This is a genomic window from Oceanicola sp. 22II-s10i (assembly GCF_002210105.1).
GTDB lineage: Bacteria > Pseudomonadota > Alphaproteobacteria > Rhodobacterales > Rhodobacteraceae > Pseudooceanicola.
In genome coordinates this window covers 1-55,661 of sequence record NZ_AQQU01000004.1, presented here as the reverse complement: position 1 = coordinate 55,661, position 55,661 = coordinate 1, and the positions used below count along the sequence as shown (strand labels likewise).

Here is a 55,661-nt window from a genome sequence, read left to right as displayed (position 1 = left end):
CCGCTTGCCCGCCTTCCGCTTCTCGGTCAGCACCTTCCAGACCGGCGCGGCATATTCGAGGATCTGCGGCGCGATCGCGTTCAGCGCGGCGATCAGCCCGTCGCGGTCGATCGGCTCCAGCCCCAGCCCGTTGCGCAGCGCGTTGTGATGCACCAGCGCGCGGTCCACCCGCAACGCCAGCGTCGCGGCGTCTGCCAGGTCGGCGACGCGGATCGCCCGGCGGCCGACCTTGTCCTCGTAGGCCGGACCGATGCCGCGCCCCGTGGTGCCGATCTTGGCGACCGAATTCTGCGACTCGCGCGCGCGGTCCAGTTCACCGTGGAACGGCAGGATCAGCGGCGTGTTCTCGGCAATCATCAGCGTCTCGGGGGAAATCTCGACCCCCTGTTCGCGGATCTTGGCGATCTCGTTCACCAGGTGCCAGGGATCCAGCACCACACCGTTGCCGATGACCGACAGCTTGCCGCCCCGGACCACGCCCGAGGGCAGCGCGTTAAGCTTGAACACCTCGCCGTCGATGACCAGCGTATGGCCCGCATTATGCCCGCCCTGAAAGCGGCAGATGACATCCGCCCGCTCGCTCAGCCAGTCGACGATCTTGCCCTTGCCCTCGTCGCCCCACTGTGCGCCGACGACCACCACATTGGCCATGGTAAGCTCCTACCTTCAGGAAAACCCGCCCCCTCATACATAAGCCCCCCTGCGGGCGAAACCGGAATCTCGCCCTCCCCACCGGATTGATCCGCCCCTGCCACCGCCTTGAGGCTGGACACCGCGGCGCCGGTCGGGTCACAGTCGGCGGGCAGGATAATTTCGAGTGGTCACATGGGTTTCTTTCTTCGCTGGCTCGCCGCCTTTCTCTTGCTGGCCGCGACGTTCAACCCCGGCAGGTACAATTACATCGGCTGGACGCGCGAAACATGGCCGGAACAGATGCCCCTGATCCTGTTCCTCGGCCTGCTGCTGCTGACCGGCTACATCATCTTCCTGCGCGCCACGCTGCGGTCCATCGGGATCTTCGGGATGGCCCTTATCCTCGCATTGGCCGGGTCGCTGGGCTGGGTGCTCGTGGACAACGGCCTGCTGTCGCTGGAAAACCCCACGCTGAACACGTGGCTCGCGCTGTTGGCGCTCTCGCTGGTGCTGGGGATCGGACTGTCGTGGTCGCTGGTGCGCCGGCGCCTGTCCGGGCAGGCGGATGTGGACGACATTGACGATGAATGATCCCACACCCTGGCCGCCCGGCGTCGCCCGCCCGGCGCAGCGGGCGCTCTCTGCGGCGGGGATCACCGGGCTGTCCGATCTGTCCGGCCGGAGCCGGGCCTCGCTCGCAGCCATGCACGGCATGGGCCCCCGCGCGCTGAAGGCGCTGGAAGATGCGCTGACCGAGGCCGGCCTGCCGCCCCTCGCCGACTGACGCCCCGCGCCCCGGATCCGGGGTTGCAGGCGGGGACACTCTGCCATAGATAGCGCCGATACCGCCGCGCCGGGGCATCGGTCATTTGCACCGCTGTAATACCGACGCGAAACCGACGTGACACCGACAGGCCGCTTGAATGGAAAACGTTGTCCTCATCATCCACCTGATCCTCGCCCTCGGGCTGATCGGCGTGGTCCTTATCCAGCGGTCCGAAGGCGGCGGTCTGGGCATGGGCGGCGGCGGTGCGACCTCGGGCCGCGCAGCAGCGACCGCGCTTGGCAAGGTCACCTGGGTCCTTGCGGGAGCGTTCATCTGCACCTCGATCCTGCTGACGGTCATCGCGGCGGAGAAAAGCGCCGGGTCCTCGGTGCTCGACCGGCTGACGCCCGGCGCATCCGCGCCTGCGGACGACACCACGCCGTCGATCCCCGGTGATGGCGGCAGCCTGACCCCCCCGCCGTCCGGCGGCGAAGGCGGCCTGACGCCGAGCGCGGACTGATACACCACTATTTGAGGGCGGGTTTTCCGCCCCAACATCATGTTGCGGTCGTCTTGCGCGGCCGGGGCGAATCTGTTAGCTCTTAAATCCCGTGACATGCGGTCTATCCGACCCGCATTCCTTACCGGATTTCCCCGACCGTTCCGGGGCCGGACAGCAGAAATCGCGCTGACTACACGGGAGCTTTCGGGCCATGGCCAGGTTCATTTTCATCACGGGCGGTGTCGTTTCATCGCTCGGCAAGGGTCTCGCCTCGGCCGCGCTCGGGGCGCTGCTGCAGGCGCGGGGCTTCACGGTCCGGCTGCGCAAGCTTGACCCCTACCTGAACGTCGATCCCGGCACGATGAGCCCCTTCGAACACGGCGAGGTTTTCGTCACCGACGACGGCGCGGAGACCGACCTCGACCTCGGCCACTACGAACGCTTCACCGGCGTCTCGGCCCGCAAGACCGACAGCATCAGCTCGGGCCGCATCTATCAGAACGTGCTAGATAAGGAGCGTCGTGGCGACTACCTGGGCAAGACGATCCAGGTGATCCCGCACGTCACCAACGAGATCAAGGACTTCATCTCGATCGGCGAGGACGAGGTCGACTTCATGCTCTGCGAAATCGGCGGCACCGTCGGCGATATCGAGGGCCTGCCCTTCTTCGAGGCGATCCGCCAGTTCAGCCAGGACAAGCCGCGCGGCCAGTGCATCTTCATGCACCTGACCCTGCTGCCGTGGCTCGCCGCCTCCGGCGAGCTGAAGACCAAGCCGACCCAGCACTCGGTCAAGGAGCTCCGCTCCATCGGCCTGCAGCCGGACATCCTCGTCTGCCGCTCCGAACAGCCGATCCCGGAAAAGGAACGCGCCAAGATCGCGCTGTTCTGCAACGTCCGCCCCGACGCCGTGATCCCCGCCTACGACCTCAAGTCGATCTACGAGGCCCCGCTGGCCTATCACGAGCAGGGCCTCGACCAGGCCGTCCTCGACGCCTTCCAGATCAGCCCCGCGCCGCGCCCGGACCTCAGCCGCTGGCAGGACGTCTCGGACCGCATCCACAATACGGACGGCGAGGTGAACGTGGCGGTCGTGGGCAAGTACACGCAGCTGGAAGACGCCTACAAGTCGATCAAGGAGGCGCTGGTCCACGGCGGCATGGCCAACCGGATCCGCGTCAACGTCGAATGGGTCGACGCCGAGGTCTTCGACAGCACCGATGCCGCGCCTTACCTTGAAGGCTACCACGCGATCCTCGTCCCCGGCGGCTTCGGCGAACGCGGGACCGAGGGCAAGATCAAGGCGGCCCAGTTCGCCCGCGAGCGCAAAATCCCCTACCTCGGAATCTGCCTCGGCATGCAGATGGCGGTGATCGAGGCGGCGCGGAACCTCGCCGGGCTCACCACGGCCGGGTCCGAGGAATTCGACCACGAAAAGGGCGAAAAGCGGTTCGAGCCGGTGGTCTACCACCTGAAGGAATGGGTGCAGGGCAATCACGCGGTCCAGCGCAAGGTGGACGACGACAAGGGCGGCACGATGCGCCTTGGCGCCTATACCGCCAGCCTGACCGAAGGGTCGAAGGTCGCGCAGGTCTATCACGCCACGACGATCGAGGAACGCCACCGCCACCGCTACGAGGTGGACGTTAAGTATCGCAAGAAGCTCGAGGACTGCGGCCTGCGCTTCTCGGGGATGTCACCGGACGGCCGCCTGCCCGAGATCGTCGAGGTCAAGGATCACCCGTGGTTCATCGGCGTCCAGTTCCACCCGGAACTGAAGTCCAAGCCCTTCGATCCGCATCCGCTGTTCGCGGACTTCGTCCGCGCCGCACGGGACGTGTCCCGACTGGTCTGACGCCCGTCAGGGGTGGTTGGCCTGGTTGTCCCCGCGATCCTGCGGGAGCCGGTCGCCGAGCGCCTCGCGCAGGGCCTCGTTTTCGTCTTCCAGCACCTCGACCCTGTCGCCGAGCTCGTTCACGGCCCGGCGCAATCCCCTGATCTCGGCAGCCAGTTCGCCGCGATCGGCGCGCATGGCCCGCATCTCGGTGGCAAGGATCGAGATCTGCCGCTCAAGCGCACTCGCCCGCATCAGCGCGTCGCGCGCGCATTGCGCGGGATCGAAACAGGCCTGGGCCGAAACCGGCGCCGCAAGCAGGGTCAGGGCGGCGGCGAATGAAAGGGTGCGCATGACGGTCTCCTTCGTGGCAATGTCGGGCTCATCATAGCGCGATCCGCACGGGACACCCGTCACTTCGTCATCATTTCACAGGGAGCCGGACATGACACCGACCGAGAACAAGGCCCTGATGCGCCGGATATTCGCCGGACTGGCCGAAGGGGACGGCACGCTGTTCGTGCAGCACCTGGCCGAGGATGCGACCATGACCGTCACCGGCCGTTATTCGTGGTCGCGCACCTTTCACGGCAAGGCGTCCATCCTGCGCGACCTCTATGGCCACGTGCGCTCGGTGACCTCCGGCACGAACAGGACGGTGCCCTCGCGCTTTCTGGCGGACGAGGACTGGGTCGTGGTCGAAGCCGAGGGCCGGATGACCGCCGCCGACGGCATGCCTTACGAGAACAACTACTGCCTGATGTATCGCCTTCGCGACGGCATGATCGTCGAGGCGCGGGAATATCAGGACAGCGCGCTGTGCGAGCGGGTGCTGGGGCCGTTTCCGCACAAAGACTGACCATCGGGCGGAACACTTTCGTGATTGGCCTGCCCCGCGACAATGCCTATGTAGACCGCATGTTTGCAGATTTCCTCGCCCGCCTGACCGCGCCGAACCCGTCCGCCGTGACGGAGATCGACGCCCGTCTGGCCCTGACCGCGCTGCTCGTCCGTGTGGCACGCAGCGACGGCACCTATGACGGCTCCGAGAAGGCCCGGATCCTCAAGCTGATCGAACAACGCTACGGCCTGACCGGAGAGGACGCGCTGGCCCTGCGCGCGCAGGCCGAGACGCTGGAGGCCGAAGCGCCGGATACCGTGCGCTTCACCCGCGCGATCAAGGATGCGGTCCCGCTCGAGGAGCGGATCGGCGTGATCGAGGCGCTGTGGTCCGTGGTCATGGACGACGGGTCGCGGCATCAGGACGAAGACGCGCTGATGCGGCTGGTCGCCAACCTGCTGGGCATCGGCGATGCGGAGAGCAACGCCGCGCGCCTGCGGGTCAGCCGCGGATGAGCGCACCCTTCGCGTCCCTGCCGATGTATGACCGGGCCGAGCATCGCGCCTCCACCGACCGGTTCTGGTCCCTGATCCGCGACACCCTGCGCGATGCGGGCATCGCCGCGCCGGACGCGCTGCGCCGGGACGAGGCGCCGCTGCTCGATCACTGGCTGTCGCCCGATCTGGTGCTGTCGCAGACCTGCGGCCTGCCCTACCGCGCACGCCTGCATGGCAAGGTTCAATTGCTGGCCTGCCCGGACATGGACCTGCCGGGTTGCCCGCCGGGCTACTACAACTCGGTCTTCGTGGTGCGGCAGGACGAAACCCGCACCGATCCGCAGGACTGGGCGGCCCTGCGGCTGGTGTTCAACGACACGTTGTCGCAATCCGGCTGGGCCGCGCCGCTGAACCACGCCGCACGCATCGGCGCGCGGTTCGGTCAGATGGAGGCGACCGGCGGGCACGTCATCTCGGCCCGCATGGTGGCCGAGGGCACGGCGGATATCGCCTGTGTCGACGCCAACACCTGGCGGCTGATCCAGCGCTACGATGCCCATGCCGTCATGCTGCGCGAAATCGGACGGACCGCGCCAACCCCCGGCATGCCGCTGATCACCGCGCTCGGCCAGGATGGTGATGCGATCCTCGCCGCGGTCGAGGCGGCGCTTGCCGACCTGCCCGAAACCGACCGGGCCGCGCTCTGCATCAACGGGCTCGCCCGGATACCCGCCGCCGATTTCCTCGCCGTACCGACGCCCAGAACCGGCGACGCCGCCTGACAGCGCGGCATCGCGTGGCGTCACGCGGCCGCGCGGGTGCCGCCACCGTTGCAATCCGTCGCGATCCGCGCCCTACTGGCGCGAAGCCTGACCAACGGACCCGCCTGCACGTGACCTCACCCGCCCCCGTCATCGAAATCCGCGATCTCCACAAATCCTACGGCGCGCTCGAGGTGCTGAAAGGCGTCGACCTGCTGGCCCGGCAGGGCGAGGTCGTGTCGCTGATCGGATCGTCCGGTTCGGGCAAGTCCACCCTCCTGCGCTGCGCCAACCTGCTCGAGGACAGCCAGGCGGGCGAGATCCTGTTCAAGGGCGAAGCGGTGAAATGGCGCGGCGAGCACATGGCACGGCATCCCGGCGATCCCAAGCAGGTGCTGCGCATCCGGACGAACCTGTCGATGGTGTTCCAGCAGTTCAACCTGTGGTCTCACATGACGATCCTGCAGAACGTGATGGAAGCGCCCCTCACCGTTCTGGGCCGCGACCGGGCCGAGGTCGAGGAGCGCGCGCGCGCCTACCTGGCCAAGGTCGGCATCGCGGACAAGGCCGACGCATGGCCCGCGCAACTATCCGGCGGCCAGCAGCAGCGCGCGGCGATCGCCCGCGCGCTCTGCATGGAGCCCGAGGCGCTGCTGTTCGACGAACCGACATCCGCGCTCGACCCGGAGCTGGAACAGGAAGTGGTCAAGGTCATTAAGGACCTCGCCGCCGAAGGGCGCACGATGCTGCTGGTGACCCACGACATGCGGCTGGCGGCGGACGTGTCCGATCAGGTGGTGTTCCTGCATCAGGGCAGGATCATCGAGGAAGGCCCGCCGCAGCAGCTGTTCGGCAATCCCCAGACGGAACGGCTGCGCGGCTTCCTGTCGGCGACGCAGTCCGCCTGACCGTCGCCCGGAACTGCCTCATGACGCGCCGTCAGGCGCTGTCCCGCCGAAGATTTGGGCACAATCCCCTTGTCTCAGCGCGATTCCATGCCAAGGCTGTCCCATCATGAGCGGCCGGTCAGGCCGCCGACCAACCGGGAGACTACCGATGAAATCCATCATCCTTTCCACCGTATTTGCCGTGGCCGCCGGTGCCGCGCTGGCCGCGAGCCATTCGCAGACCGTCCGTCTGGGGACCGAGGGCGCCTATCCTCCGTTCAACTTCATCGACGACAACGGCCAGGTCTCGGGCTTCGAGCGCGAAGTGGGCGACGAGCTCTGCGCGCGGGCCGAACTGACCTGCGAATGGGTCACCAACGACTGGGATTCGATCATCCCGAACCTCGTCAGCGGCAACTACGATGTCATCATCGCGGGCATGTCGATCACCGACGAACGCGACCAGGTCATCGACTTCACCCAGAACTACTTCCCGCCCGCCTCGTCGGCCTATGTCGCGATGGCCCCGGACGTCGACCTTGAAGGCGGCGTCGTCGCCGCACAGACCGCCACGATCCAGGCCGGCCACGTGGCCGAAACCGGCGCGACGCTGGTCGAATTCGCGACGCCCGAGGAAACCATCGCCGCAGTCCGCAACGGCGAGGCCGACGCGGTTTTCGCCGACAAGGACTACCTCAAGCCGTTCGTCGAGGAATCCAACGGCGAGCTGATGTTCGTCGGCGAGGACGTTCAGCTTGGCGGCGGCGTCGGCCTCGGCCTGCGCGAGAGCGACACCGAGCTGAAGGAAAAGCTGGATGCCGCGATCACCTCGATGAAGGAAGACGGCTCGCTCAACGAACTGCTCAAGAAGTGGTTCGGCGAGGACACCGCGACCTACTGACATGACACGGACCGGGGCCCGCGCGGCCCCGGTTCCCGTTTCCGATGTTCGAATTCTGCTCCGATCCCAAATCGCTCGAAGGTCTGCGCTGGTTCGCCTGTTACTTCACGACGGGCAAACACCTGCTGTTCTACCAGAGCTTCCTCGTCGTCATCGCCCTGATGCTGGTCACGGTGCCCTGTGCGCTGGCCATGGGGTTTGCGGGCGCGCTGGCGGCCCGGTCGCATGTCGCGCCGCTGCGCTGGATCGGCAAGGGTTACAGCGCGCTGGCACGCGGCGTGCCCGACATCGCCTTCTTCCTCTTCGTGCCGCTCGCCCTCGATCAGGGGCTGGAGTGGCTGCGACACAAGACGAAATGCCCCGACTGGGACCTGCCGGTCCGGCAGGGCAACGACTTCGTCGTCTGCGCGCAGGCCAAGCTGCCGCTGTCCTCGGCTCCGCAATGGCAGCATGAGCTTTACGGCGTGTCCCTCGCCGTCATCGCCTTTGCCTTCGTCTTCGGCGCCTTCGCGGCTTTCGTGTTGTCCGGCGCGATGAACGCTGTGCCTAAAGCGCAGCTGGAAACCGGCGAGGCCTACGGCATGACACGCCGCCAGATCACATGGCGAATCCTGATCCCGCAGATGTGGGTCTATGCCCTGCCCGGCCTGTCGAACCTGTGGATGATCCTCATCAAGGCCACGCCGCTGCTGTTCATCCTCGGGGTCGAGGACATCGTCTATTGGGCGCGCGAGATGGGGGGCACCAAGACGCAGGCCTATGACTATCCGCATGGCGACTGGCGGCTGTGGTATTTCCTCGGGCTGCTGGTCTTCTACCTGAGCCTGACCAAGGTCTCCGAAGTTTTCCTCGCCCGCCTGTCCCGCCGCCTGTCCCACGGGCAGGCCACCATGGCAGGCGAAGAGATGAGGCGCGCGGCATGAGTTGCGTCGAGACCATCCAGAACTATGCCTTCCGCTCGATCGGCATCGGTGAGCGGCTGCTGCCCAAGGCGGACTTCACCCTCTGCGACCATTTCGTGCTGATCGGGTCGGGCCTGATCTGGAACGTCTACTTCGCAGTTCTGGCCCTGTGCTCGGGCTTTTTCTTCGCAACCGCCGTCGCGCTGGCCCGCAATTCCCGCCTTGCGATCCTGCGCAAGCCCGCGCAGTGGTTCATCTTCGTCTTCCGCGGCTCGCCGCTCTTCATCCAGTTCTTCATCGCCTACGAGGCGCTGACCCTGCTGCCCCGGAACGGGCTGGAGATCGACCTGTGGTTCGCCCAGTTCACGGCCGAAACCCGCTGGCTGACACGGGCATGGGCGGGCGCGCTGATCGTGCTGTTCCTGAACACCTCGGCCTATTCGGCGGAAATCTTCTATGGCGCCCTGCGGTCCGTCCCCAAGGGCGATCTGGAGGCGGCGGATGCCTACGGCTTCACCGGCTGGATGAAGTTCCGAAAGATCATATGGCCCACCATGCTGCGCCTCGCGTGGCCCGCCTATACGAACGAAGCGATATTCCTGACCCATGCCACGACGCTGGTCTTCTTCTCGTCCTTCCCGGCATGGCAGCAGAAGGGCGACGCGCTCTATTACGCGAGCTACCTTGCCGACAAGACGTTCAACCCCTTCATCCCCTACCCGATCCTCGCCTTCTACTTCGTGCTGCTGTCGCTGGGGATCATCGGTCTGTTCGGCCTCGCCTACCGGCGGCTGAACCGGCACCTGCCCGGCACCGCAGGGGGCCGGCTGAGACCGCGCCCGTTCATGGTGCGCTGACAACCAGCGCGCGATTTTCCTGCTCCATTAAGACTTCGTTAAGACGTATTAACCTATCCTCACGCCGACTGATGCGGGCCGGTTCAGCCGGGGCAAGTGCCCTTGCCAACCGACCTGCGAACGACAGCGGGAGGCCGGGACTTGGCCGACGATTCCGAGCTGCCCTGGATCGTGGGCATAGCCGCCTCGGCGGGCGGTCTTGAGGCCATCAGCGCCTTCGTGCGCGACCTGCCGCCACGCACCGGCGCCTGTTACGTCATCGCGCAGCACCTGTCGCCCTCGCACAAGAGCCTGATGTCCACGCTGGTCGCGCGGGAGACCGAACTGCCCGTCCGGGAACTGCAGGATGGAGACGCGCCCGAGCCCGACACTATCTACATCACGCCGCCCAGCCGGGATGTCATCCTGTCCGACGGCGCCCTGCGACTGGTCGACCCTGCGGGCGGGCCCGGCACGCCGAAACCCTCGGTCGACCGGTTGTTCTACAGCCTTGCCGACGAGGGCGGGGAAAAATGCATCGCCATCGTGCTGTCCGGCACGGGATCGGATGGCAGTTACGGCGTGCAGGCGGTGCGCGAGGCCGGCGGGATCACCATCGCGCAGGATCAGGCCACCGCGAAATACGACGGCATGCCCGCCTCGGCGGTGGAAACCGGCTGCATCGACCTCGTACTGACGCCAGAACAGATCTCGGAACACATCACCGAGATCATGGCCAGTCCGCGCGACCTGACCCTGTTCAAGCGGGCGGAGGAGAAAGACGCGGAATCCCGCGAACTGATGCAGATCCTGCTGGCCCGCACACAGGTCGATTTCCGCGAATACAAGGACACCACCATCCAGCGCCGCATCAAGCGGCGGATGACCGCGCTGCGGATCACCGCGTTCGACCAGTATATCGCCCATTGCCGCACCAACAGCAAAGAGGTGGATGCCCTGTTCCGGGACCTGCTGATCTCGGTCACCCGGTTCTTTCGCGACCCCGGCCAGTTCGAACGGCTCGGCATGGAGATCCGCCAGATCATCGAGGCCCGCGACGAAGGCGAGCCGCTGCGCATCTGGGTCGCCGGCTGCGCCACGGGCGAAGAGGTCTATACCATCGCCATGCTGATCGTCGAAGCCTGCGGCGGCCCCGGCCAGATCGACGCCCGGATGATCCAGATCTTTGCCACGGACATCGACGAAAACGCCCTGCGGATCGGGCGGCGCGGGGTCTATCCACTGGCGGCGGCGAACGACATTCCGGCGGAACTGATCGACCGCTATTTCGAAAGGGACGACCACAAGGTCGCGGTCAAGGCGGTGCTGAAGCAGCTGATCCTGTTCTCGCAGCACAACATCTTTCAGGATCCGCCCTTCATCAACATCGACCTCGTGTCGATGCGCAACCTGCTGATCTATTTCAATCCGAGCCTGCAGGAAAAGGTGCTGAACCGTCTGCACTATGCCCTGCGACCGCGCGGGGTGCTGTTCCTCGGCAGTTCCGAAACCATCGGCCAACTGCACGCCGATTTCGAAATCCTGTCGGACAGCAACCGCCTGTTCCGCAAGCGCACCATCGCCCGCCGCGACATGGCTTCGCGCGTGCGGGATTTCCAGACGCCCGCACCCCGCTGGCTGGGTTCCGCGCGCGGCACCCGTCCGAAACGTGAAGCGCCGCCGGACATCCATATGGAGATGTTCGAAGGCCTCGCACGCTCGCTGGGGCCCAACTCGGTTCTGGTGACCGGGGCGAACAACATCATCCGCGTCTTCGGCAACCTGTCCGACTTCATCGAACTTGGCGAGGAAACGCGGCTGGACCTGTCCCTGTCGCTGCTGAAATCGCCGCTGCGCGAAGAGGCGCCGAGCCTGTGCACCGTCGCCACGAAACGCGGCGAGAGACGCCGGGGCGCGCGGCACGAGATGCCCGGCCCGGACCGCACCCATGTTCAGCTCGAAGCCTATCCGCTGCGGCTGCCGAGCGACAAGGAAACCTACACCCTGCTGGCCATCCAGCAGCTCAGTTTCGACCCGCGCGAACTGGAGGGCGAAGCCAAGGACTACGAGGTTCACCAGTTGCGCCAGCTCGAGGCCGATGTGGCCTCGACCCGCGAGGCGTTGCAGCAGACCATCGAGGAGTTGCAGACGGCGAACGAGGAACAGCAGTCGCTGAACGAGGAACTGCAGAGCTCCAACGAGGATCTGCAGGCCACCAACGAGGAACTCGAGACCTCGAACGAGGAACTGCAGAGCTCCAACGAAGAGCTGCTGACAGTGAACGAGGAATTGCAGATCAACACGACGGAACTGGAAGGCGTGCGGCGCGATCTGGAATCGATCCTGCATTCCGCCCCGATCGCGATCCTGGTTGTCGACAGCGCGTTGCAGATCCTGCACAGCTCGGCCCAGGCCCGGCGCCGGTTCGACATCGCCGACGGTCTGGACAACATGCACATCTCGCAATGCAGTGTGCCGCCGGGCTATCCCTCCCTGCTGCGCATCGCGTCGAATTCCATGCAGACCCGCGAACCGCAGGAGGAGACCTTCGTCTCGGGCAGCAAGCTGGTCCAGATCAGGGCCGAACCCTATTTCAGCGAAACGCGGGACATCCGCGGCGTCACGCTGATCGCGACCGAGACCGAATCCGACGAACTCATGATCAAGATGGACATGGTCGAGGAGATGGCCGAGATCGCGCACTGGCGGCTCGACATCCAGTCGAACCAGCTTTCATGGTCGGACAGCATGTATGACGTGCACGGGCGGTCCCGCCAGAAGGGTGCGCCGGATTTCGACACCTGGCTGGGCTGTTTCTCGCCGCAGAACTCGCGCGAGTTCCAGACGGCGATCGAACGCACGATGGCCACCGGCGCCCCGTTCAACCTACGTCTTTACCTGCAGCGCGAAGACGGCACCCATGCCACGGTAGAGGCGCGGGGCGCGCGTCTGAGCGAACAGGAAGGGCGCCCGCGCTGCATCGTCGGGGTCTGCCGCGACATCAACAGCCTGACACGGACCGAGATGCTTCTGGACCAGTTCGACCGGGCGCAGAAGGCGCTCGGCGTCGGGTTCTATTCGCATGACGCCGTGAACTGCGAGACGTTTTTCAGCCGCAACCTCTGCGATCTGCTGTCACCTGATGAGGGACGGACGCTGCAGACCCTGCTCGGCCAGTTCGATCCGCTCGACAGGGACAGGATCGGACAGGCGATCGGGGCGGCCACCTCCGAAGGACTGCCGTTCGAGGAACCCACGGTGATGCTGGACGGAACGGACCGAAGGCATCCCTGCATCCTGACGGGGCAGGTCCGCCGGGACATGAACTCCCGGATCACGCATGTCTTTGGATTGCTGATGATCCGGCAGGCAGAATGTCTGGTGTCATGAGCGCTGCGCACGCCCCGCGACCCGCCGCCGCCGGGAGGACCCCGGCCCGGTCTCCTGTCGGCCCGCCGACCGTCGCGAAAGAGTGTGCTGCCGCATGACGCCCGACGATTCCACAGCCCGTGCGATCACAGTCCTTCTGGTCGAAGACGACGAGATCGACCAGCGCCAGTGCCGCCGGGCCCTGACCCGGTCAGGCCGCATTCGCGCCTGTATCGAGGTCACGCAATGCGCCGAAGCGCGCTTTATCCTGACCTCGCCGGCGGCGGCGGCAGTCGACCTCGTCCTTCTCGATCTCAACCTGCCGGACGGCGAAGGACTGCAACTGCTCGACAGCCTGGCCTCGGAATCGTGGGACGCGCCGCCCGTCTGCCTGATGCTGTCGCAGGCGCCGACCGCCGACATGCAGCGCCGGATCTCGGCTTCGGGGATGGTCTGGGACTGCCTGTCGAAACCCATGAGCCCCGCCGATGCGGCACGTCTGATCGACCGCCTGCCCCCTGCCGCATCCCGCAGGGACAGTGGCACCGGCGCCTAGGTCAGGGCCACGCATCGCCGCGCCGGGTCCGGATCTGCAAACTCCGGGTCTCTGTCGTGCGGCAAGTCCCGACCATGTTGCCTTTGCCGCAAGCGCACCATGCCGCGCCATCCTCGGTCCAGCCCGGCCCGGACCGGCCCGTCAATCGGGCAGACGCGGCTGCATGATCATTGCCTCGACCTCCTGCAGCAGTTCGGCCCGTTCTTCTGGCCCAATGCTTGAGCCTTGCAGGCGCATCATGCGCAGAAGCCGCAAGCCACGCGCCAGTTCGCCGGACGGGGTCGACAGGGCGGCAATCGCCGATCCGGCGTCCGGACGCAGCGGGATGACCGGGGCCGCCGGGCGCAGGATACGGGCCAGAGACTGGCGCAGCGTCACCGGTGACAGGTCGTCCTTGTGCAGGAAGACGCTGCGCGCCCGCGCGTCAATGCGCGGGCCGATATCCGGACAGTCCTCTCCGGACAGGATGACCACGGCGACGTCTCCCGCTGCGCCAAGCGCGACATCCGCGCCGTCTCCGTCCGGCAGGATGCGGTCGGCAAAGATCATGTCCGGCGCGTGCCCGTCCAGCCATCGCCGGGCATCGCCGGCGGTCGCGCATTCCGCGACCCTAAGGTCTGGGCAGGCATCCGCGAGGGCATGACAGATCAGGTAGCGGTCGATGACGCTGTCATCAATGACGAGCGCGGACATGGAGCCCTGTCCGGGAATCGGACGGGTCGAGACGGTGGCGAGCGAAGCGGCGTGCATGGCAATCCTCCGATGAATGGACGCGGCAGGCGTCAATGGCGGGTTCTGCGAAAGACAAAGCCGACATCCTCGCCCTGGAGGTAACGGCCCCAATCGGTTTCGCCGCCTTCTCCGTCCAGCAAGCCGATGGACTGCAACGCGACCTTCAGGTCCTGCAGCCGGGGAACGGCCCCGTGACGCGACAATTCTTCCCGCAGAATGGACCTAATGGCGTCCATCATGCCGCCAGTCGGCGAGAGGTCAGGTTGCGCCGCACGACCGGGCCACGGGCGATGCGCAGTTGCGGCCTGCATGATCACCGATCGCAGACGGTCGCGGTCGATCCTGTCCTTGTCGATGAAATCGAGACATCCGGCCTGCATGGCGGCCACCGCCACGTCGACCTCGGCGTGTCCCGAAACCATGACGACCGGGGCATCGGCATTGGCAACGCTGCGACGCAGCAGGTCGCAGGCGACCAGACCGTCGCCACGCGGCAGGTAGTAGTCGACAAATATCAGGTCGTAGCGCTGATCGCCGATATGGTCGGAATACTGGTCGAAATCCGAAACCGTCGTGACCGCCGCAGGCAGGCCCGTGCGCAGACAGTTCTGCTCGATCAGGACGGCGTCAATCTCGGAATCGTCGAATACGAGGATGCGCATGTCGTCGCCGTCGCGAAGGGACAGGTGGCCCCGCTCAGGCAGGCCCCTGCCGGTCATGGAGGCATTGGAAGGCAATGGCATGGCGGCACCCCTTGTTGGTCGATGACAGTCACCTGAACGGCACGTGACGGACGCTATCCCTCCAACCGTAACCCACTGCTTAACGGGTGCTGCGAGTTGCACTGCATTTTACCGAGCCGGATCGCCGCAGTTTGCGGCCTCTTAACCTGTTTCAGACAGGCTGATCCGGCAGCAGCATCGGGGCAGACGCATGGGCATTGGTGTGAAGGACAGCGAGGCAGCCGCTTGCATCGATGATGCCGAGGGGCGGTTCGAACAGATGCTCTACCACATGACACACGACATCCGCGCCAGCCTGCGCGCTCTGCGTGTCATCCCCGACTGGATCGAGGAGGATCTGGCCGCACAATCGCCGCCGGAGGTGATCATGGATCACCTTTCGCTGCTGCGCGGGCAGGTGCAGCGTGCGGACCGGATGATGCGCGACCTGACCGAATACAGCCGCGTCGGCCGTGTCGGTGGCCCGGCCTGCACCATCGACACCAAAGATGCGCTGTGCCGGGCCTGGACAGACGTCGGTCCGCCGCCCGGTTTCACGCTGCAGGCCGATGGCCCCCTGCCCGCGATCACGGCCCCGCCGGACGATGTCCATCGCATGTTCCGTGCACTTCTGGACAATGCCGTGCGTCATCATGATCAAACCACGGGTCTGATCCGCATAGAGGGCGCGTCGGACCAGGGAGGCGTGACCTTTTCTCTGTCCGACGACGGGCCTGGTATCGCCCCCGACATGCGCGACCGCGCCATGCAGCTGATGACCACCCTGCGACCGCGCAGCGAATGCGACTCCAGCGGCGTCGGCCTCGCCCTGGCCTGCAAGGTGGTCGAGCGCTCCGGCGGCACATTGTGCCTGTCCGGCGCGCCGCCGCCCGCGACCCGCGGGCTGTGCGTGACCTTCTCGATGCCTGCCGCACCGCCCTGAGCAGCCTGATGTTCCGCCTGCATCAGCCGCGCGACATTCTCCCGCTTCCCGCTTGGCGCATCCAGCCGCTGCCCCTATAAGGCGCCGGTCAGCACCGGAGGCGCAGATGCGCAAAGCAGAAATCACCCGCAAGACGGCCGAGACCGATATCACGGTCACGCTCGATCTGGACGGCACCGGACGGTATGACAACCGCACCGGCATCGGCTTTTTCGACCACATGCTGGACCAGCTGGCCCGGCACTCGCTGATCGACATGTCCGTCCGCTGCGATGGCGACACGCACATCGACGACCATCACTCGGTCGAGGACACCGGCATCGCCATCGGCCAGGCCCTGACCAAGGCGCTTGGCGACAAGCGCGGGATCCGCCGCTACGGTGCCTGCCTGCTGCCGATGGACGATGCCCTGGTGCGCACCGCGCTCGACCTCTCCGGCCGACCGTTCCTGGTCTGGAACCTCGACTTGCCGACCCCCAAGATCGGCAGTTTCGACACGGAACTGGTGCGCGAGTTCTTTCAGGCCCTGTCCACCCACGGCGGCATCACGCTGCATGTCGACATGCTGCACGGGATCAATTCGCACCACATCGCCGAAGCGGCCTTCAAATCCGTCGCCCGCGCCCTACGCGAGGCGGTCGAAACCGACCCGCGCAAATCCGACGCGATCCCCTCGACCAAGGGCGCCCTCTGACCGCGCGAAACGCGCGCCCGCCGGACGCCCCTTGACCCCGCGACCGTTTCGCGCGACCCCCTGCCCGGAGATCAGCGAGAGACCGGACCGATGCTCACCGTCCTTATCGACTACGAAAGCGGCAACCTGCATTCCGCCGCCAAGGCCTTCCAGCGCATGGCCGGCGAGACGGGCGGCGGCGACGTCATCGTGTCGGACCGGGCCGAGGACGTGGCGCGGGCCGACCGCATCGTCCTGCCCGGCGACGGCGCCTTTCCGGCCTGCGCCCGCGCCTTGAAAGGCCGTGAGAACCTGTTCGGCGCGCTGCGCGAAGCGGTCGAGCAGAAGGGCCGCCCGTTTCTCGGCATCTGCGTCGGAATGCAGCTGATGGCCCGCATCGGGCACGAATACGAAGAGACCGAGGGCCTCGGCTGGATCGACGGCGAGGTCGACAGGATCAAACCGGCAGATCCCACGTTCAAGGTCCCGCACATGGGCTGGAACGACCTCGTGATCGACCGCCCGCACCCGGTTCTGGCGGGGATCGAAACCGGCCAGCACGCCTATTTCGTGCATTCCTACCAGATGCACGTGACAGCAAAGGACCAGCTTCTGGCCCATGCCGACTATGCCGGACCGGTCACGGCCATCGTCGGCCGCGACACCATGGTCGGCACCCAGTTCCACCCGGAAAAGAGCCAGGCGACCGGCCTGCGGCTGATCGCCAACTTCCTGACGTGGCGGCCCTGAGCCTTACCTGACCCGCGACCAGGTCCCGCCGTCGCGGCAGATCATCAGGACACAGCCCTGCACCGTCAGGCGATCGCCGCTCAGCTGCATCTTGGAATTGTAGGTCTTGTCGCGATCCGGCGACCAGACCTTGCCGCCGTCATAGGCGCCGCTGCCCTTCGCCTTCATGTCCCAGACGATGCGCTTGCCGTTGTTCGGCGAATTCAGCGGCTTGCCCGCGGAATCGAAGCTCTTGGCCAGCACGCCGCAGAACGCATCCCCGCAAGGCGCCATCTGCACGTGGCCAAAGTTGCCGTTGTCGTCGGGAATCGTCTTCCACGTCCCGACCACGGGGTCCGCCGCCCAGACCGCCCCCGCCATAAAGGTCATCGCCACCGTTGCACCGAATGTCCTGAACATGCCGCCTGCCTCCTCCTGACTCGACTGTGCCGACCCTGCCCCGGCGCGGGTTGCGGAACAAGTCACATTGCAAAATCCCCTGACGTCATGCAAAACCCGCGCGCATCCGGCCAAAGCGAGCGCGTCCATGATCCTCTATCCCGCCATCGACCTGAAAGACGGCAAGGCCGTGCGACTGCTGCGGGGCGAGATGGAAAAGGCCACGGTCTTCAACGACGACCCGGCCGCACAGGCGCGGGACTTCGTGGCGGCGGGCTGCCAATGGCTGCACCTCGTGGACCTCAACGGCGCTTTCGCGGGCCAGCCGGTGAACGCGGCGGCGGTCGAAGCGATCCTGTCCCAGACGCAGGTGCCTGCGCAGCTCGGCGGCGGCATCCGGGACATGGCGACGATCGGGGCCTGGCTGGACAAGGGTCTCGCCCGTGTGATCCTCGGCACCGTGGCGGTCGAGAACCCGGCGCTGGTGCGCGAGGCGGCGCGCGCCTTTCCCGGAAAGGTGGCGGTCGGCATCGACGCCCGGAACGGCAAGGTCGCGACCAAGGGCTGGGCCGAGGAAACCAACGTGGACGCCACCGATCTCGCCCGCAGCTTCGAGGATGCCGGGGTCGCGGCGATCATCTATACCGACATCAACCGCGACGGCGCGATGCAGGGCCCGAACGTCGAGGCGACGGCGGACCTCGCCCGCGCGGTGTCGATTCCGGTGATCGCCTCCGGTGGCGTGTCCTCGCTCGCCGACCTCATCGCGCTGCGTGACTGTGGCGTCGCGCTGGACGGCGCGATCTCGGGCCGAGCGCTCTATGACGGGGCGCTCGATCTGGGCGAAGCGCTCCGAACGCTGGCCGCATGACATGAAGCGCATCGTCTATGCCATCCTGATCCTCGGCATAGCGATCTGCTTCCTGCCCCTCGCCGGTGTCATCTATTCGACCAGCTTCGCGGACAAGCACGGCTGCACGCTGCACGAAGGCTTCCCCAACCCCTGCATCGTCGATGGTGTCGATCACGGGGAACAGCTCTATACCTTCTTCGTATCCGGCTGGTTCATGTTGATGACCTTGCCGATCGCCCTTTTGCTCGGCCTGATCCTGCTGATCATGATCATCGTCGACCTCGTGCGCCGGCGTCGCCGCCGCAGGGGCTGATCCGCATTGCCCCGCAGGGCGCGGGCGACTAGAACGCGGGCGACCGCAGCCCGAGGAGCCACATGCTCAAGACCCGCATCATCCCTTGCCTCGACGTGGCCGATGGCCGCGTGGTCAAGGGCGTCAATTTCGTCGACCTGCGCGATGCCGGCGATCCGGTGGACGCCGCCCGCGCCTATGACGCGGCGGGGGCGGACGAGATCTGCTTCCTCGACATCCACGCCACGCACGAGAACCGGGGCACCATGTTCGACGTGGTCACCCGCACCGCCGAAAGCTGCTACGTCCCGCTGACGGTCGGCGGCGGCGTCAGGACGCGCGAGGACGTGCGCGCGCTGCTGCTGGCCGGGGCCGACAAGGTCAGCTTCAACTCCGCCGCGCTCGCCAATCCGGACGTGGTGGCCGAGGCCGCCGACCACTTCGGCAGCCAGTGCATCGTGGTGGCCATCGACGCCAAGACCGTGAGCCCCGGCAAGTGGGAATGCTTCACCCATGGCGGGCGCAAGCCGACCGGAGTCGACGCGGTCGAGTTCGCGAAACTGGTCGCAGCCAAGGGCGCCGGGGAGATCCTGCTGACTTCGATGGATCGCGACGGCACGAAGAGCGGTTTCAACATCCCGCTGACCCGCGCCATCGCCGATGCCGTGGACATCCCGGTCATCGCTTCCGGCGGCGTCGGCACGCTGGACCACCTCGTCGAGGGCGTGACCGAGGGCCATGCTTCCGCCGTCCTCGCCGCCTCGATCTTCCATTTCGGCGAATACACAATCGCCGAGGCCAAGGCCCACATGGCCGCCGCCGGTATCCCGATGAGGCTGACATGAGCACCCTGCACGACCTCGCCGCGACCATCGCCGCCCGCGCCTCCGCCGATCCGGAAAGTTCCTGGACGGCCAAGCTGCTGGCCAAGGGCCCCGAGAAATGCGCCGAGAAATTCGGTGAGGAGGCCGTCGAGGCGATCATCGAGGCGGTCAAGGGCGACCGCGAAAAGCTGACAGCCGAGGCGGCCGATGTCCTCTACCACCTGCTGGTGATGCTGACCGCACGCGGCGTGACGCTGGCCGATGTCGAAGCGGAACTCACCCGCCGCGAAGGCACCTCGGGCATCGCCGAAAAGGCCTCCCGCGCGCCCTGATCCAGCTTCATCTTGCCAAAAATATGCCGGGGGTCCGGGGGCAGAGCCCCCGTGGCGCTACAGACGCGACGACACCACGCCGGTGTTGAACCCGCCCATTCTCAACTCGCCGAACAGGCGCTGATATTCGATCTTGGGACAACGGTTCATGATGACGTCGATGCCCCGCGCCTCGGCCATGCGCGCCGCGTCGTGGTTCACGACGCCGATCTGCATCCATACCGTCTTGAGCTCCGGCAGCTTTTCCAGCGCCTCTTCCACGATCGGCAGGACATGCTCGGAGCGGCGGAAGATGTCGATCATGTCGACCGGTTCGTCGATATCGTCCAGCCCCGCGCGGACGGTCTGGCCGAACAGGGTCTTACCCGCGTGACCCGGATTGACCGGGATGACCTTGTAGCCCTTCAGGTTCAGGTACCGGGCGACGTAATAGCTGGGGCGGGTTTCTTCCATCGAGACGCCGATCACCGCGATCACGCGGGTCCGTTTCATCACGCCGCTCAGGAAGCTGTCTGTGTAATGCTCGCTCATGCCGCCAGACTACGCCAGCCGCGGGCGGCGACAAGCGGATTCGCAACGGTCGCAGCCGGACGAGAGGAGCACAAAAAAGAGCGCCCGGCATAACCGGGCGCAGTCACGGAACGAGGGACAGTGAAATGAAGCACCGGGGTTCCGGCCCGACGCTTCCTGAAACACATAGGTACCGCAGCCATGCTAAGAAGGGCATGTAATAAGAATGTGAACGGCAGGTTTCCGCGCGTCACGTCCCCGCGCGCGAGGCGTAGAGCGCCACCGCCGCCGCATTCGACACGTTGAGCGAGCCGAAGCCCCCCGCCGCCGGAATGCGCACCAGCGCATCGCAGGTGTCGCGCGTCTTGTCGCGCAGGCCCGGCCCTTCGGCGCCCATCACCAGCGCAACCGCGCGATCCCGCTTGCCCTCCAGCGCCGTGCCGATATCCGTCTCGACCTCGCCGTCGAGGCCGAGGACGAGGTAGCCCATGGCCTTCAGCTCTTCCATCGTGTCGGCGAGATTTCGGACCCGCAGGTAGGGCTGCCGTTCCAGCGCGCCGCTGGCGGTCTTGGCCAGCGCCCCTGTCTCGGGCGCCGCGTGATGGCGCATCCCGATCACCGCCAGTGCGCCGAACACCTCGGCCGAGCGCAGGATCGCGCCCACGTTATGCGGATCGGTCACCCGGTCCAGCAGCACCACGCGCGGTGGTGTCTTGCCGTCGCCGAGGCACCGGTCCGCCACGCTGCCCCAGTCCAGCGGTTTCACCTCGAGCGCCGCGCCCTGATGCACCGATCCGGGGTCGAGCGGGGCCGAGAAACTGCGCGCGTCGGCGATCTCGGGTTCGATCCTGCCGGTCGCCACCGCCTCGCCCAGCCGGTCCAGCGCGTTGCGCGTCACGATCAGGCGCAGCTTTTCGCGCGCGGGGTTCTCCAGCGCGTCGCGCACCGCATGGATGCCGAACAGCCAGACCGTTTCGGCAGAGGCCGCCTTTTTCGAGCGCTCCTTCTCGACCACCCACTTCGGTTTCTTCATCGCCGCCTCGCACACAGGACCCCCTGTCTGTGTCACCCGCGGGGCGCTGGCGCAAGGGGTATGCGGACGCCCGATTTTCCTGTTGACCCTGTCGGGGGCCGCAAGTATTCACCCGCTCACGACACGCGACGGGGCCCGCCCCGCGCCTGTCAGGGCGACGAGCTGCAAGGTGCGGCAGCGGACTGTAACTCCGCCGGGGAGACCCATGCCTGGTTCGATTCCAGGGTCGCCCACCACTCCCCCCAATCGCATTTGACCCGGATCGCGCGACACCCGTCGTCTGTCGATTGCCCCGAATTGCCGGGTCAGCCTTCCTCGCCATCGAAGGGCAACAGCCCGGCCGGGTCGATGCCACGCGCAATGGCGCTTGCAGTGACCGCGCGGCGCAGCGCCGCGCTGCGGCCAAGCAGCAGGCGGAAACGGTCCTCGTCCAGCACCAGCAGCGTTGTCGGCGCGATGGCCCGGACGTTCACCCTGCGTGCCCGGCCGGTCAGGATCGCCATCTGGCCAAACATCTCGCCCCGCCCCAGCCGCCAGGTCTGGCCCGCGCTTTCCAGTTCGACGGCCCCGGTCGCGATGAAGAAAACGCTCCGGGCCACGGCGTCCTTGCGCACGATGAACTCGCCCGCGTCGATGTAGCGGGTCCTCAGCGCCTTGCTGAGACGCTTCAAGGCCGCTTCGTCGAGATCCGCGAAGAGCGGGAACTGCGTCACGAAGGCCGCCTTCTGCAGGGCGACGTCCAGCTTGGGCCGGTCCTCGGCCGCACCCCGGCGGTTGGACAGGCCCTGCATCAGCGCGGTGTGCACCTCGGTGCCGATCAGCCCGTCCTCGCGCATGGTGGTGTATTCGCGTTCTTCCATCCTGAGGGCGGTGCGGCGGATGAACCGGCGCTCCAGTTCCTCGGCATAGCCGGGATACTGCAACCGCAGCGCCTCGAGCGCGGTTTCCACGGCCTCGATCCGGCGGGACAGCAGTTCGTGCAGCAGGTCGGCGACGCGGCGCCCGTGGATACGCCGGATGCGCCCGTCGATGAAGGTCCCCAGATCGCGCAGGATCACCCGCTGTGACAGCAGCAGCTCGAACCGGTCCGCGGTCATCCGCGCCAGCGGGCCGGACACCCCGAGCCGCCCGTGCAGCACGGCGGCGGCGCGGAAGGCGCGGCCATAGGCGACACTGCGGCGGGCGGCGCGCTGATAGCCATTGCGGCCCTGCGTCCGCGCGCCCTCGATCAGCCGGTCGGCCTCGGACAGCAGCAATTCGGCCATCCGGGCCGAGATCGTCCGTTCCCGTACCCGCGCGATGATCGTGTCGCGTTCGTGACCGGCCAGCGCGATCAGGCCGAGCGCGATGCGGTCGCGGTCGAGGATCTCGGCATTGTCCTCAGCCGCCTTCACGGCACGGTCCAGGCGCTCGCCGAAGCGCTTCGCCTCGGACCGGACAGTGTCGCGGTTCAGGTCGTAGGTCTCGGTGATCCGCGACACGTCCTCGCGCACAGTCTGCAGGGCGACGGCAACCACCTGCCGCGACAGCGCCTCGTCGATGGGCGACAGCCGGTCCAGCCCGAGCCGCCCTATCACCCAGCGCAGCGTCGTGCCCTGCACCAGTAGCGTGAACAGGGTGAAACCGGTGGCGAGGATGCCGACGACGCGCTGGATGCCGTCCGGCACCCGGAAGCTCTCCGTCACCGCCAGCGCCAGCGCCAGCGTGACCGCCCCGCGCAGCCCGCCCCACAGGATCGCGACCCGGTAAGGCGTTTCGACGGCGGGCGACAGTTTGAGCAGCGTCAGAAGCGGCATAAGTCCGAACAGGATCACCGCCCGCGCCGCGACCGCCGCCAGAACCACCACGCCGACGAGGATGAAATCCTCAAGCCGGACTTCTTCCAGCATCCGCGGGATCAGCAGCGCGGCGAGGATAAAGATCAGCGCCCCGGCCCAGTGGGCCAGCACATCCCACAACTCGCGCAGGTTGGCCCATGACTGCGGCGGCAGCCGCCCCGGCGCGGTCAGGTTCAGGGTCAGCCCGGCCGCGACCACCGCGATCACGCCCGAGGCGCCGATGCTCTGCTCCGCGCCGATATAGGCGAGATAGGGCAAGGCGACCGAGATGGAGATCTGCGCCAGTTCGTGCCGGGCGAACAGCGACATCACCCAGACGGCGACCCGCGCGGCGAACCAGCCGGTTACGGCCCCACCCGCGATCAGCAGGGGGAAGCGGGCGATGGCATCGGACAGTTCCGGGTCGGGGATCCCCAGCATCACGAAGGCCATGAACAGGCCGAAGAGCGCGATGGCCGCGGCGTCGTTCAGCAGGCTTTCGCCCTCGATGATCCGAGCAAGGCGACGCGGGGCCGAGATCGAGCGGAAGATCGAGACCACCGCCGACGGGTCCGTGGTCGAGACGATGGAGCCGATCAGCAGACAGGCCGCCAGTGGCAGCGCACTGGCCCAGTAGAGCGCATAACCGACGCTGACCGTGGCCACCACCACCGCCACCACGGCAAGCGTCAGGATCGGCACCCAGTCGTCCAGCATCCGCCGCAGGTTCATCCCCAGCGTTGCCTGGAAGAGCAGCGTCGGCAGGAAGACGTAGATGAAGACGTTCGACCGGATCGGCAGGCCCAGAATGGCCTCCGCCACCGGGTTCAGGGCGTCGGTCAGGTCGGTCTGCAGGAAAAAGATCGCCCCGGCGGCGATCATGACACCGAGAACGGCGAGGATCACGCTGTAGGGCAGCCGCAGGCGGGCCGCGAACGGCTCGGCTGCGGCGATCACGACGAAGAGCGACGCGATGACCGTGGTGATCAGGATGATGTCCATGATCCGGGAATACCAGAACCGGGGCCGAGTGCACGGTCGATCTGCGTCCCGCAACGGCGCCTGTCGGACAGTTGAACGTCAGGAGGCGCGAGGCCCCTCTGCCCCGTCCCCTGCCGCCGTCCGTTCCAGCGACCGGGTCAGCTGACGCGCGAAGTTCGCGGCTGCGACCGGCAAGGTCCTGCCCCGCATCTGGGCGAGGTAGAGCAGCCCGGCGGGCACGTCGCGCCGGTCGATGGGCCGCGACACGATCGGGTCACGGCCGTCGTCGGGCGGCAGGCCGATCGGGATCTGCAGCGTCACCATCATCTCGGGTCCCGGATAGCAGCGCAGGAACTCGAAGCTGTCCGACACGATGTCCGGCGTCAGCTGGATCGACGACCGCCGCATCGCGATATCCAGCAGGTAGCGCACGCCGAATTCCTCGCTCGGCAGGCCGATCGGATAGCCCGCCACGTCCGACAGCCGCAGCACCGGCTTCGCCGCCAGCGGATGGTTGCGCGCCATCACCGCATGGACCTGCTGCGGCACCGTCGCCAGCACCTGAACATCCGCCAGCCGCACCGGTTCGAACACCAGCGCGATGTCGGCCTGGTGCGCCACCAGCGCCCGTTCGGCGCGGTAGCGGTCGCGCAGGTTCACCTCGAACGTCACGCGCGGATGCTCGGCGCGGTAGGCGTTGATCTCGCGCGGCATGAAATAGGGCAGCAGGGCCTGCGAACAGGCGACGCTGACATGGCCGCGCCGTTCGCCCTTGAGGTCCGCGATCTGGGAACGCACCCGCTCCAGATCCGCGCGCTGGCTGCGGATGTGCTGGATCAGCAGTTCGCCCGCCGGCGACAGCCGGACACCGCGCGGGAGCCGTTCGAAGATCGGCGCGCCCAGTTCCTCCTCCAGCGCCAGAAGCCGCCGGTTCAGCGCCGTCGAGGTCAGCGACAAGGTATCCGCCGCCCCCCGGATCGACCCGGCCCGGTTGATGGCTTCGATGAAGTCGAGCGTTTCCAGATGCTTCATGACGACCGCTGCAAAATCTGCACCACTACGCACCGAACTTAGCAGCAGACAGCAGCGCTGCCCAGCATATCGTGGCTGCAACCGGCTGCAGAATCGCCGGAAGCATCCACAGATAGGGGAGCCGACATGGCCGAATTCCTGACACGCCGCCGTTTCCTGTCCACCACCGCCGGGATGGCGGGCGCCGCCGCGCTCGGCGGGCTCGCGATGCCCGCGCGTGCGTCCGGCAGCCTGACCGTCGGCTTCATCTACGTCGGCCCGCGTGACGACTACGGTTACAACCAGGCCCATGCCGAGGCCGCCGCCGTTGTGAAGGCGATGGAAGGCGTGACGGTCATCGAGGAAGAGAACGTCGCCGAGACGCAGGACGTCCAGCAGACGATGGAGTCGATGATCAACTTCGACGGCGCCACCCTGCTGTTCCCGACCTCGTTCGGTTATTTCGACCCCCATATCCTCAAGGTCGCCCCGGCCAATCCCGACGTGCGGTTCGAGCACTGCGGCGGGCTGTGGTCCGAAGGGATGCCGACCAACACCGGGTCCTATTTCGGCTACATCGGGATGGGCCAGTACCTGAACGGCATCGCCGCCGGTCACGCGACCAAGACCAAGAAGATCGGCTTCGTCGCGGCCAAGCCGATCCCGCAGGTGCTGCTGAACATCAACTCGTTCCTGCTGGGCGCGCGGTCGGTCGATCCGACCATCACCTGCCAGGTGATCTTTACCGGCGAATGGTCGATGGCCGTGAAGGAGGCCGAAGCCACCAACGCGCTGGCCGATGCGGGCGCGGACGTCATCACCTGCCACGTCGACGGCCCCAAGGTGGTGATGGAAACCGCCGCCTCGCGCGACTGCTTCATCTGCGGCTACCACGCCAACCAGTCGGAACTCGCGCCCGAGAAATACCTGACCGGCGCCGAGTGGAACTGGGCGACCGTCTACACCGACATGGTCAAGAAGACGATGGCGGGCGAGCCGATCGACAACTTCGTCCGCGGCGGCCTCGCCGAGGGCTTCATCAAGATGTCCCCGCTCGGCCCCGCCGTGTCGGACGCCGCGCGCAAGCAGTTCGAGGACACCAACGCCAAGATCATGGCGGGCGGCTATGCCGTTATCTCGGGTCCGATGAAGGACAACGCGGGCAACGTGATCGCCAAGGAAGGCGAGGCGTTCGAGGAAACCGACGTGGCGCTGGAATCGATGAACTACCTCGTCGAAGGCGTCATCGGGTCGACCTCGTAAGATGGCGATCGGGGCGGATATCACCGGGCCGGGGCGACCGGCCCGCGCGTGGCTGCTGCCGCTGGCGGGCCGTGTCGAGGGCTTTGTCCTGCCGGTCGCGGCCCTGCTGACCGGCTTCCTCGCCTTCGCGGTCTTCCTGCTGTTCCTCGGCAAGAGCCCGGTCGATTTCTACGCCCTCGTCTACAAGGCGGGCTTCGGCACCGCCTTTTCCTGGACCAACACCCTGTCCCGCGCCGCCCCGCTGCTGTTCGCCGCGCTCTGCGTCGCCATCCCCGCGCGGCTCGGCCTCGTGGTGATCGGCGGCGAAGGCGCGATCGTGCTGGGCGGCGTGATGACCGGCGGCCTCGCCGCCGCGCTGGCGGGCTGGCCCGCCCTCATCGCGATGCCGCTGCTGGCGATCATGGCCGCCGTCGTCGGCGGCCTGTGGATCGGCGCGGTCGGCGCGCTGCGGCAGTGGCGCGGGGTGAACGAAACCATCGCCTCGCTGCTGATGGCCTACATCGCCATCGCCCTGATGAACCACCTTGTCGAAGGCCCCCTGCGCGACCCGGCCTCGCTCAACAAGCCGTCGACCGCGCCGCTGGCCGAGACGCTGAAGGTCGGCGACCTGCCCGGATGGAACGTGCACTGGGGTCTGGTGCTGGGCATCCTCGGCTGCATCTTCGCCTGGGTCCTGATCGAGCGCACGACGCTCGGCTTCTCGGCCCGGATCGCGGGCGGCAACGTCCGCGCCGCGCAGGTGCAGGGGCTGCCGGTCGGCAAACTGGTGATCGGCTTCACCGCGCTCGGCGGCGCCTTCGCGGGGCTGGCCGGGTATTTCGAGGTCAGCGCGGTGCACGGATCGGCCAACGCATCGCTGGCCTCGGGCTACGGCTACACCGGCATCCTCGTCGCCTTTCTTGCGCGTCACAATCCCTTGGCGATCATCCCCGTCGCCTTGCTGCTGGCGGGGTTCGAGGCATCCTCGGGCCTCGTCCAGCGACGGATGGACCTGCCCGACGCGACCATGCTGGTGCTGCAGGGCTTCGTCTTTGTCGCGATCCTCGCATCCGAAACCTTCACCGGTCGCATCGATCTTGTCGGCTGGCTGTCGAAAGGAGGCCGCGCATGAGTGGCGAAATCGGTCTCTGGGCGGTGCCGATCGCCATGCTGGGCGGCGCGATCCGCGTCTCCACTCCCTTCCTCTTCGTGTCGCTGGGCGAGGTCATCACCGAACGCTCGGGCCGCATCAACCTCGGACTCGAAGGCACGCTGGTCTTCGGCGCGATGGCGGGCTACGCGCTGGCCTTCATGACCGGATCGGCATGGATCGGCGTGCTGGCGGCGGCGGTGGCCGGGTCGGTCTTCGGCCTTGTCCACGGGCTGCTCTGTTCGCTGCCCAAGGTCAACGACATCGCCATCGGCATCGCGCTGATGCTGCTCGGAACCGGGCTCGCCTTCTTCTTCGGCAAGCCGTTCATCCAGCCGGTCGCACCGGACCTGCCGTCGATCAACCTCGGCTGGTGGTCGGACCTGCCGCAGGTGCAGGCGGCGCTGCGGGTGAACGTGCTGTTCCTGATCGGCGCGGCCTTGGCGCTGGCGCTGGCATGGATGCTGCGCCGGACCCGCGTCGGCCTGACGCTGCGCGTCGTCGGCGACAGTTCGGACGCGGCGCGCGCGCTCGGCATCCGGCCCGCTCGGGTGCGCATCCTCGCCACCGCATTCGGCGGGGCGCTGGCGGGCATCGGCGGGGCCTACCTGTCGCTGTTCTACCCCGGCTCTTGGAACGAAGGCATTTCCTCGGGTCAGGGCCTGATTGCCGTGGCGCTGGTGATCTTCGCCCGCTGGTCGCCGGTGAACTGCTTCTTCGCGGCGCTGCTGTTCGGCGCGGCGGGCGCGCTCGGACCCGCGCTGCAATCGGTCGGCGTGACCAGCGGCTATTACCTGTTCTACGCCGCGCCCTTCGTCCTGACGCTGGTGGTGCTGATCGCCTCCTCCTCCAAGTCCGGCGCCCTGACTGGCGCGCCGCGCGAATTGTCCATCACGAAATGACCGGAGCCCCTTCATGAACGTCATGACCGACAGCCCGACCGGAACCACCATCGCCTCGGCCCCCTATGCCTGGCCGTGGAACGGCGACCTGCGGCCCGAGAACACGGCGCTGATCATCATCGACATGCAGACCGATTTCTGCGGCCCCGGCGGCTATGTCGACAGCATGGGCTACGACATCAGCCTGACCCGCGCGCCCATCGAACCCATCAAGGCCCTGCTCAAGGCGTTCCGCGAGAAGGGCTACATGGTCATCCATACCCGCGAGGGACACCGTCCGGACCTCGCCGATCTGCCCGCCAACAAGCGGTGGCGGTCACGCCAGATCGGCGCCGGGATCGGTGACCCCGGCCCTTGCGGCAAGATCCTCACCCGCGGAGAGCCAGGGTGGGAGATCATTGATGACCTCGCCCCGCTCCCGGGCGAGGTCATCATCGACAAACCCGGCAAGGGATCCTTCTGCGCGACCGATCTGGAAATGATCCTGCGGCTGAAGGGGATCGACAACATCGTCCTGACCGGGATCACCACCGACGTCTGCGTCCACACCACCATGCGCGAGGCGAACGACCGCGGCTTCGAATGCGTGATGCTGACCGACTGCTGCGCCGCGACGGACCCGCGCAACCACGAGGCGGCGATCCAGATGATCCACATGCAGGGCGGCGTCTTCGGCGCGACGGCCAAATCGACCGATCTGCTGGCGGTGCTGCCGTGAGGATGTCGGCCGAACCGGATATCCCCGTGGCGGTGTACGCCAAGCCTGACGGCGCCAAGACCGCCGTCGGGATCGAGACGGTCGGCATGACAATGCGGTTCGGCAGCTTCACCGCGCTGGACAACGTGTCGATCGAGGTCAGGCCCGGCTCGTTCCACGCGCTTCTGGGCGAGAACGGCGCGGGCAAGTCGACGCTGGTGAAGTGCATCATGGGCTTCTACCACGCGACTTCGGGCAACCTGCTGATCGACGGCTTCGACGGCGGCGTGACCGATCCGCGCGACGCCCATGCCAAGGGGCTTGGCATGGTCTACCAGCATTTCACGCTGGTCCCGGCCCTGACGGCGGCCGAGAACCTCGTCATCAGCCGCGCGGACGTGCCCGCCGTAATCGACTGGGATGCCGAGATGAAGGACCTGACGGCCTTCATGAACGCCATGCCGTTCCGCGTGCCGCTGACCGAACCGGTGCACCGGCTGGCGGCGGGCGAAAAGCAGAAGCTGGAGATCCTGAAACAGCTCTACCTCGGCCGCCGCTTCCTGATCCTCGACGAGCCGACCTCGGTCCTGACACCGGACGAGGCGGACGAGGTGCTGGGCCACGTGCGCAAGCTCTGCGAGGCGGGCGAGCTGTCGGTGCTGATGATCAGCCACAAGTTCCGCGAAGTGACGGCCTTTGCCGACGAGGTCTCGGTCCTCCGGCGCGGCAAATACGTGGGCGGCGGACTGGTCCGCGACCTCAGCCATCAGGACATGGCCGCGATGATGATGGGCGACGCCAAGCCCGTGGACCCCGCCCCGCGCGAAGCGACCGAGGGCGCGGCGGTTCTGGCGCTGGAAAACGTCCGCGCGCGCGACCGCTCGGGCCTCAAGGACATCGCCATCGACGCGCTGTCCGTCCGGGCGGGCGAGATCGTGGGCATCGCCGGGATCTCGGGCAACGGCCAGATGGAACTGATGGAGATCCTCACCGGCCAACGTCCGCTGGCGGCGGGGCGCATGACCGTCCACGGCGCGCCCTACCACGCGACGCGGGCCGAGGAACGCGGGCTCAAGGTCCGCTACCTGCCCGAGGAACCGCTGCACAACGCCTGCGCCCCGCGGATGACGGTTGCCGAGAACATCGGCTTCCGCAGCTTCGAGACCGGCCGCGACAAGCCCCGCTTCTGGCTGGCGCCCGGCGAGATGAAGCGCCGGGCCGAGCGGCTGGTGGCGGAGTACAAGGTCAAGACCGCGTCGATCGAAAGCCCGATCGCGTCGCTGTCCGGCGGCAACGTCCAGCGCGCGGTGCTGGCGCGCGAGCTTGAGGGCGAGGTCGATCTGCTGGTGATCTCCAACCCCTGCTTCGGCCTCGACTTCACCGCCGTCGCCGAGATCCGCCGCCGCATTATGACCGCCCGCAACCAGGGCGCGGCGGTGCTGCTGATGAGCGAGGATCTGGACGAGATCCTCGAACTGGCCGACCGGGTGCTGGTGATGTCCGAAGGCAGCCTGGTCTATGAATGCACGGCGGCCGAGGCCGACATCCCGACCATCGGTCATCACATGGGGGGCCACGCATGAAGATCGACGCACAGCCCTTTCCTCTGGACCTCGACCCTGCGACGACCGCGCTGATCGTGATCGACATGCAGCGCGACTTCATCGAACCGGGCGGCTTCGGCGCCTCGCTCGGCAACAACGTGGCGCTGTTGCAGGCCATCGTGCCCGCCACCGCGCGGCTGATCGCCGGGTGCCGCGCGGCCGGGATCCCGGTCATCCACACCCGCGAATGTCACCTGCCGGATCTGTCCGACTGTCCCCCGGCCAAGCGACTGCGCGGCGCGCCCAGCCTCCGCATCGGGGATCCCGGACCGATGGGACGGGTCCTGATCGCGGGCGAACCGGGGGCCGAGATCGTGCCGGACCTTGCCGCGCTGCCGGATGAAAAGGTGATCGACAAGCCCGGCAAGGGCGCGTTCTACGCCACCGACCTCGGCCCGCATCTGGCCGGGCTGGGGACAAAAACCCTGATCTTCGCGGGCGTCACGACGGAGGTCTGCGTCCAGACCACCATGCGCGAAGCGAATGACCGCGGGTTCGAGTGCCTGCTGGCCGAGGATGCGACCGAAAGCTACTTCCCCGAGTTCAAGGCCGCCGCGCTGGCCATGATCCGCGCGCAGGGGGCCATCGTGGGGTGGACCGCGCCGGTCGACGCCATCCTGTCAGCCCTCGCCCCCGTCGATGCCTGATCCCTCGGTGCACAGCGATCTGCTGCAGGGGGGATGGGCCGACAAGCCCTTCGCGCCCTTTCACGGTGGCATCGAGATCTGCGTCCTGCAGGACGGCGCGCCGCGTGTCGCCCTGTTGCGTTACGCGGCCGGCGCCCGCGCGCCGCTGCACCGGCATCCGGGGCTGGAGACCGTGCTGGTCCTCGAAGGCAGCCAGACCGACGAGAACGGGCACTATCCGACTGGCAGCTTCGTGCTGAACCCGCCGGGCACCCAGCATTCGGTCTGGTCGGACGAGGGCTGCGTCGTCCTGATCCAGTGGACCGAACCCGTGGTCTTCCTCGAATCTGCCTGAACGCTACGTGTCTGCGGCGGCGCGCAGCGCTTCGGCCAGTATCGCGCGGTCGCCGATATGGTTTGCCAGCAGCAGGATCAGCCGCGCGTTGAACGCGGCGCTTTCGTCATCGCTCAGACCGTCATGCGACCGGATCAGGTCGGCATAGAATTCGTCCGGGGCGTCGATGTTCGGTGTCGTGACAAGCTGCGCCATGGCTCTACCCCCTGCCGCAGGTGAGGTTGACCGCAGCGCGGACAGCATCCGCGTCATAGGCAGGCCAGCGCGCGACGACATGCTGGTCGGGGCGGATCAGGTAGACGGCAGACACGGCCCCGCCCAGATAGCGCGCGGCCAGCGCCCCGGTCGGATCGTCCGCGGCTGAAACCGAAACACGCCGGACGGCAACGGCTTCCACGTCCAGGCGCTCCGGCGCCTCGGCATCCACGGTCAGCAGAACGAAGCCGCCCCCGAGCGCGTTCAGCAGGAACCCGTTCCCGAGCGGCGCATCCGGGCAGGGGCTGCCCGGCCGCGACCGCGCCGGGCCGTCCGGCAGGTCATCCGCGCCGGTCAGCGACAGCCCGTCATAGGTGCAGGGCACCGACAGGCGCCCCGAATTCACCAGCGGCCGGGCAAAGGCGTGATGCTCGGCCAGCGACAGCACGGCGTTGCGGAAGATATGGCTGATCTTGGACTTGGGCGTGATGAAATCCGTCGCCCGCGTCGAGTTCAGGATGTTCTCGTCCGCCCCGTGCCGCCGCTCCTCGTCATAGCTGTCCAGCAGCCCGTCAGGCGCCTCGCCCCGGATCACCATCCCCAGCTTCCACCCGAGGTTGTCGACATCCTGCATGCCCGAGTTCGCGCCCCGCGCGCCGAAGGGGCTGACCTGATGCGCGCTGTCCCCCGCGAAGATCACCCGCCCGTGGCGGAAGCGCTTCATGCGGCGGCACTGGAAGGTGTAGATCGAGGTCCAGACGATCTCGTATTCGACCTGCCCGCCGAGAAAGGCGTTTAGGCGGCGCCGGACGTTCTCTTCCTTCAGCTCCTCCTTGCGGTCGACGTCCCACCCGATCTGGAAATCCACCCGCCACACGTCATCCGGCTGCCGGTGCAACAGGGTCGAGGCCCCGGCCTTGTGACTGGGTTCGAACCAGAACCACCGCTCGGTCGGGAAGCTTTCGGACAGCATCCTGATGTCGGCGATCAGGAAGCTGTCCTGAAACACGCGCCCCTCGAATTCCAGCCCCATCATCCCGCGCAGCGGGCTGCCCGCGCCGTCGCAGCCGATCAGCCAGTCGGCCTCGATCGTGTAGGTCCCCTCGGGCGTGTCGACGGTCAGCGCGACGTGATCGGCCTTGATGTCGACGCCCTGCACCCGGTTCTTGCCGCGTAGCTGGATCGGCGCGCCGGCGGCCTGCGCGGCGCGGACGCGTTCGACGAGGAACTTCTCGAAATAGGGCTGCTGCAGGTTGATGAAGGCGGGGAACCGGTGGCCTTCCTCGAGCAGGAGATTGAATTCATAAACCTTCCGGTCTTCGTGAAACACCTTGCCGAGGTTCCAGACCACGCCCTTGTCCAGCATCGGCCCGGCGCAGCCGTAGCGGTCCGCGATCTCCAGCGACCGCTTGGAGAAACAGATCGCCCGCGACCCCTGCCCGATGCCCTCGTGATCGTCCAGCAGCACGACGGGGATCCCCTGCAGCCCCAGATCGAGTGCCGTCGCCACCCCGATAGGACCGCCGCCCATGACGACGACCGGATGACGGACCGGCGCGGCGGCGTCCTGATCCGCCGAGCGTTCATAAGGATACAGCCGGAAGGCCAGCTGGTAACGGTCGTCTAGCGGCATGGTCTCCTCCCCCGTCCGCTTGGGGCGGGGGTCAGCCCCGCCGCCCTCCTCAGCCCTGCAGCGCCGCCCACATCTGCTGGTCCCGCTCGGCGGTCCAGATGCGCGGCGTGTCGATCCCGCGCGCCTCGTCATAGGCGCGGGCGACGTTGAACGGCAGGCAGTGTTCATAGATCGCGTAGTCGGCGAACTTGGGGTCGCATTCGGCACGCACGGCGTCCCACGCCTCTTTCAGCGTGCCGCCCCGCGCGACGACCTTCTCCACCGGGCGATAGGTGGAGCGCACGAAATCCTTGGTGTTCTCGATGGCCGCCTCGACCATCGCCTGCCCGACCAGCGCATCCCCCCGCCCCGGCGCGATCGCCTGCGGCTCGAAGCTGGCGACGTTGTCGAGGGTGTCCGGCCAGTCGGTGAAATGCCCGTCGCCGCAATAGCAAGCGGAGTGGTATTCCACGATGTCGCCCGTAAACAGCACCTCCTGATCCGGCACCCAGATCACCGCGTCGCCCGCGGTGTGTGCCCGGCCGACATGCATGATGTCGACGCGGCGGTTGCCGAGATAGACGGTCATCGCATCGGAAAAGGTCGTCGTCGGCCATGTCAGGCCGGGGATTTCCTCGTGCCCCTGGAACAGCCGGGGGAAGCGTCCGAATTCGCTGTCCCAGTCCTCCTGCCCGCGCTCGGCCACCTGCGCGCGCGCGGTGTCGGACATGATGATTTCCCTCGCGCCGTAGGCACTTGCGCCCAAAACGCGGACCGCGTGGTAGTGGGTCAGGACAAGGTGGCTGATCGGCTTGTCGGTCACGCTGCGGACCTTCTCGATCACCATGCGCGCCAGCCGGGGCGTCGCCTGCGCCTCGACGATCATCACGCTCTCGTCGCCGATGATGACACCGGTGTTCGGGTCGCCCTCGGCGGTGAAGGCCCAGAGGCCGTCGCCCACCTCGGTAAAGCTGATCGTCTTTTCGGTCAGGTCGCCCTGCGATGCGAATGCCTTGGCCATCCTTGCCTCCATGTGTGTCCGGGGCCCTGCGTCCCCTGCTTCATCTTGCCATAAATATGCCGGGGGTCCGGGGGCTGGCCCCCGGTCCCTCATTTCCGGCCCGGCGTGCCGTCGAACTTCTTCTCGAGGCTGTCCCAGCAGTCGATATAGTTGTCCTGCAGCGGCGCCTCGGTGGCGGCAAAGGCCGTCAGGTGCTGCGGAAAGCGGGTCTCGAACATGAAGGACATCGTGTTGTCCAGCTTGTGTGGCTTCAGCTCCGCATTCGACGCGCCCTCGAAGGCCTCGCGGTCGGGCCCGTGCGGCAGCATCATGTTGTGCAGGCTCATCCCGCCGGGAACAAAGCCCTGCGGCTTGGCGTCGTACTGGCCATAGATGTTGCCCATCAGTTCGGACATGACGTTCTTGTGGTACCACGGCGGGCGGAACGTGTCCTCGGCCACCATCCAGCGTTCGCGGAACAGGACGAAGTCGATGTTGGCCGTCCCCTCGACCCCCGAAGGCGCGGTCAGGACGGTGAAGATCGACGGGTCGGGATGGTCGAACAGGATCGCGCCGACCGGGCAGTAGGTCTTGAGATCGTATTTTACCGGGCAGTAGTTGCCGTGCCATGCGACCACGTCCAGCGGCGAATGGCCGATCTCGCATTCGTGGAACTGGCCGCACCACTTGATCGTCATCCGCGACGGCGTCTCGCGGTCCTCGTAGGCGGCGACGGGCGTCTTGAAGTCGCGGCGGTTCGCCATGCAGTTGGCCCCGATGGGCCCGCGCCCCGGCAGGGCGAACTTCTGGCCGTAGTTCTCGCAGACAAAGCCGCGGCAGGGGCCCTCGAGCACCTCCACGCGATACACCAGCCCGCGCGGCAGGATCACGATCTCCTGCGGTTCCAGGTCGATCACGCCGAGTTCGGTGCAGAACCGCAACCGGCCCTCCTGCGGGACGACCAGCAGTTCGCTGTCGGCGGAGTAGAAGTATTCGTCCACCATCGAATCCGTGACGAGGTAGATGTGCGAGGCCATCCCGACCTGCGTGTTCACGTCCCCCGCCGTCGTCATGGTGCGCATGCCGGTCAGCCAGGTCAGGCGATCCTCGGAATGCGGCACCGGGTCCCAGCGATACTGGCCCAGCGAGATCACGTCGGGGTCCACGTGCGGCGCGGTCTTCCAGTAGGGCAGCGCGATCTTGCGATAGCGCGAGGAGTGCTTGACCGAGGGCCGGATGCGATAGCACCACGTCCGTTCGTTCTGATGGCTCGGGGCGGTAAAGGCGGTGCCCGACAGCTGTTCGCCGTAGAGACCGTAATTGCATTTCTGGGGCGAGTTCATGCCCTGCGGCAGCGCGCCCGGCAGGGCCTCGGTTTCGAAATCGTTGCCGAAGCCGGGCATATAGCCCTCGTGCGTGCCGGTCGTGTCGGTCGCGCGGATCATGCCCTTGGGCAGCTCATGCTTGGTCATCTCGGATCCTCCCCGTGTCGCCGGACCCCGGCGCACCGGGAATCGGTCCTTTCGACAGGTCCGATAAAACGTTGCAGTTGCAATGATGTCAAATGATTCATAGCATCCGCAATGAAACCGCCGCCGATGCGAGGCCCGGATGCGAGACGACGACCAGATCCCCCTGCCCGATTTCGACCTCGACGGGTTCACGCCCTACCGGCTGGCGGTCGCTGCCAAGCGGACGAGCGAGGAACTGGCCCGGATGTACCGGGCGCGGTTCGGGATCACGATTCCGGAATGGCGCGTGCTGGTGCATCTGGCCCATTCGGGCGAGGTGTCCGTCCGCGATATCGAGGCGCGGGTGGCGCTGGAGAAATACGAGGTCAGCCGGACCGCCAAACGGCTTGAGGAATCCGGCCTGATCGCCAAGCGCGGCAACGACCGCGACCGGCGGCTGGTGTCGCTGTCGCTGACCCCGAAGGGCCGTGCGATGATGGCCGAGCTGTTGCCGCTGGCCAAGGCGCACCAGGTCGAGCTGGAGCGACGGCTGGGCGAGACCTTCGCGCAATTGGAGGCGGGGCTGGAACGGCTGCTGTCCGAAAACGGAGCGTCAGACGGCGACTGATCCTTCGGCCTCGGGTCCGCGGGCTCACGCCCCTGCGGGACCTGCGCGCGCCGCCGTCGCGGCGATCTCTTCGCTGATGATACGTTTCCACTCCGCGATCCGCGTGGCGTCGACATCGGGCGCATGTGCGGCGATGGAAATGGCGAGGTCCGACGCCCCCATATGCGCCCGGATCCCGGCGCCAAGCCCGTAGATCGACCGATAGGCGCGGCCCTCGCTCTCTGCGAAGCCGGTGCTGCGGGCCTTGGCCACGGCCGAGCGGATCGTGTCGGGGTTCAGCGCCTCGTAGGTGCCGAGTTCCGGCGCGATGGCCTCCAGCACGCGGGTCACGGTATCGTCGGGCAGCGCCGCCAGCAGCGCCGTCGCTCCCGCGCCCACGCCCAGATAGCGGCGCTGGCCGACCTCGACCGGGATCACCCGGATCAGCGTGCGGCCCTCGGCCTTGTGGACACAGACGGCTTCCATCCCCGACCGCCGCATGAGGTAGGTGGTGACGTTGGCCCGCTGCGCGACCCGGTCCGCCGCCGCCGCCCATGGGGCCAGTTGCAGCACGTTGTCGCTGACCGCCAGTCCCAGCTCGTAGGCCAGCATGCCGATCTCGTAGCGGCGCGACTTGGGGTCGTAGGTGGCGAGCCCGGTGTCGGTCAGGCATTTGAGAATGCGATGCGCCGTCGAACGCGGCAGGTCCACCGCCTGCGAAATGCTGGCCAGTGTCGCGTTCTCGCCATCCGCCTCGTGGGCGATCCGCTTCAGGATCGCCGCCGCCCGCCGTATCGCCTGTGTGCCGTCCTGCCTCACGCCACGCCTCCCTTGCGCTTTTGGCCGAAGGTAATGGGAGGGCGTCGGGAATGCATCCCGTATCGTGAGAGACAGGGGGTCAGCCCCGCGCCGACAGCACGCCCAGCCCGTCCACCGCGACACAGCGGTCGGGCAGGCAGATCAGCGGGTTGACGTCGAATTCCGCCAGACGGTCCGGGAAATCCACCGCAATCCGCGAGATCGCCGCCACCGCCGCCGCAACCCCGTCGAGGTCCACGGGCGGAGCGCCACGGAAGCCATCTAACAGCCGCGCCCCGCGCAGCCGCAGCAGCATGTCCCGCGCCTCGTCAGACGTGACCGGGGCGAGCGCCGAGACGCTGTCGGACAGAACCTCGGTCAGCACACCGCCAAGGCCGACGGTCAGGACCGGGCCGAAGCCTTCGACATTTCGGAACCCCGCGATGATCTCCAGCCCCTGCGGCACCATCTCCTGCACCAGAACACCGTCGATGCGGGCCTCGGGGTGGGCGGCACGGCAGGCCGTGACGATCCGGTCGAAGGCCGCCGCCGCATCGGTCACATCCAGCAGGACACCGCCCGCGTCGGACTTGTGCGCGATGTCGGGGCTGTCGACCTTGACCACGACCGGACCGCCGATGGACTGCGCCGCGTCATTCGCCGCGGCGGCACTGGCTGCCCGGTGTTCGCGCGGCACCGCGACACCATAGGCGGCGAGGAGCGCCTTGGCCTCCGCCTCGCCCAGTGTCGCGCCCGGTGCGGCGGACAGGATCTCCGTGGCCACCTCGCGGCCCTCGGGGCCTGACGATGTCTTCGTGGCGACCACCGCCCTGCGCTTCCCGCGTTCGGTCCACGCCCGGACGATCTCGAACGCACGGCGCATCGAACTGACGACGGCGACGTTCGGATCGCGTTCGGCCTCGATCCGGCCCGGACCCTCCAGCAGCTGCGTCAGCCAGGCGTAGATGATCGGCTTGCCGTGACGTTCGGCCAACCGGCTGAGGTGCGGCTGGCGGACGGTCGCGGTCTCGTAGGCATAGGCATAGCCATAGATCAGCGTGCCGTAATTCGGATCGCCCAGCAGGGCGTCGGCACAGGCCAGCAGCGTGTCCATGTCGTTGATGACCCCGGCGGTCACGTCGCAGGGATTGCGGGCGGGCACGAAGGGCGGGATCAGCGCCTTGAGCCGCCCGACAACCTCGGGGGTCGGCTGCGGCATCGGCACGCCGGTGATCTCGGCGAAATCGGCGGACATGATCGCCGCGCCGCCCGAGCCGGAGAGCATCGCCACGCCATCGGCCAGCGGCGCGGGCGCCTTGGCAAAGAACCACGCCGTTTCGATCAGCGCGTCGAAATCGTGCACCTGCACCGCCCCGCCCCGGTCGAACAGCGCCTGCCACAGCGCCGCCGATCCGGCCAGCGAAGCGGTGTGCGACAGCGCCGCCGCAGCACCCTCGTCGCCGACGGCCATCTTGTAGACGATCAGCGGCTTGTCCGCCTGCCACGCGATGCGGGCGGCTTCCAGGAACCGCAGCGGATCCGAAACGCCCTCGAAGGCGCAGGCAATGGCGGTGCAGGTCGGATCGTCGGCCAGGGCCGCCACCCAATCGGCCACGTCCACATCCGCCGAGTTGCCGCAGCTGACGACATGGCTGAACCCGACCCCGCGATCCATCGCCTGTGCCAGCGCGAAGCCGAGCGCGCCGGACTGACAGACCAGACCGATCGCCGGGCCGCCCCCGTGCCGTCCCTCTGGCGTGCCGGCAAAGGTGATCCGCGCGCCGCTGGTGTAGTTCAGCAGACCGACGCAATTCGGCCCCAGCAGACGGATGCCGGCCGCGCGGGCGCGGCGGGCGATCCGCTCCTGCGCCGCCTGCCCCTCGGCGGTCGCGAGTTCGGCAAAGCCCGAGGCATAGAGCATCACGGCCGGGACCCCGGCGGCGATGCATTCGTCCAGCAACGGCTCGATGGTGGCGGCGGGCGTGGTCAGGACGGCGAGGTCCGGCACCTCGGGCAGCGCCGCCAGCGCGGAATAGCATCGTCTGCCGCCGATCTCGTCATAGCGCTCGTTGACCAGGTAAACCGCCCCGTCGAACCCGGCGAGGTTCTCGACCGTGCGGCCGCCGAAGGACCCGGCGCGGGGCGAGGCGCCGACGACGGCGATGCTCTTGGGATCATAGAGCGGGGCCAGATCCGCCCGCCGGTAAGGATCGCGCCGGTCGTTCGTCATGCCTCTGCCCCCATGATCCGACGGAATGCGGGCCGGACGTCCCGCCACCCTGCGCCGCCCGTCATGCCGCGCCCCATCTTGCGTCCGCATAGGCCAGGTAGCTTGCCGCCGATCCGCCCATGTCCGCCCGCAGCAGCCGCGCGCGGTAGGTCCAGCGGTGCAGCGGATGTTCCAGCGTCATCCCCATGGCGCCCATGAACTGGTGCAGGTCATAGCCGATCCGTGTCGCGATCCCCTGCGCATAGCCGAGCGCGGCGGCGGCATCCCCGATGCCGCCGCTCTGCGCTGCCCGAAGGGCCTGCAGTCTTGCCCCATCAATCTCGACTGCAGCGGTAGCCAGCCGGTGCTGAATGCCCTGAAAGGCACCGAGCGGCTGGCCGAACTGGTGCCGCTGGCTGACGTGTTCGATTACGGCCTCTGTCCCGGCGCCGAGCAGCCCGGCCAGTTCCGCCGCGACGGCCACCTGCCACAGCGCCCGCAGGCGGGCGGGATCGGCGTCGAGCCGCTGCCAGTCCAGCGCGGCGCGGTCGACAGTGCCCATGGGGTAGGCATAGAGGCTGTCCACCCGCGTCACCGCGCCTTCGGGCAGATCGGCGTAGTGCACCGCATCGGCGGTGATCGACACGAGGCCCCGCGCCTGCGGCAGGTAGCGGATCGCCCCCGGCGCATCGTCCACCACCACCGCCAGCGGGCGCGGCACCTCGCGCCCCAGAAACGGGCGGACCAGCGCCGAGGCCGCGCATTCCACGCAGACCGCCGCCCGCGCCACGTTATGCACCATCAGCGCCGCCGCGACCGGGCCGAGGTCGTCCTCGGTCGCGGCGTCGAAAAAGCCGTTCTCGGCCAGTTGCCGGTCCAGCCGGTCACCGTAGTCGAAGCGGCCCCAGTCCGGCACGGCCTGAAACCCGGCCTGCGGGGCTGCCAGCATCTGGCCCAGTACTCCGGCAAAGGTCGCCTGGCTGTCGTTGGGTTCGAACCGCATCGCTCAGGCCCCCTTGGGCAGGTTCAGGTGGCGGCGCGCCACGAGGTTCAGCTGGATTTCCGCCGCCCCCGCCGCGATCCCGGTGACGATGGCGCGTTCGTGGTGCGACAGGAAAGACGGGTGGTCCGTGCCGCTGAAGCAGTCGGGCAGGAAATCCATGCCGAAATCCGTGACCGCGTGTTCCGCCGTCACCACCGCCACGCGGGCGAGGTTGGAGTCGCTGCCGGGGGCGAGGTTGCGCGCGCGGCCGTCCACGACGCGATAGACCTGCAGCCGCGCCGCCTCGCAGGCCGCCCCCGCCGCCGCCGCACGGCTGCGCACCACGCTGTCGCCGAACTGTCCGCGCGCCTTCAGTTCGGCCACCATCCTGTCCAGCTCGTGGCTGGCCATTTCATAGCGCGGGATCCCGACCCGTTCGTTGGCCAGCCCGTAGGAGATGATCGCCCAGCCCTCGCCTTCTTCGCCGACACGGGCCGAGGCGGGCACACGGACGTCGGTGAAGAAGACCTCGTGGATGTCGCCATGGCCGATGAGGCTGGGGATCGCCCGCACCTCGATCCCCGGCGTGTCCATCGGTACGAGGAAGATCGCGATGCCCGACCGGCCGCCCCCGGCATCCCCGGTCTGGGCCAGCAGGAAACAGGTGCCCGCCAGCGCCGCGTAGGAGGTCCAGATTTTCTGTCCGTTGATGACGTAATCCGCACCGTCCCGCACCGCGCGGGTCCTGAGCGAGGCAAGGTCGGACCCGGCGTTCGGTTCGGAGAAGCCCTGGCACCAGATCGCCCGCCCCTGCGCCATCTCGGGCAGGTACCGCGCCTTCTGCTCGGGCGAGCCGTATTTCATCAGCACCGGCCCGATCCAGTTGACGTTCATGTACTGCGCCCCGCGCGGCTCGCCCGCGCGCCAGAGCTCCTCGCCCAGAATGAAATGCTCCCATGCGGGACGGGCGGCACCGCCCCATTCCTCGGGCCAGTGCGGGATCAGCAGGCCGGCCTCGGCCAGCTTGGGGCAGAAGTCGAGGCTGAACGCCGTCTGCTCGGCCGATCCGGGGCCGTGGCGGGCGATGTCGGGCCATGTGTCGGGCAGTTCGCGTTCGAGAAACGCGCGGATGCGGGCGCGGTAGGCCGCGTCCTCCTCGGTCCAGGTGAAATCCATCGCCACATCTCCCACATTATGGGACAAATGTCCTTCCATAGCGAATGAAAGTCTCGTCGAGGGGATTGCCGTGTGTCAACTGCTGATACACAGGCTTCGAAATGAATCACATCAGGCGCAGGCAAAGAGGGGCCGATATCATTCCATATTATGGGATGAATTTCGAAATCCCGGCCTCCCCGGAGTATTGACGCCAGCTGATCTCCGGCTTGCGGCGCCCTAGTCCTCGCCCAGCTCAGCCAGCCAAGGCGGGTTCGCGCCGCTGTGCCCGACCGTCACCGCCGCTGCCCGCGCGCCGAGTTCCAGCGCGGCGGTCAGCGTGGCGGGATCGAGGTTCCGCACCCCGTCCCGGTCCAGAACGCCCGCGCGGTGGAGCCCGGCCAGAACGCCCGCGTTGAACGTGTCACCCGCCCCGATGGTGTCGACGACGCTGGCCGGAACGGCGGGCACCGCGACCGTCCTGTCGCCGGACAGATAGCCTGCCGCCCCCAAAGCACCGCGCGTGACGATCACCACCGCCGGGCCGAGGGCGCTGATCGCGCGGGCGCTGTCGGCCTCGGACGCCGGACCCGGCATCAGCCAGTCCAGATCGGCATCCGACAGCTTCACGATATCGGCCCGCCGCAGCATCCGGTCCAGCCGGGCACGATACCGCGCCTCGTCGTCGATGAAGCCTGGCCGGACGTTCGGGTCGATCATCACCACCCGGTCCGCCCCGGCACGGTCCAGCAGCGCGGCATAGGCATCGGCGCAGGGTTCGACCGCCAGGCTGAATCCACCGAACAACAGAGTCGATACCACGTCCGGCAGCGCGGGCAGGTCGTCCGGCGTCAGCATCCGCCCGGCCGTGTTCTCGTCGTGGAAGCTGTAGCGCGCATCGCCGCCCACGATGTGGGTGAAGGCCAGCGTCGTGGGCCGCGCCGACCGGACCGAGAGCGTGGTGTCGACGTGGCTGTCCGCCAGCGCGCGGACCAGAAACTCGCCGAAGAGGTCCGTGGACAGGCCGGTAAATACCCCCGCCGGTAGACCGAGCCGGCCGAGCGCGATCGCCGTGTTCAGCAAGCCGCCGCCGGGATGCGGGACGTAGCCGTCACGCCCGGCCGTGGTCGGATGCGGGATCATGTCGATCAGCGCCTCGCCGCAGCACAGGATCATCCCCCTGCCACCCGTCATGGCGTCGCCGCCTCGATGAACGCGTCCTCCCACAGCGTGAACAGGCGGCTGCGCCGGTTGGCGTCCATCGCGATCAGCAGCGCGGGGGACAGCGCGATCGCGCGCTTGGCGCTCGGCAGCAGGCCGGATTCGTCCGGGTCCGCCCGCATCGCCAGCCCCGCCGCGGCCAACAAAGCCCGACCTTCGGACGAGAGGACGAAGTCGAGCAGCCGCGCGGCCCCGTCCGGGTTCCGCGCCGCGCGCGGGATCAGCAGGCTGCGGGACAGGACCAGCGTGTAATCCTCGGGCAGGATGACGCCCACCTCGGGCGAGAGCGCGCCCGCGATGTAGGAGCCGAGCACGTTGTAGGCGATGTAGTAGCGCCCCTCAGCGACACCGTCGATGATCTCGGCCGAGCAGCAGGTGGCGATGGCGCCGACACGGGCAAAGCCTTCGAGCATCGCGCCGAAGGTCGTCGCCTCGAGGCTGTCGATATGGGCGAAGAGGTAGCCCAGCCCGGATTCCTGTATGTCGTAGGTGGCGATCCGCCCACGCAGGAAATCCGGCTGCGCGCGCATCATGTCGAGCAGCGCAAAGCGGTCGCGCGGGATGTCCGCGCCGCCGATCGCGCGCTTGTTGTAGACGGTGACGGCGGGTTCCTCGGTGATGCCCCAGATCTCGTCCCGCCAGCGACGGTCGGCGGGCAGCGCCGCCGTCAGGGCCGACCGGTAGGGCGCGGCGCAGGCGGCGTTGACCAGCCAGACCATCTGCTGGACGGCGGAGGAGATCACGGCATCGGCAGGGTCGCCCTGCCCCTGACAGGCCTCGCGGGTGATCGCGAATAGGTCGTTGGACCCCCACTGCTCGTAATCGACGGACAGATCCGGGTTGGCGGCGATGAAGGCGTCGATCACCGGACGGATGATGCCGATGTCGGTGGTCGAGCGGACCAGCAGCACATCGGGCCCCGCGCCGAAGCGTGCCCGGTCCTCCTGCGCCATCGCGGGGAGGGACAGGCTGAGCGCCAGGACGCAGGACACAGCGATCGCGAGGGAGACAAGGTGTTTCAGGGCGTATCCTCCGCCTGCAGCGCGGGCAGGATCAGCGAGACGCGGAACCCGTCGTCCCTTTGCGCCATCTCCATCCGCCCGCCGAAGGCCGCCGCCACGGCCTTGACGATGGACAGGCCCAGACCCGCGCTGTCCTCGGGCGAGGACTGGCTGCGTTCGAACCGGGCGCCCAGCCGGGCCGTGGTTTCGGCATCCGGTCCGGGGCCCGCATCCTGCACCCAGAGCGCGGCCTCGGCGGCGCCCCCCTCCACCCCGATCAGGACCGGGGCGCGGCCATGCTTGAGCGCGTTGGACAGCAGGTTCCGACCCGCCTCGGTCACGGAGAACGCGTCGGCGGCCACCATCACCGGCTCCTCGCCGATCACCAGCCGCACCTCGGCCCCCGGCGACAGCAGTTCGTGATCGCTCCGTTCCACGATGTCCAGCGCCACCTCGCGCAGGTCGAGTGGCAGGCGCGGGGCGCTGTCGGTGCGGTGGATCACCAGCGCGCGAGACAGGAGCTGGTCCAGCAGCGTGCCCAGCGACCGGGTTCGCGCCAGCAGCCGCGCCAGCGCCCGCTCGCGCGGCTCGGGCTCCGGGATGTCGAGGATCGTCTCGGCCTGCACCCGGATCGCGGCGACCGGGGTGCGCAGCTGGTGCGCGGTGTCCGAGATCAGGTTGCGCATCGCGTCGACCTGCCGGTCGAGCCGCCCCATGAAGCGGTTGACGGCGCCCAGCATGACCTGCAACTCGCGCGGCAGGCCCTCGGTCGACATGGGGGTCAGGTCGTAGGGGTCGCGGGCGGTCATGCCCTCGGACAGCGCGTCCAGCGGGCGCATCGCCCCGCGCACGACGAACCATGCCATCACCAGCATCGCGATCCCGGCCAGCAGCATCGGCCACAGCGCGTCCAGCATCAGGTCCAGCGCCATCGCCTGCCGCGCCCGCAGCGTCTGGCCGACGGTGACCGACACCTCGCCCGAGAAGTCGCGTTCGGCAAAAAGCCGCGTCACCCGGACATAACGCGCCGGCTCACCCTGCATCTGCGCGTCGAAATAGACGGGCCCCACGGCCCCCGACCCGCGCGGACCCGCCGGGGTGTCGTCCAGACCGGTCAGATAAGTGCCCGCCGGACCCCTCACGACGTAGTGGATGCGGTCGTCCGGGGCCTGCGCCAGCAGCTCGAAGGCCGAGACCGGCAGGTCCGCCACCGGCACGCCGCCCTGCACCCGCACGGATTCCGCGATGTCGTTGGCCGCCCCCAGCAGGATCCGGTCATAGGCCTGCCGCGCCGCCTGCCGCCCGTTGAACCAAGTCGAGCCGGCCACCAGCAGGCCGCCCGCCACGAGAATCCCGATCACCGCCGCCAGCACCCGCGCGACGAGGCTGACCGGGGGGCGCGGCTCAGTCATCCTGGCAGATGCGGTAGCCGATACCGCGCTGCGTGGCGATCGAGACGCCCGAACCCGCCAGCTTCTTGCGCAGCCGGGCGACGTAGAGCTCGATCGCGTTCACGCCGACATCGGCGTCGTCGAAGCCGTAGAGGGAATCGTAGAGCCGCTGCTTGGTCAGCACCTGCCCCTGATGCCGCATCATGACGTCGAGCAGCGCCGCCTCGCGCCGGGTGAGGTCCAGCCGGGCGCCGTCCAGCGTCGCGGTCTGGTTCGCCGGAAAGAACACCAGCGGCCCGAGGGTGATCTGGTCGCCCCTGTGTTCGCCCTGCCGCCGCACGATGGCCCGCAGCCGCGCCTCGAGCTCGCGCTGATCGAAGGGCTTGCCCAGGTAGTCATCCGCCCCGATGTCCAGCGCGCCGACCCGGTCGTCCACGGAGACGAGGGCCGTCAGCATCAGCACCGGGGTCCGGTCGCCCCCGGCGCGGATATCCCTGAGGAACGACAGGCCCGACCCGTCCGGCAGGTTGATGTCGAGGATGACGGCGTCGTAGCTCTGCACCGCGTGGAAATCCCGCGCCTCCTCGATGCAGGTGGCAAGGTCGCAGACGATGCCCGACCGGCCGAGGCGTGCGACCACGCCCTCCGCAAGGTCGACGGCATCCTCGACCATCAGCACCCGCATCGCAGCGCCCTTCCTTCCGGTCCCTGCCTTTCACCCGAGTTAATGACAGGTTCGTGACAGGTTGTTGCGTTAGAGACCCTTCCTAACCCGCGACGGGGGAGACTGCCAAGCGCAGCACGGTCCAGCGGGGAATTTCCGGTGTGGCGCACAAAGACGCGCGTCTGCCATCAAGAGGAGGACATCCATGATCTTCAATGCAACCCGCACCTTCGTTGCGGCTGCCGTGCTGGGCGTTTCGGCGCTGGCCGCCAACGCGCAGTTCATGCCCGAAAGCCCCGAGTGCATCGCACCGGCGAACCCGGGCGGTGGCTGGGACTTCACGTGCCGCCAGGTCGGCAAGACGCTGCAGGACCTCGGCCTGATCGACAAGACCATGCAGGTCGTCAACCTCGCCGGTGGCGGCGGTGGCGTGGCCTATGCCGAAGTCGTCAACAAGCGCAACGACAGCAACGACCTGATCGTCGCCGCGTCGTCCGCGACCGCAACCCGCCTCGCGCAGGGTGCGTTTCCGGGTAACACCATGGACCAGGTCCGCTGGGTCGCCTCCGTCGGCGCCGACTACGGCGTGATCGCCGTGGCCGCCAACAGCGAGATCACCTCGCTCACGCAGCTGCTCGACCAGATCAAGGCCGATCCGACCTCGGTTTCCGTCGCGGGCGGGTCCGCCGTCGGTGGCTGGGACCACCTGAAGGTCCTGATCGCGGCCAGCGCCTATGGCATCGAGGACGTGCGCAAGGTCAAGTACATCGCCTTCGACGGCGGCGGCGAGGCCGTGACCCAGCTGCTGGCCGGTTCGGTGCAGGCCTTCACCGGCGACATCTCGGAAGCCAAGGGCTTCGTCGACTCGGGCGACATCAAGGTGATCGCGGTGCTGGCGCCGGAGCGTCTGGACGGTGAATTCGCCGACTTCCCGACCGCACGGGAACAGGGCGTCGACGCCATCGGCGCGAACTGGCGCGGGTTCTACGCACCGGGCGGCATGTCGGACGAAGCCTATGACGCATGGGTGTCCAAGATCGGCGAGCTCTACGCATCCGACGAGTGGAAAGCCGTGATGGCTGCCAACGGCATGGCGCCGCTGGACCTGCAGGGCGACGCCTTCCAGACCTTCGTGTCGGAGTCGGTCGCGCAGATCCAGAACATCTCGCGCGAGATCGGCATCATCAAGTGATGTCCTGAGCTCCTCCCTGCGCCGGCCACCTCACGGCAAGGCGCAGCCCGGACCGCCGCCCTGTTGGGGAGGCGGCGGTCCACCTACTCCAACCCTGACCGAGGAGGTTCCGCCATGAGCGACCGCATCTTCGGCCTGTTCGGCGTCCTTCTGGCCATCGGATTCGCGCTTTCGGCGCTGACGATCGAGGAAAGCTTCCTCTCCGATGCGGTCGGGCCCAAGGCCTTCCCAATCATCATCGCCGTCATTCTCGGCATCTCGTCAGCGGTCATCGCGCTGCGGCCCGATCCGGAACCGGCATGGCCGCCGCTGGCGCGGCTGGTCGAGATCGGCGCGGCTGTCGTCGTCATGATCCTCTACGCCGAATTCCTGCCCGAAGCGGGCTTCGTCATCGCCACCGCGTTCGCCGCCGGCTACCTCGCCTGGCGCCTCGGATCGCGGCCGCTGGAAGCGGTGGCCACCGGCATCGGCACCTCGGTCGGCATCTACGTGATCTTCCACCTCGTCCTCGGCCTGTCGCTGGCCCGCGGGCCCTGGGGCTTCTGAGGACAGACAGATGGAAACACTTGCATCCCTCGGCGACGGCTTCGCCATCGCCCTCACCTGGCAGAACCTCGGGCTCGCACTCCTCGGCTGCTTTCTCGGCACGATCATGGGCGCCCTGCCCGGCCTCGGGCCGTCGAACGGCGTGGCGATCCTGATCCCGCTGGCCTTCACCCTCGGCCTCGGCGCGACGCCCTCGCTGATCCTGCTGACCTCGGTCTATTACGGGGCGATGTACGGCGGGCGGATCAGTTCGATCCTGCTGAACATCCCCGGCGACGAACCGGCGATGATGACCTGTCTCGACGGCTACCCGATGGCCCGCAAGGGCCTGGCGGGCGAGGCGCTGTCGCTGTCGGGCATCGCGTCCTTCGTCGGCGCCTTCTTCGCGACCTGGGGCCTGATCCTGCTGGCCCCGCAGCTGGTCAAGATCGCCCTGCTATTCGGACCGGCGGAATACTTCGCCCTCTTCGCGCTGGCGTTCATGACGCTGGGCGGCGTGTCCTCCACCAACCAGGCGAAATCGGCCTTTGCCGCCGCGCTCGGCCTCGGGCTTGCGACCATCGGCGTCGACACCCAGACCGGCGTGCCACGCTTCACCTTCGGCGAGGTGCACCTCTACGACGGGCTCGACTTCCTCGTCGCCATCGTCGGCCTGTTCGCGCTGTCCGAGGTCTTCATCTTCCTCGAAACCCGTCACGGCGGGGCAGAGGCGGACGGCAAGAAGATGGAGATCGGCCGTCTCTATCCGCCGATGTCGATGGTGAAACAGTGCACCCCGACGATGCTGCGGACCTCGGTTCTCGGCTTCCTCGCGGGTGTCCTCCCCGGCGCGGGCGCCTCGCTCGGCTCGTTCATCTCCTATTCGATGGAAAAGCGGCTGGTCGACAAGGAAGGCACCTTCGGCAAGGGCGATCCGCGCGGCGTCGCGGCCCCCGAGGCGGGCAACAACGCCGCCGCCGGTGGCGCGCTGGTGCCGATGCTGGCGCTCGGCGTGCCGGGGTCTGGCACGACCGCCGTCCTGCTGGCGGTGCTGCTGGCGCTGAATATCACGCCCGGTCCGCTGCTGTTCACGCAGAACCCGGACGTGGTCTGGGGCCTGATCGCGGCACTGTTCATCGCGAACTTCATGCTGCTGGCGATGAACATCCCGATGGTCGGCATCTTCACCCGCGTTCTGATGATCCCGTCGCGCGTGTTGATGCCCATCGTGGCGATGGTCAGCTTCGTCGGGATCTACGGCATCTCGGGGTCGTCCTTCGACCTGCTGGTGATGATCGGCTTCGGCGTGATGGGCTGGCTGCTGCGCAAGTTCGACGTGCCGCTGGTGCCGATCATCCTCGGAACGCTTCTGGGCAATTCGATGGAGAACAACCTGCGCCGCGCGATCACCATCGACAACGGCAACTGGCTGACCCTGTTCGACAGCCCGCTGGCGCTGACGCTCTGGGCCATCGCGATCATCGGCTTCATCCTGCCGCTGGTCGTGGGCCGCAAGGTCAAGGCGTCGATGCACGAGAAACGCGACCAGCCCGGCTCGACCGCCGACTGACACCCATCACTCACGCGAACCCGCGCGCGCCTCGCGACCCGGAAACGGGCCGCGGGGTTTTTAGTACCCGCCGGATCAGACCTGATCCAGCAACCAGCCGGTAAAGGCCCGCATGTCGGCGTCATCCGCCATCTGCGGCTGAACCATCAGCGCGAAAGACCCGCGCGTCGGGCGCAGCTTGTCGAAGGGTGCGACCAGCGTGCCCGCCTCGAACTCGCTCTGCACCAGCGCCTCGATCCCGATGGCGATGCCATGCTGCCGCTTGGCCGCCTCGATCGCCAGCACCCCGCCTTCGAAGCTGCTGCCCCGGTCGGCGGTCACCGCCCGGAAACCTGCATGGTCCAGCCAGCGCCGCCAGTCGTCGGGCCGGGCGCGGGAATGCAACAGGTGCGCGGTGGCCAGGTCGACCGGCCCGTCCGCCAGCAGCGCGGGGGAACAGACAGGCATCGTGCGGATCGGCATCAGGCGATGCGTGACCAGCCCGCTCCGCTCGGCCCCGTCGGAGACAGCGATCACCGCGTCGAAGCGGGACGGGATCAGGTCCAGCGGGCTCGTGCTGGTGTGCAGGTCGAGCATCAGGCCGGGCAGGTCCTGCCGCAGCCGCGTCCAGCGCGGCAACAGGAAGCCCGAGGCGAAGAACCCGTAGACCCCCAGCGTCAGACGCCGGGGCTGGCGCAGCTTCACGCCCTTGGCCGCCTCGGCGATACGGTCGAAGGAAATACTCAGCTCATCCGCCAGCGCCGCCCCGGCCCCGGTCAGTGACAGGCCGGTCGCCGAGCGGATGAACAGCTGCGTGTCCATCGCCAGTTCCAGACCCCGCACATGGCGGCTGACCGCGCCGGGCGTCACAGACAGCTCGTGCGAGGCCTGCGTCATGGAGCCATGGCGCGCCGCCGCCTCGAAGGCGCGGAGGGCGTGCAGCGGGGGAAGGCGGCGACCGGACATACATTGAGTATGACTCAATAGCCCCGGCAAACAAGTCGTTTGCGATTGCGTCAGGCTATCGGCGATCCTGCGCGCGACACCCACGATGAGTCGGGCCGCCCCGCCCGGAGGAGGACACATGAACGATCTGGACCCCAAAGGCGCAGGCTTCGCCACCCCCGCCGCGCGCGTGACCCGCGCCGCCTTTGCCGAACGCTCGCAGGACATCGCGCCGGATTGCCGGGGCGAGAACTTCTACGACCTCGATCCGGCCTTCCGCAGCCTGCTGCCGCTCTACATGGACCGGGCACTGCTGGATCACCTGACCCCGCACCTGTCCGAACTGGGCGAACTGGCGGGCAACCGGCTGGGCGAACTGGCCGACACGTCGGAACGTCACGAGCCCGAGCTGCATTTCCGCGACCGCTATGGCCGGAACGAGGAATGGCTGGAATTCCACCCCGCCTACCGCGAGATGGAGGCGATCGCCTTCGGCCGGTTCGGCATGCACGCCATGACCAACCGCGCGGGCGTCCTCGGCTGGCCCGAGAAGATGCCGCCGATCGCGAAATACGCCTTTCACTACCTGTTCAGCCAGGCGGAATTCGGGCTGCTGTGCCCGGTGAACCTGACCGACTCGTCCTCGGACCTCGTCCACCGCTACGGCTCGGACGAGATCAAGGCGCGCTACCTCGACCGGATGTGGTCGCAGGACATGGGCGAGCTGATGAAATGCGCGCAGTTCATGACCGAGAAGGCGGGCGGGTCGGACATCGGCCGGTCGGACCTGACGGCAGTGAAGGACGGCGACCAGTGGCGGCTTTGGGGCGAGAAATGGTTCTGCTCCAACGTCGACGCGGACGCGGCGGTGCTGCTGGCGCGGCCCGAGGGCGGCGCGGACGGCAGCCGGGGGCTGGGCCTGTTCCTGATGCCCAAGGTGCTGGAGGACGGCAGCCGCAACAGCTATCGCATCCTGCGGCTGAAGGACAAGCTGGGCAGCAAGTCCATGGCCTCGGGCGAGATCTCGTTCGAGGGTGCCGTGGCCTACCAGCTGGGCGACCTCGACAAGGGGCTCAAGCAGATGCTGGTGATGGTGAACTCCTCGCGCATCTCGCACCTGACGCGGGCCGCCGGGATGATGCGCCGCTGCCTGAACGAGGCGATGATGGTCGCGCGCCACCGCAACGCCTTCGGTCGCCGGGTGATCGACCATCCGCTGATGCGGCGTCAGCTGATGAAGCTGATGGTGCCGACCGAACAGTCGCTGTCCGCGCTGCTCTACACCGCCGCCGCGTCGTCCAACCCGACGCCCGAGAACGAAAAGCTGCTGCGCATCCTGACGCCGATCTGCAAGTACCGCGCCTGCCGGGACAACGTGCCGGTGGCGACTGGGGCGCTCGAGGCGCGGGGCGGCAATGGCTATATCGAGGACTGGCCGAACGCGCGGCTGGTGCGCGACGCGCACCTCGGGCTGCTCTGGGAGGGAACCAGCTCGATCAACGCGCTGGACGCGGTGCAGCGTGCCGTCGGCAAGGCGCGGGCGCACGAGGCGCTGCATGACGACCTGTCCGAACGGATCGGCCGCGCCGCCCTGCCCGGCCAGTTCCGCACCCGCCTGAGCGGTGCGCTGGATCGTGCCGTGGCCTTCGCCGAGGAGGTGGCCTCATCGCCCGAGAACGAACGCTTCTGCCGCGAGGCGTCGGCGGACCTCTACCACGTCACCACGGCGACGCTGATGGCCGAAGAGGGCCGGACGCTGGGCGCGGCGGGCGGTGACGCGCGGCGGATGCTGCTGGCGCGGTTCGTGCTGGAGCATCGCCTGCGCGAGGCCGCGCCGGGCCGGATCGAGGCCAGCAAGTGGGAGAACGAGGCGACCGACCTGCTGCTGTCGGACGCGCCGGTGTCGCTGGCCGACGCGGAACGGCTGGTCAACGCCTGACACTAAAACGCCGCGCCACCCGGTCGGGAGGACCACGGGGCGCGGCGATCCGTGGCGGTACGGGGGGCCGCCACGGAATCTCTCTGGATCAGCGGTTCTTGAAGTGCGGGGTCCGCTTTTCGAAGAAGGCGTTCAGCGCCTCCTGCCGGTCCTCGCTGATCTGCTGCGGGTGGATGTAGTCGACGTAGTCGTATTCGTTCTGCAAATACCGCAGCTGCATGTCGCGGTAGTGCCCCACCTTGATCGCCTTGGTGTACATCGGCGGGATTTCGAGCAGCATCTCGGCCCAGCGGGTCGCTTCCTCCATCAGCTTCTCGCGCGGGACGACCTCGTTCACGATGCCGAAATGCGCGGCCTTCTTGGCGTCGATGAAACGGCCGCCCTTCCACGACAGCAGCATGTATTCCAGCGACAGCTTGAACGGCATCAGCGGCAGATAGCCAATCGGTGCGATGGCGATCCCGGCCTTCGCCTCGGGAAAGCCGAGGATCATGTCATCGGCCGCGATGGTGATGTCCGACCCGCGCATCGCAAAGCCATAGGCCCCGCCCATGCAATAGCCCTGAACGGCGGCGATCAGCGGCTTGAACAGCTTGGTCCCGTTCGGCGGATAGGCTTGGTGCAGCCGGTGCGGGATGCCGCTGTCGTCCTTTTCCTTCAGGTCCTTGCCGACGCTGAAGTGGTCGCCGTTGGCGCAGAGCACGCCGACGAGCGCGTCCTCGTCCGCTTCCAGCCGGATCCACGCCTCTTTCAGCATGTCGGCCATCGGGCCGTCCATCGCGTTGCGGACCTCGGGTCGGTTCAGGGTGATGTAGGCGATGCGGTTGCGCACCTCGTAGAGGACGGGCGCGTCCTTGGTCCACAGGGCGGGGTCGGTGTATTTGGTCATGTCGGTTCCTCGTTGATCCTTGTGTCAGGCAGCGGCCTTGGCGCCGCCCTTGGGCACGGCGGTCGTGCCGATGATGCCCCGCGCCTCGAGCCCCTGCAGATCCTCCTGCGTCAGGCCGAGGACACGGGTGAAGACGTCCTCGTTGAACTCGCCCAGCGTCGGCGAGGGGTTGTTGATCGGGCACGGCGCACCGTTCAGGCGGTAGGCCGTGTTCTGCAGGATCATGTCGCCCACGAAGGCGCGGTTGACTGTGACCCATGTGTTGCGGGCGGTCATGTTGGGGTCGGTCAGCATGTCCGGGGTCGCGCGGGCCACGCCCGCCGCGATGCCCAGCGACTGGAGCTTTTCCATCTCCTCGTCCGAGGTCATCCCGGCCAGCCAGCCGTTGATGGCCGCGTCGATCCGGTCATGCTGCGCGCGCCGTCCCTCGACGGTGGCGAGCGCCGGGTCGTCCAGCCCAATAAGCCCGGCCAGCGCCTGCCATTCGGCGTCGGAGCGGACGGTCAGCACAAGCCAGCTGTTCTCGCCCTTGCAGGCATAGGCCCCCTGCGGGGCGAAGCTGCGGTGGCGGTTGCCGATCCGCTCGCTGACCTTGCCGGTCGCGGACTGTTCGGTGATGCCGCCCGCACAGAGCGTCAGCATCCCCTCGATCTGGCTGAACTTCGCGGTCAGCCCCTGCCCCGTCTTCTGCCGCGCCAGCAGGCCGAGGATCATCGTGGTCGCCGCGTTGTAGCCGCCGACCGGATCGCCATAGGCATAGGCCCCCATCGTCGGCGGGTCCTCGGGGTTGCCCATGAGCGTCGGCAGTCCCGTCGCCTGTTCCAGCGTCCCGCCATAGGCGCGGGTCGCGGACCATTCGTTGTCCAGCCCGAAGGCCGCCATCGGCACGATCACGAGGTTTGGGTTCGCCTGCCGCAGCACGTCGTGTGTCAGGCCCAGCTTGGGCAGCACCTCGGAGGAATAGTTCTCGATGAACCCGTCCGCCTCGGCCACGATGTCGAGCAGCATCTGACGCCCTTCCGGCACGGTCAGGTCGATGGTCACGCCTTTCTTGTTCCGGTTCATCATCAGGTAGGCGTAGTTCTTTTCGTAGGTCCGCTCCTCGTAGAACTCCCGGTTGTAGTTCGTGCCGCGCCACCAGTCGGGATAGGAACAGCCCTCGACCTTGATGACCTCGGCGCCGAGGTCGGCGAGGTGGCGGGTGCAGAACGGCCCGGCCCAGCCCATCGACAGGTCGACGATGCGGATCCCTTCCAGCGGCATCCGTCCCTTGGGTGCGCGCTGCCCCGCCGGGCGCGCCTCGGGCGCGGTGGCATAGGCCGCGTCGTCGCCGCCGGCCAGCGGCGCGGTGCCGCCGTGCGCCGGCTCCATGTCGCCGCCGAGGCGGGCGGGCAGGATCGGCCCTTCGAAACTCGCATCACCGATCCGGACGGGCACGAAGGCGGCGCGTTCACGGTGGACCTTCTGCTGCAAGAGCTGGTCCATGCGTGGCACGATGACGACCGGCAGCTTCAGCTTGTTGCAGATCCAGAACCATTCCTCGGAGGTCTTGGTCGCGATCACCGGCTCGAGCGTGGCGTCCAGCTGCGCGGCGTTCTGAAGCCGCACGTCGTGGGTCTTGTAGAGCGGATCCTCCGCGATATCGCCCAGCCCGAACGCCTCGCACATGCCGCGCCACTGGGCATGGGTGACGGTCGAGACCCCCAGCCAGCCGTCGGCCGTCTTGTAGATCGACGCCGGGTAATGCCGCCCGAACAGGTTCACGCCCGAGCGTTTGCGCGGGGTCCCGCGAGAGGCATAGCTCATGTCCAGTTCGACCGCATGGGCCACGGCATCCTGACAGCTCAGCTCCACGCTGCGTCCGCCCGAGGTGCGGTCGAACAGCGAGGCGGCGGTCGGGATGAAGGCGGCGAGGCCGCACTTGATGCCGGTCTGGCCATCCTCGGTCACCATCGGCGGGCCCTCCACCGCGCCCATGCCCTCGACCAGCCCGCCGAGGGCGCGGATCACGGCCTCGGACGCCTCGTAGTTCTCGTAGGGCCCGCCGGTCCCGAAGGCGGTGACGGCGGTCAGGACCAGACCCGGATGCGCGGCGGTCAGGGCGTCATGCGCCAGCGGTCCCGACCTGGTGTCGGCGGGCTTGCGGGCGTCCAGCACGACGTCGCAGGACGCGGCCAGCGCGGCGAGGTGCGCAGCATCCGCCGCGGTCCGCCAGTCGGCGGTGACCGAGCGCTTGTTGGTGCTGGCCCATGCGAACCACGCGCTTTCCTGCCGCCCGCCGCCGATGTCGATCACCGGGTGCATCTGCCGCAGGGGATCGCCGCCCTGCGGTTCGGCCTTGATGACCTCGGCCCCGAAGTCGGCGAAGATCTTGCCGCAATAGCTCAGCGCGGTGCTGCTGCCGATTTCGAGAACGCGGATGCCGTCGAATACTGCCATCTGTGTCAGGTCCTTTCTTTTCGCGCGCCCCGAACGGGCGGCGGCGTCATGCGTGGGTCTTGATGGTTCATCGGGGGCCGGGGCGCGGTCACGACAGCGCCCCCTTCAGATCGAGTTCGTCATGGCGGCGGCAGCGCACGATCCGACCGTCGCCGCGGCGGATCAGCTTCTGAGGCTCCGCGCAG

General features: G+C 67.7%; 56 protein-coding genes and 1 tRNA gene (1 of these 57 running past the window's edge). 33 read left to right on the top strand and 24 right to left on the bottom strand.

Going from position 1 to position 55,661, the window contains the following annotated elements; genetic code table 11:
• Positions 1–651, bottom strand: the 5' portion of a protein-coding gene (locus ATO6_RS12040) for an adenylosuccinate synthase (protein ID WP_088624265.1). The gene continues 642 nt to the left of window position 1, outside the view; the window shows 651 of its 1,293 coding nt (coding positions 1–651); the start codon lies at positions 649–651; its stop codon lies off the left edge, out of view.
• Positions 652–825: 174 nt separating this feature from the next.
• Between ATO6_RS12040 and ATO6_RS12035 the strand changes: the two genes are divergently transcribed.
• The 4 genes from ATO6_RS12035 to ATO6_RS12020 all read left to right on the top strand — a co-directional run bounded on the left by ATO6_RS12035 (position 826) and on the right by ATO6_RS12020 (position 3,756).
• Positions 826–1,224: a DUF6524 family protein gene (locus tag ATO6_RS12035; protein ID WP_088624264.1), complete on the top strand. Its 399-nt coding sequence runs from the start codon at positions 826–828 to the stop codon at positions 1,222–1,224.
• Positions 1,217–1,417, top strand: coding sequence for a hypothetical protein (locus ATO6_RS12030; protein WP_088624263.1), 201 nt, complete (start codon positions 1,217–1,219; stop codon positions 1,415–1,417). Before ATO6_RS12035 ends, ATO6_RS12030 begins: the two co-directional genes overlap by 8 nt.
• Positions 1,418–1,556: 139 nt before the next feature.
• Positions 1,557–1,919 (top strand): preprotein translocase subunit SecG, encoded by a 363-nt coding sequence (gene secG, locus ATO6_RS12025; protein WP_088624262.1) that lies wholly within the window; start codon positions 1,557–1,559, stop codon positions 1,917–1,919.
• Positions 1,920–2,112: 193 nt separating this feature from the next.
• Complete coding sequence (locus ATO6_RS12020) at positions 2,113–3,756, top strand: CTP synthase (RefSeq protein ID WP_088624261.1); 1,644 nt, start codon at positions 2,113–2,115, stop codon at positions 3,754–3,756.
• 6 nt (positions 3,757–3,762) lie between these two features.
• Here the strand turns inward: ATO6_RS12020 and ATO6_RS12015 are convergent, their stop codons facing one another.
• On the bottom strand, positions 3,763–4,089 hold the full coding sequence (locus ATO6_RS12015) for a hypothetical protein (protein ID WP_141101979.1): 327 nt from the start codon (positions 4,087–4,089) through the stop codon (positions 3,763–3,765).
• A 91-nt stretch (positions 4,090–4,180) separates the two neighbouring features.
• Here ATO6_RS12015 and ATO6_RS12010 point away from each other — a divergent pair, with 91 nt between their 5' ends.
• The 9 genes from ATO6_RS12010 (at position 4,181) to ATO6_RS11970 (ending at position 13,285) form a co-directional block, all read left to right on the top strand.
• A complete protein-coding gene (locus ATO6_RS12010) occupies positions 4,181–4,594 on the top strand; it encodes a nuclear transport factor 2 family protein (protein ID WP_088624259.1) in 414 nt (137 codons plus the stop codon).
• A gap of 59 nt (positions 4,595–4,653) precedes the next feature.
• Positions 4,654–5,091 carry a TerB family tellurite resistance protein gene (locus tag ATO6_RS12005; RefSeq protein WP_088624533.1) on the top strand — a complete coding sequence of 146 codons (438 nt, stop codon included), beginning with the start codon at positions 4,654–4,656 and terminating at the stop codon, positions 5,089–5,091.
• Positions 5,088–5,855 carry a phosphate/phosphite/phosphonate ABC transporter substrate-binding protein gene (locus ATO6_RS12000; protein WP_088624258.1) on the top strand — a complete coding sequence of 256 codons (768 nt, stop codon included), beginning with the start codon at positions 5,088–5,090 and terminating at the stop codon, positions 5,853–5,855. The genes ATO6_RS12005 and ATO6_RS12000 overlap by 4 nt, the downstream gene beginning before the upstream one ends.
• Before the next feature lie 110 nt (positions 5,856–5,965).
• On the top strand, positions 5,966–6,742 hold the full coding sequence (locus tag ATO6_RS11995; protein WP_088624257.1) for an ABC transporter ATP-binding protein: 777 nt from the start codon (positions 5,966–5,968) through the stop codon (positions 6,740–6,742).
• A 148-nt stretch (positions 6,743–6,890) separates the two neighbouring features.
• Positions 6,891–7,622 carry a transporter substrate-binding domain-containing protein gene (locus ATO6_RS11990; protein ID WP_088624256.1) on the top strand — a complete coding sequence of 244 codons (732 nt, stop codon included), beginning with the start codon at positions 6,891–6,893 and terminating at the stop codon, positions 7,620–7,622.
• 44 nt (positions 7,623–7,666) lie between these two features.
• Positions 7,667–8,545 (top strand): ABC transporter permease, encoded by an 879-nt coding sequence (locus ATO6_RS11985; protein WP_088624255.1) that lies wholly within the window; start codon positions 7,667–7,669, stop codon positions 8,543–8,545.
• Entirely contained in the window at positions 8,542–9,381 is an 840-nt protein-coding gene (locus ATO6_RS11980) for an ABC transporter permease (protein WP_088624254.1), read from the top strand. Before ATO6_RS11985 ends, ATO6_RS11980 begins: the two co-directional genes overlap by 4 nt.
• A 141-nt stretch (positions 9,382–9,522) precedes the next feature.
• The gene (locus ATO6_RS11975) at positions 9,523–12,750 is read left to right on the top strand and encodes a chemotaxis protein CheB (RefSeq protein ID WP_176440908.1); all 3,228 of its coding nucleotides are present in this window, start codon (positions 9,523–9,525) and stop codon (positions 12,748–12,750) included.
• Positions 12,751–12,844: 94 nt separating this feature from the next.
• Positions 12,845–13,285 carry a response regulator gene (locus ATO6_RS11970; protein ID WP_088624252.1) on the top strand — a complete coding sequence of 147 codons (441 nt, stop codon included), beginning with the start codon at positions 12,845–12,847 and terminating at the stop codon, positions 13,283–13,285.
• Between the two features lie 141 nt (positions 13,286–13,426).
• On the opposite strand, the gene ATO6_RS11965 is transcribed toward ATO6_RS11970, so the two are convergent.
• Together ATO6_RS11965 and ATO6_RS11960 are read right to left on the bottom strand one after the other, a co-directional pair.
• Complete coding sequence (locus ATO6_RS11965; RefSeq protein ID WP_088624251.1) at positions 13,427–14,035, bottom strand: response regulator; 609 nt, start codon at positions 14,033–14,035, stop codon at positions 13,427–13,429.
• Between the two features lie 32 nt (positions 14,036–14,067).
• A complete protein-coding gene (locus ATO6_RS11960) occupies positions 14,068–14,760 on the bottom strand; it encodes a response regulator (protein ID WP_088624250.1) in 693 nt (230 codons plus the stop codon).
• Between the two features lie 190 nt (positions 14,761–14,950).
• On the opposite strand from ATO6_RS11960, the gene ATO6_RS11955 reads away from it, so the two are divergent.
• The 3 genes from ATO6_RS11955 to hisH all read left to right on the top strand — a co-directional run bounded on the left by ATO6_RS11955 (position 14,951) and on the right by hisH (position 17,105).
• A complete protein-coding gene (locus ATO6_RS11955) occupies positions 14,951–15,682 on the top strand; it encodes an ATP-binding protein (protein ID WP_088624249.1) in 732 nt (243 codons plus the stop codon).
• Positions 15,683–15,788: 106 nt separating this feature from the next.
• Positions 15,789–16,376 carry an imidazoleglycerol-phosphate dehydratase HisB gene (gene hisB, locus ATO6_RS11950; RefSeq protein WP_088624248.1) on the top strand — a complete coding sequence of 196 codons (588 nt, stop codon included), beginning with the start codon at positions 15,789–15,791 and terminating at the stop codon, positions 16,374–16,376.
• 90 nt (positions 16,377–16,466) lie between these two features.
• Positions 16,467–17,105 (top strand): imidazole glycerol phosphate synthase subunit HisH, encoded by a 639-nt coding sequence (hisH, locus tag ATO6_RS11945; protein ID WP_088624247.1) that lies wholly within the window; start codon positions 16,467–16,469, stop codon positions 17,103–17,105.
• Positions 17,106–17,108: 3 nt separating this feature from the next.
• Here hisH and ATO6_RS11940 read toward each other — a convergent pair whose 3' ends face one another.
• On the bottom strand, positions 17,109–17,504 hold the full coding sequence (locus tag ATO6_RS11940) for a DUF2147 domain-containing protein (RefSeq protein WP_176440907.1): 396 nt from the start codon (positions 17,502–17,504) through the stop codon (positions 17,109–17,111).
• A gap of 127 nt (positions 17,505–17,631) precedes the next feature.
• Here ATO6_RS11940 and hisA point away from each other — a divergent pair, with 127 nt between their 5' ends.
• From hisA to ATO6_RS11920, 4 genes are all read left to right on the top strand, one after another.
• Entirely contained in the window at positions 17,632–18,354 is a 723-nt protein-coding gene (gene hisA, locus ATO6_RS11935) for a 1-(5-phosphoribosyl)-5-[(5-phosphoribosylamino)methylideneamino]imidazole-4-carboxamide isomerase (protein ID WP_088624246.1), read from the top strand.
• Positions 18,305–18,649, top strand: a complete 345-nt coding sequence (locus ATO6_RS11930) for a hypothetical protein (protein ID WP_141101978.1) — start codon at positions 18,305–18,307, stop codon at positions 18,647–18,649. The genes hisA and ATO6_RS11930 overlap by 50 nt, the downstream gene beginning before the upstream one ends.
• A 62-nt stretch (positions 18,650–18,711) precedes the next feature.
• Positions 18,712–19,473 (top strand): imidazole glycerol phosphate synthase subunit HisF, encoded by a 762-nt coding sequence (gene hisF / locus ATO6_RS11925; protein ID WP_088624244.1) that lies wholly within the window; start codon positions 18,712–18,714, stop codon positions 19,471–19,473.
• Positions 19,470–19,784, top strand: coding sequence for a phosphoribosyl-ATP diphosphatase (locus ATO6_RS11920; RefSeq protein ID WP_088624243.1), 315 nt, complete (start codon positions 19,470–19,472; stop codon positions 19,782–19,784). Before hisF ends, ATO6_RS11920 begins: the two co-directional genes overlap by 4 nt.
• Before the next feature lie 57 nt (positions 19,785–19,841).
• On the opposite strand, the gene ATO6_RS11915 is transcribed toward ATO6_RS11920, so the two are convergent.
• Together ATO6_RS11915 and rlmB are read right to left on the bottom strand one after the other, a co-directional pair.
• Positions 19,842–20,315 (bottom strand): CoA-binding protein, encoded by a 474-nt coding sequence (locus ATO6_RS11915; RefSeq protein WP_088624242.1) that lies wholly within the window; start codon positions 20,313–20,315, stop codon positions 19,842–19,844.
• 229 nt (positions 20,316–20,544) lie between these two features.
• Positions 20,545–21,327 carry a 23S rRNA (guanosine(2251)-2'-O)-methyltransferase RlmB gene (rlmB, locus tag ATO6_RS11910; RefSeq protein ID WP_088624531.1) on the bottom strand — a complete coding sequence of 261 codons (783 nt, stop codon included), beginning with the start codon at positions 21,325–21,327 and terminating at the stop codon, positions 20,545–20,547.
• Between the two features lie 152 nt (positions 21,328–21,479).
• Between rlmB and ATO6_RS25065 the strand changes: the two genes are divergently transcribed.
• Positions 21,480–21,563 (top strand) — tRNA-Tyr (locus ATO6_RS25065).
• A gap of 69 nt (positions 21,564–21,632) precedes the next feature.
• Here ATO6_RS25065 and ATO6_RS11905 read toward each other — a convergent pair.
• Together ATO6_RS11905 and ATO6_RS11900 are read right to left on the bottom strand one after the other, a co-directional pair.
• Positions 21,633–24,146 carry a cation:proton antiporter gene (locus tag ATO6_RS11905; RefSeq protein WP_088624241.1) on the bottom strand — a complete coding sequence of 838 codons (2,514 nt, stop codon included), beginning with the start codon at positions 24,144–24,146 and terminating at the stop codon, positions 21,633–21,635.
• Positions 24,147–24,224: 78 nt separating this feature from the next.
• Entirely contained in the window at positions 24,225–25,157 is a 933-nt protein-coding gene (locus ATO6_RS11900; protein ID WP_088624240.1) for a LysR substrate-binding domain-containing protein, read from the bottom strand.
• A gap of 126 nt (positions 25,158–25,283) precedes the next feature.
• Here ATO6_RS11900 and ATO6_RS11895 point away from each other — a divergent pair, with 126 nt between their 5' ends.
• Genes ATO6_RS11895 through ATO6_RS11865 form a run of 7 tightly spaced genes read left to right on the top strand, consistent with a single transcriptional unit; the run spans position 25,284 to position 31,712 of the window.
• The gene (locus ATO6_RS11895; protein WP_088624239.1) at positions 25,284–26,399 is read left to right on the top strand and encodes a BMP family ABC transporter substrate-binding protein; all 1,116 of its coding nucleotides are present in this window, start codon (positions 25,284–25,286) and stop codon (positions 26,397–26,399) included.
• A gap of 1 nt (position 26,400) precedes the next feature.
• Complete coding sequence (locus ATO6_RS11890; RefSeq protein WP_088624238.1) at positions 26,401–27,510, top strand: ABC transporter permease; 1,110 nt, start codon at positions 26,401–26,403, stop codon at positions 27,508–27,510.
• Positions 27,507–28,430, top strand: a complete 924-nt coding sequence (locus ATO6_RS11885; protein ID WP_088624237.1) for an ABC transporter permease — start codon at positions 27,507–27,509, stop codon at positions 28,428–28,430. The genes ATO6_RS11890 and ATO6_RS11885 overlap by 4 nt, the downstream gene beginning before the upstream one ends.
• Before the next feature lie 13 nt (positions 28,431–28,443).
• Positions 28,444–29,148 (top strand): cysteine hydrolase family protein, encoded by a 705-nt coding sequence (locus ATO6_RS11880; RefSeq protein ID WP_088624236.1) that lies wholly within the window; start codon positions 28,444–28,446, stop codon positions 29,146–29,148.
• Positions 29,149–29,174: 26 nt separating this feature from the next.
• Positions 29,175–30,710: an ABC transporter ATP-binding protein gene (locus tag ATO6_RS11875; RefSeq protein ID WP_254919133.1), complete on the top strand. Its 1,536-nt coding sequence runs from the start codon at positions 29,175–29,177 to the stop codon at positions 30,708–30,710.
• Entirely contained in the window at positions 30,707–31,378 is a 672-nt protein-coding gene (locus tag ATO6_RS11870) for a cysteine hydrolase family protein (RefSeq protein WP_088624234.1), read from the top strand. Before ATO6_RS11875 ends, ATO6_RS11870 begins: the two co-directional genes overlap by 4 nt.
• On the top strand, positions 31,371–31,712 hold the full coding sequence (locus ATO6_RS11865) for a cupin domain-containing protein (protein WP_088624233.1): 342 nt from the start codon (positions 31,371–31,373) through the stop codon (positions 31,710–31,712). Before ATO6_RS11870 ends, ATO6_RS11865 begins: the two co-directional genes overlap by 8 nt.
• A gap of 3 nt (positions 31,713–31,715) precedes the next feature.
• On the opposite strand, the gene ATO6_RS11860 is transcribed toward ATO6_RS11865, so the two are convergent.
• From ATO6_RS11860 to hmgA, 4 genes are all read right to left on the bottom strand, one after another.
• A complete protein-coding gene (locus tag ATO6_RS11860) occupies positions 31,716–31,907 on the bottom strand; it encodes a DUF2783 domain-containing protein (RefSeq protein WP_088624232.1) in 192 nt (63 codons plus the stop codon).
• Between the two features lie 4 nt (positions 31,908–31,911).
• A complete protein-coding gene (locus tag ATO6_RS11855) occupies positions 31,912–33,540 on the bottom strand; it encodes an FAD-dependent oxidoreductase (protein ID WP_088624231.1) in 1,629 nt (542 codons plus the stop codon).
• A 49-nt stretch (positions 33,541–33,589) separates the two neighbouring features.
• On the bottom strand, positions 33,590–34,540 hold the full coding sequence (locus ATO6_RS11850; protein ID WP_088624530.1) for an MBL fold metallo-hydrolase: 951 nt from the start codon (positions 34,538–34,540) through the stop codon (positions 33,590–33,592).
• An 89-nt stretch (positions 34,541–34,629) separates the two neighbouring features.
• Positions 34,630–35,991 (bottom strand): homogentisate 1,2-dioxygenase, encoded by a 1,362-nt coding sequence (gene hmgA, locus ATO6_RS11845; protein ID WP_088624230.1) that lies wholly within the window; start codon positions 35,989–35,991, stop codon positions 34,630–34,632.
• Between the two features lie 139 nt (positions 35,992–36,130).
• Between hmgA and ATO6_RS11840 the strand changes: the two genes are divergently transcribed.
• Positions 36,131–36,598, top strand: coding sequence for a MarR family winged helix-turn-helix transcriptional regulator (locus tag ATO6_RS11840; protein ID WP_088624229.1), 468 nt, complete (start codon positions 36,131–36,133; stop codon positions 36,596–36,598).
• A gap of 24 nt (positions 36,599–36,622) precedes the next feature.
• On the opposite strand, the gene ATO6_RS11835 is transcribed toward ATO6_RS11840, so the two are convergent.
• From ATO6_RS11835 to ATO6_RS11800, 8 genes are all read right to left on the bottom strand, one after another.
• The gene (locus ATO6_RS11835) at positions 36,623–37,396 is read right to left on the bottom strand and encodes an IclR family transcriptional regulator (RefSeq protein ID WP_088624228.1); all 774 of its coding nucleotides are present in this window, start codon (positions 37,394–37,396) and stop codon (positions 36,623–36,625) included.
• A 79-nt stretch (positions 37,397–37,475) separates the two neighbouring features.
• Positions 37,476–39,605, bottom strand: a complete 2,130-nt coding sequence (locus ATO6_RS11830) for an acetate--CoA ligase family protein (protein ID WP_176440906.1) — start codon at positions 39,603–39,605, stop codon at positions 37,476–37,478.
• A 61-nt stretch (positions 39,606–39,666) separates the two neighbouring features.
• Positions 39,667–40,587: an acyl-CoA dehydrogenase family protein gene (locus tag ATO6_RS11825; protein WP_088624226.1), complete on the bottom strand. Its 921-nt coding sequence runs from the start codon at positions 40,585–40,587 to the stop codon at positions 39,667–39,669.
• Between the two features lie 3 nt (positions 40,588–40,590).
• Positions 40,591–41,742: an acyl-CoA dehydrogenase family protein gene (locus tag ATO6_RS11820; RefSeq protein ID WP_088624225.1), complete on the bottom strand. Its 1,152-nt coding sequence runs from the start codon at positions 41,740–41,742 to the stop codon at positions 40,591–40,593.
• A 219-nt stretch (positions 41,743–41,961) separates the two neighbouring features.
• Positions 41,962–42,897 (bottom strand): carbohydrate kinase, encoded by a 936-nt coding sequence (locus tag ATO6_RS11815; RefSeq protein WP_088624224.1) that lies wholly within the window; start codon positions 42,895–42,897, stop codon positions 41,962–41,964.
• 14 nt (positions 42,898–42,911) lie between these two features.
• Complete coding sequence (locus tag ATO6_RS11810) at positions 42,912–43,934, bottom strand: ABC transporter substrate-binding protein (RefSeq protein WP_254919132.1); 1,023 nt, start codon at positions 43,932–43,934, stop codon at positions 42,912–42,914.
• A 26-nt stretch (positions 43,935–43,960) separates the two neighbouring features.
• Positions 43,961–45,355 carry a sensor histidine kinase gene (locus tag ATO6_RS11805; protein ID WP_088624223.1) on the bottom strand — a complete coding sequence of 465 codons (1,395 nt, stop codon included), beginning with the start codon at positions 45,353–45,355 and terminating at the stop codon, positions 43,961–43,963.
• Complete coding sequence (locus ATO6_RS11800; protein WP_088624222.1) at positions 45,348–46,019, bottom strand: response regulator transcription factor; 672 nt, start codon at positions 46,017–46,019, stop codon at positions 45,348–45,350. Before ATO6_RS11800 ends, ATO6_RS11805 begins: the two co-directional genes overlap by 8 nt.
• Before the next feature lie 184 nt (positions 46,020–46,203).
• On the opposite strand from ATO6_RS11800, the gene ATO6_RS11795 reads away from it, so the two are divergent.
• From ATO6_RS11795 to ATO6_RS11785, 3 genes are all read left to right on the top strand, one after another.
• Positions 46,204–47,190 carry a tripartite tricarboxylate transporter substrate binding protein gene (locus tag ATO6_RS11795; RefSeq protein ID WP_088624221.1) on the top strand — a complete coding sequence of 329 codons (987 nt, stop codon included), beginning with the start codon at positions 46,204–46,206 and terminating at the stop codon, positions 47,188–47,190.
• A 114-nt stretch (positions 47,191–47,304) separates the two neighbouring features.
• The gene (locus tag ATO6_RS11790) at positions 47,305–47,736 is read left to right on the top strand and encodes a tripartite tricarboxylate transporter TctB family protein (protein ID WP_088624220.1); all 432 of its coding nucleotides are present in this window, start codon (positions 47,305–47,307) and stop codon (positions 47,734–47,736) included.
• Positions 47,737–47,746: 10 nt separating this feature from the next.
• On the top strand, positions 47,747–49,285 hold the full coding sequence (locus tag ATO6_RS11785) for a tripartite tricarboxylate transporter permease (protein ID WP_088624219.1): 1,539 nt from the start codon (positions 47,747–47,749) through the stop codon (positions 49,283–49,285).
• Between the two features lie 75 nt (positions 49,286–49,360).
• Here ATO6_RS11785 and ATO6_RS24810 read toward each other — a convergent pair whose 3' ends face one another.
• Positions 49,361–50,230 (bottom strand): LysR substrate-binding domain-containing protein, encoded by an 870-nt coding sequence (locus ATO6_RS24810; RefSeq protein WP_176440905.1) that lies wholly within the window; start codon positions 50,228–50,230, stop codon positions 49,361–49,363.
• 118 nt (positions 50,231–50,348) lie between these two features.
• Here ATO6_RS24810 and ATO6_RS11770 point away from each other — a divergent pair, with 118 nt between their 5' ends.
• Entirely contained in the window at positions 50,349–52,148 is a 1,800-nt protein-coding gene (locus ATO6_RS11770; RefSeq protein ID WP_088624217.1) for an acyl-CoA dehydrogenase family protein, read from the top strand.
• 88 nt (positions 52,149–52,236) lie between these two features.
• Here ATO6_RS11770 and ATO6_RS11765 read toward each other — a convergent pair whose 3' ends face one another.
• Both ATO6_RS11765 and ATO6_RS11760 read right to left on the bottom strand, forming a co-directional pair.
• Entirely contained in the window at positions 52,237–53,037 is an 801-nt protein-coding gene (locus tag ATO6_RS11765; protein ID WP_088624216.1) for an enoyl-CoA hydratase/isomerase family protein, read from the bottom strand.
• Positions 53,038–53,061: 24 nt separating this feature from the next.
• Positions 53,062–55,476, bottom strand: a complete 2,415-nt coding sequence (locus ATO6_RS11760) for a CoA transferase (RefSeq protein WP_088624215.1) — start codon at positions 55,474–55,476, stop codon at positions 53,062–53,064.
• Between the last annotated feature and the right edge of the window lie 185 nt (positions 55,477–55,661).

Coding starts and splice junctions, on each gene's coding strand:
- ATO6_RS12035 (WP_088624264.1), top strand. CDS start 826: ATGGGTTTCTTTCTTCGCTGGCTCGCCGCCTTTCTCTTGCTGGCCGCG.
- ATO6_RS12030 (WP_088624263.1), top strand. CDS start 1,217: ATGAATGATCCCACACCCTGGCCGCCCGGCGTCGCCCGCCCGGCGCAG.
- secG (WP_088624262.1), top strand. CDS start 1,557: ATGGAAAACGTTGTCCTCATCATCCACCTGATCCTCGCCCTCGGGCTG.
- ATO6_RS12020 (WP_088624261.1), top strand. CDS start 2,113: ATGGCCAGGTTCATTTTCATCACGGGCGGTGTCGTTTCATCGCTCGGC.
- ATO6_RS12015 (WP_141101979.1), bottom strand. CDS start 4,089: ATGCGCACCCTTTCATTCGCCGCCGCCCTGACCCTGCTTGCGGCGCCG.
- ATO6_RS12010 (WP_088624259.1), top strand. CDS start 4,181: ATGACACCGACCGAGAACAAGGCCCTGATGCGCCGGATATTCGCCGGA.
- ATO6_RS12005 (WP_088624533.1), top strand. CDS start 4,654: ATGTTTGCAGATTTCCTCGCCCGCCTGACCGCGCCGAACCCGTCCGCC.
- ATO6_RS12000 (WP_088624258.1), top strand. CDS start 5,088: ATGAGCGCACCCTTCGCGTCCCTGCCGATGTATGACCGGGCCGAGCAT.
- ATO6_RS11990 (WP_088624256.1), top strand. CDS start 6,891: ATGAAATCCATCATCCTTTCCACCGTATTTGCCGTGGCCGCCGGTGCC.
- ATO6_RS11985 (WP_088624255.1), top strand. CDS start 7,667: ATGTTCGAATTCTGCTCCGATCCCAAATCGCTCGAAGGTCTGCGCTGG.
- ATO6_RS11980 (WP_088624254.1), top strand. CDS start 8,542: ATGAGTTGCGTCGAGACCATCCAGAACTATGCCTTCCGCTCGATCGGC.
- ATO6_RS11970 (WP_088624252.1), top strand. CDS start 12,845: ATGACGCCCGACGATTCCACAGCCCGTGCGATCACAGTCCTTCTGGTC.
- ATO6_RS11965 (WP_088624251.1), bottom strand. CDS start 14,035: ATGCACGCCGCTTCGCTCGCCACCGTCTCGACCCGTCCGATTCCCGGA.
- ATO6_RS11960 (WP_088624250.1), bottom strand. CDS start 14,760: ATGCCATTGCCTTCCAATGCCTCCATGACCGGCAGGGGCCTGCCTGAG.
- ATO6_RS11955 (WP_088624249.1), top strand. CDS start 14,951: ATGGGCATTGGTGTGAAGGACAGCGAGGCAGCCGCTTGCATCGATGAT.
- hisB (WP_088624248.1), top strand. CDS start 15,789: ATGCGCAAAGCAGAAATCACCCGCAAGACGGCCGAGACCGATATCACG.
- hisH (WP_088624247.1), top strand. CDS start 16,467: ATGCTCACCGTCCTTATCGACTACGAAAGCGGCAACCTGCATTCCGCC.
- ATO6_RS11940 (WP_176440907.1), bottom strand. CDS start 17,504: ATGTTCAGGACATTCGGTGCAACGGTGGCGATGACCTTTATGGCGGGG.
- hisA (WP_088624246.1), top strand. CDS start 17,632: ATGATCCTCTATCCCGCCATCGACCTGAAAGACGGCAAGGCCGTGCGA.
- ATO6_RS11930 (WP_141101978.1), top strand. CDS start 18,305: ATGACGGGGCGCTCGATCTGGGCGAAGCGCTCCGAACGCTGGCCGCAT.
- hisF (WP_088624244.1), top strand. CDS start 18,712: ATGCTCAAGACCCGCATCATCCCTTGCCTCGACGTGGCCGATGGCCGC.
- ATO6_RS11920 (WP_088624243.1), top strand. CDS start 19,470: ATGAGCACCCTGCACGACCTCGCCGCGACCATCGCCGCCCGCGCCTCC.
- ATO6_RS11915 (WP_088624242.1), bottom strand. CDS start 20,315: ATGAGCGAGCATTACACAGACAGCTTCCTGAGCGGCGTGATGAAACGG.
- rlmB (WP_088624531.1), bottom strand. CDS start 21,327: ATGAAGAAACCGAAGTGGGTGGTCGAGAAGGAGCGCTCGAAAAAGGCG.
- ATO6_RS11905 (WP_088624241.1), bottom strand. CDS start 24,146: ATGGACATCATCCTGATCACCACGGTCATCGCGTCGCTCTTCGTCGTG.
- ATO6_RS11900 (WP_088624240.1), bottom strand. CDS start 25,157: ATGAAGCATCTGGAAACGCTCGACTTCATCGAAGCCATCAACCGGGCC.
- ATO6_RS11895 (WP_088624239.1), top strand. CDS start 25,284: ATGGCCGAATTCCTGACACGCCGCCGTTTCCTGTCCACCACCGCCGGG.
- ATO6_RS11890 (WP_088624238.1), top strand. CDS start 26,401: ATGGCGATCGGGGCGGATATCACCGGGCCGGGGCGACCGGCCCGCGCG.
- ATO6_RS11885 (WP_088624237.1), top strand. CDS start 27,507: ATGAGTGGCGAAATCGGTCTCTGGGCGGTGCCGATCGCCATGCTGGGC.
- ATO6_RS11880 (WP_088624236.1), top strand. CDS start 28,444: ATGAACGTCATGACCGACAGCCCGACCGGAACCACCATCGCCTCGGCC.
- ATO6_RS11870 (WP_088624234.1), top strand. CDS start 30,707: ATGAAGATCGACGCACAGCCCTTTCCTCTGGACCTCGACCCTGCGACG.
- ATO6_RS11865 (WP_088624233.1), top strand. CDS start 31,371: ATGCCTGATCCCTCGGTGCACAGCGATCTGCTGCAGGGGGGATGGGCC.
- ATO6_RS11860 (WP_088624232.1), bottom strand. CDS start 31,907: ATGGCGCAGCTTGTCACGACACCGAACATCGACGCCCCGGACGAATTC.
- ATO6_RS11855 (WP_088624231.1), bottom strand. CDS start 33,540: ATGCCGCTAGACGACCGTTACCAGCTGGCCTTCCGGCTGTATCCTTAT.
- ATO6_RS11850 (WP_088624530.1), bottom strand. CDS start 34,540: ATGGCCAAGGCATTCGCATCGCAGGGCGACCTGACCGAAAAGACGATC.
- hmgA (WP_088624230.1), bottom strand. CDS start 35,991: ATGACCAAGCATGAGCTGCCCAAGGGCATGATCCGCGCGACCGACACG.
- ATO6_RS11840 (WP_088624229.1), top strand. CDS start 36,131: ATGCGAGACGACGACCAGATCCCCCTGCCCGATTTCGACCTCGACGGG.
- ATO6_RS11830 (WP_176440906.1), bottom strand. CDS start 39,605: ATGACGAACGACCGGCGCGATCCTTACCGGCGGGCGGATCTGGCCCCG.
- ATO6_RS11825 (WP_088624226.1), bottom strand. CDS start 40,587: ATGCGGTTCGAACCCAACGACAGCCAGGCGACCTTTGCCGGAGTACTG.
- ATO6_RS11820 (WP_088624225.1), bottom strand. CDS start 41,742: ATGGATTTCACCTGGACCGAGGAGGACGCGGCCTACCGCGCCCGCATC.
- ATO6_RS11815 (WP_088624224.1), bottom strand. CDS start 42,897: ATGATCCTGTGCTGCGGCGAGGCGCTGATCGACATGATCCCGCATCCG.
- ATO6_RS11805 (WP_088624223.1), bottom strand. CDS start 45,355: ATGACTGAGCCGCGCCCCCCGGTCAGCCTCGTCGCGCGGGTGCTGGCG.
- ATO6_RS11800 (WP_088624222.1), bottom strand. CDS start 46,019: ATGCGGGTGCTGATGGTCGAGGATGCCGTCGACCTTGCGGAGGGCGTG.
- ATO6_RS11795 (WP_088624221.1), top strand. CDS start 46,204: ATGATCTTCAATGCAACCCGCACCTTCGTTGCGGCTGCCGTGCTGGGC.
- ATO6_RS11790 (WP_088624220.1), top strand. CDS start 47,305: ATGAGCGACCGCATCTTCGGCCTGTTCGGCGTCCTTCTGGCCATCGGA.
- ATO6_RS11785 (WP_088624219.1), top strand. CDS start 47,747: ATGGAAACACTTGCATCCCTCGGCGACGGCTTCGCCATCGCCCTCACC.
- ATO6_RS24810 (WP_176440905.1), bottom strand. CDS start 50,230: ATGTCCGGTCGCCGCCTTCCCCCGCTGCACGCCCTCCGCGCCTTCGAG.
- ATO6_RS11770 (WP_088624217.1), top strand. CDS start 50,349: ATGAACGATCTGGACCCCAAAGGCGCAGGCTTCGCCACCCCCGCCGCG.
- ATO6_RS11765 (WP_088624216.1), bottom strand. CDS start 53,037: ATGACCAAATACACCGACCCCGCCCTGTGGACCAAGGACGCGCCCGTC.
- ATO6_RS11760 (WP_088624215.1), bottom strand. CDS start 55,476: ATGGCAGTATTCGACGGCATCCGCGTTCTCGAAATCGGCAGCAGCACC.